This window comes from Collinsella sp. AK_207A (assembly GCF_902501965.1).
Classification (GTDB): domain Bacteria; phylum Actinomycetota; class Coriobacteriia; order Coriobacteriales; family Coriobacteriaceae; genus Collinsella.
This window is the reverse complement of the sequence record NZ_CABWID010000002.1, coordinates 1-57,671: the sequence shown is the minus strand read 5'-3', so window position 1 is coordinate 57,671 and position 57,671 is coordinate 1. Positions and strand designations below refer to the sequence as shown.

At 65.1% G+C, this 57,671-nt stretch carries 49 protein-coding genes and 1 tRNA gene (1 of these 50 running past the window's edge); 37 read left to right on the top strand and 13 right to left on the bottom strand.

The window, feature by feature from the left end:
* From GDJ97_RS00710 to GDJ97_RS00675, 8 genes are all read left to right on the top strand, one after another.
* A protein-coding gene (locus GDJ97_RS00710; RefSeq protein ID WP_152069316.1) for an MBG domain-containing protein crosses the window boundary here: on the top strand, positions 1-1,386 show its end. Its footprint begins 2,550 nt before the window's first position; 1,386 of the gene's 3,936 nt are visible here — the last part of the coding sequence; the start codon falls outside the window, past its left edge; it ends in the stop codon at positions 1,384-1,386.
* A gap of 79 nt (positions 1,387-1,465) precedes the next feature.
* The gene (locus GDJ97_RS00705) at positions 1,466-2,653 is read left to right on the top strand and encodes an ABC transporter substrate-binding protein (RefSeq protein WP_193221244.1); all 1,188 of its coding nucleotides are present in this window, start codon (positions 1,466-1,468) and stop codon (positions 2,651-2,653) included.
* The gene (locus GDJ97_RS00700; protein WP_226808656.1) at positions 2,650-3,885 is read left to right on the top strand and encodes an ABC transporter permease; all 1,236 of its coding nucleotides are present in this window, start codon (positions 2,650-2,652) and stop codon (positions 3,883-3,885) included. The genes GDJ97_RS00705 and GDJ97_RS00700 overlap by 4 nt, the downstream gene beginning before the upstream one ends.
* 1 nt (position 3,886) lies before the next feature.
* Positions 3,887-4,486, top strand: coding sequence for an ATP-binding cassette domain-containing protein (locus GDJ97_RS00695; RefSeq protein ID WP_226808654.1), 600 nt, complete (start codon positions 3,887-3,889; stop codon positions 4,484-4,486).
* 72 nt (positions 4,487-4,558) lie between these two features.
* Positions 4,559-4,762 carry a nitrate ABC transporter ATPase gene (locus GDJ97_RS00690; protein ID WP_118449768.1) on the top strand — a complete coding sequence of 68 codons (204 nt, stop codon included), beginning with the start codon at positions 4,559-4,561 and terminating at the stop codon, positions 4,760-4,762.
* A 47-nt stretch (positions 4,763-4,809) separates the two neighbouring features.
* The gene (locus GDJ97_RS00685; RefSeq protein WP_226808652.1) at positions 4,810-9,186 is read left to right on the top strand and encodes an acyl-CoA dehydratase activase; all 4,377 of its coding nucleotides are present in this window, start codon (positions 4,810-4,812) and stop codon (positions 9,184-9,186) included.
* Positions 9,187-9,210: 24 nt separating this feature from the next.
* Positions 9,211-9,549, top strand: a complete 339-nt coding sequence (locus GDJ97_RS00680; RefSeq protein ID WP_152069315.1) for a cupin domain-containing protein — start codon at positions 9,211-9,213, stop codon at positions 9,547-9,549.
* A gap of 43 nt (positions 9,550-9,592) precedes the next feature.
* Positions 9,593-9,931 (top strand): cupin domain-containing protein, encoded by a 339-nt coding sequence (locus GDJ97_RS00675; RefSeq protein ID WP_152069314.1) that lies wholly within the window; start codon positions 9,593-9,595, stop codon positions 9,929-9,931.
* 77 nt (positions 9,932-10,008) lie between these two features.
* On the opposite strand, the gene GDJ97_RS00670 is transcribed toward GDJ97_RS00675, so the two are convergent.
* Positions 10,009-10,425, bottom strand: a complete 417-nt coding sequence (locus GDJ97_RS00670; RefSeq protein ID WP_152069313.1) for a hypothetical protein — start codon at positions 10,423-10,425, stop codon at positions 10,009-10,011.
* 135 nt (positions 10,426-10,560) lie between these two features.
* On the opposite strand from GDJ97_RS00670, the gene GDJ97_RS00665 reads away from it, so the two are divergent.
* The gene (locus tag GDJ97_RS00665) at positions 10,561-10,758 is read left to right on the top strand and encodes a hypothetical protein (protein WP_152069312.1); all 198 of its coding nucleotides are present in this window, start codon (positions 10,561-10,563) and stop codon (positions 10,756-10,758) included.
* A 121-nt stretch (positions 10,759-10,879) separates the two neighbouring features.
* On the opposite strand, the gene GDJ97_RS00660 is transcribed toward GDJ97_RS00665, so the two are convergent.
* Positions 10,880-11,890, bottom strand: a complete 1,011-nt coding sequence (locus tag GDJ97_RS00660) for a DUF5692 family protein (protein ID WP_152069311.1) — start codon at positions 11,888-11,890, stop codon at positions 10,880-10,882.
* A gap of 69 nt (positions 11,891-11,959) precedes the next feature.
* Positions 11,960-12,595, bottom strand: a complete 636-nt coding sequence (locus GDJ97_RS00655; protein ID WP_226808650.1) for a TetR/AcrR family transcriptional regulator — start codon at positions 12,593-12,595, stop codon at positions 11,960-11,962.
* Positions 12,596-12,770: 175 nt separating this feature from the next.
* On the opposite strand from GDJ97_RS00655, the gene GDJ97_RS00650 reads away from it, so the two are divergent.
* Both GDJ97_RS00650 and GDJ97_RS00645 read left to right on the top strand, forming a co-directional pair.
* Positions 12,771-15,557, top strand: coding sequence for an FAD-dependent oxidoreductase (locus GDJ97_RS00650; protein WP_152069310.1), 2,787 nt, complete (start codon positions 12,771-12,773; stop codon positions 15,555-15,557).
* 140 nt (positions 15,558-15,697) lie between these two features.
* Positions 15,698-16,051: a hydrogenase maturation nickel metallochaperone HypA gene (locus tag GDJ97_RS00645; protein WP_152069309.1), complete on the top strand. Its 354-nt coding sequence runs from the start codon at positions 15,698-15,700 to the stop codon at positions 16,049-16,051.
* A 59-nt stretch (positions 16,052-16,110) separates the two neighbouring features.
* Here the strand turns inward: GDJ97_RS00645 and GDJ97_RS00640 are convergent, their stop codons facing one another.
* Positions 16,111-18,267: a KUP/HAK/KT family potassium transporter gene (locus GDJ97_RS00640; RefSeq protein ID WP_226808667.1), complete on the bottom strand. Its 2,157-nt coding sequence runs from the start codon at positions 18,265-18,267 to the stop codon at positions 16,111-16,113.
* Positions 18,268-18,535: 268 nt separating this feature from the next.
* Here GDJ97_RS00640 and GDJ97_RS00635 point away from each other — a divergent pair.
* From GDJ97_RS00635 to GDJ97_RS09300, 4 genes are all read left to right on the top strand, one after another.
* Positions 18,536-18,611, top strand: a tRNA-Arg gene (locus GDJ97_RS00635).
* Between the two features lie 598 nt (positions 18,612-19,209).
* The gene (locus GDJ97_RS00630) at positions 19,210-20,274 is read left to right on the top strand and encodes a DNA cytosine methyltransferase (RefSeq protein WP_152069307.1); all 1,065 of its coding nucleotides are present in this window, start codon (positions 19,210-19,212) and stop codon (positions 20,272-20,274) included.
* Positions 20,261-21,175 (top strand): DUF4928 family protein, encoded by a 915-nt coding sequence (locus tag GDJ97_RS00625; RefSeq protein ID WP_152069306.1) that lies wholly within the window; start codon positions 20,261-20,263, stop codon positions 21,173-21,175. The genes GDJ97_RS00630 and GDJ97_RS00625 overlap by 14 nt, the downstream gene beginning before the upstream one ends.
* A gap of 370 nt (positions 21,176-21,545) precedes the next feature.
* Positions 21,546-21,704, top strand: coding sequence for a hypothetical protein (locus tag GDJ97_RS09300; RefSeq protein WP_193221243.1), 159 nt, complete (start codon positions 21,546-21,548; stop codon positions 21,702-21,704).
* Between the two features lie 719 nt (positions 21,705-22,423).
* Here the strand turns inward: GDJ97_RS09300 and pknB are convergent.
* The 7 genes from pknB to GDJ97_RS00590 all read right to left on the bottom strand — a co-directional run bounded on the left by pknB (position 22,424) and on the right by GDJ97_RS00590 (position 32,823).
* Positions 22,424-24,391, bottom strand: a complete 1,968-nt coding sequence (pknB, locus tag GDJ97_RS00620; RefSeq protein WP_152069305.1) for a Stk1 family PASTA domain-containing Ser/Thr kinase — start codon at positions 24,389-24,391, stop codon at positions 22,424-22,426.
* An 81-nt stretch (positions 24,392-24,472) separates the two neighbouring features.
* On the bottom strand, positions 24,473-27,364 hold the full coding sequence (locus tag GDJ97_RS00615; protein ID WP_226808648.1) for an FtsW/RodA/SpoVE family cell cycle protein: 2,892 nt from the start codon (positions 27,362-27,364) through the stop codon (positions 24,473-24,475).
* Positions 27,361-28,860, bottom strand: a complete 1,500-nt coding sequence (locus GDJ97_RS00610; protein WP_193221242.1) for a Stp1/IreP family PP2C-type Ser/Thr phosphatase — start codon at positions 28,858-28,860, stop codon at positions 27,361-27,363. The genes GDJ97_RS00615 and GDJ97_RS00610 overlap by 4 nt, the downstream gene beginning before the upstream one ends.
* On the bottom strand, positions 28,857-29,270 hold the full coding sequence (locus GDJ97_RS00605; RefSeq protein WP_152069304.1) for an FHA domain-containing protein: 414 nt from the start codon (positions 29,268-29,270) through the stop codon (positions 28,857-28,859). The genes GDJ97_RS00610 and GDJ97_RS00605 overlap by 4 nt, the downstream gene beginning before the upstream one ends.
* Positions 29,271-29,276: 6 nt before the next feature.
* Positions 29,277-30,323: a DUF3662 and FHA domain-containing protein gene (locus GDJ97_RS00600; RefSeq protein WP_152069303.1), complete on the bottom strand. Its 1,047-nt coding sequence runs from the start codon at positions 30,321-30,323 to the stop codon at positions 29,277-29,279.
* Positions 30,320-32,191: a serine/threonine-protein kinase gene (locus tag GDJ97_RS09445; RefSeq protein WP_226808646.1), complete on the bottom strand. Its 1,872-nt coding sequence runs from the start codon at positions 32,189-32,191 to the stop codon at positions 30,320-30,322. The genes GDJ97_RS00600 and GDJ97_RS09445 overlap by 4 nt, the downstream gene beginning before the upstream one ends.
* A gap of 278 nt (positions 32,192-32,469) precedes the next feature.
* Entirely contained in the window at positions 32,470-32,823 is a 354-nt protein-coding gene (locus GDJ97_RS00590) for a substrate-binding domain-containing protein (protein ID WP_226808645.1), read from the bottom strand.
* Between GDJ97_RS00590 and GDJ97_RS00585 the strand changes: the two genes are divergently transcribed.
* A complete protein-coding gene (locus tag GDJ97_RS00585; protein WP_226808643.1) occupies positions 32,795-33,106 on the top strand; it encodes a hypothetical protein in 312 nt (103 codons plus the stop codon). The two genes, GDJ97_RS00590 and GDJ97_RS00585, sit on opposite strands and share 29 nt — an antisense overlap.
* A gap of 134 nt (positions 33,107-33,240) precedes the next feature.
* Here GDJ97_RS00585 and GDJ97_RS00580 read toward each other — a convergent pair whose 3' ends face one another.
* Positions 33,241-33,885, bottom strand: a complete 645-nt coding sequence (locus GDJ97_RS00580) for a GntR family transcriptional regulator (protein ID WP_152069301.1) — start codon at positions 33,883-33,885, stop codon at positions 33,241-33,243.
* Between the two features lie 228 nt (positions 33,886-34,113).
* Between GDJ97_RS00580 and GDJ97_RS00575 the strand changes: the two genes are divergently transcribed.
* The 18 genes from GDJ97_RS00575 to GDJ97_RS00490 all read left to right on the top strand — a co-directional run bounded on the left by GDJ97_RS00575 (position 34,114) and on the right by GDJ97_RS00490 (position 53,021).
* On the top strand, positions 34,114-34,890 hold the full coding sequence (locus GDJ97_RS00575) for a dimethylarginine dimethylaminohydrolase family protein (protein ID WP_152069300.1): 777 nt from the start codon (positions 34,114-34,116) through the stop codon (positions 34,888-34,890).
* Between the two features lie 88 nt (positions 34,891-34,978).
* Positions 34,979-36,463, top strand: a complete 1,485-nt coding sequence (locus tag GDJ97_RS00570; protein ID WP_152069299.1) for a basic amino acid/polyamine antiporter — start codon at positions 34,979-34,981, stop codon at positions 36,461-36,463.
* A 152-nt stretch (positions 36,464-36,615) separates the two neighbouring features.
* On the top strand, positions 36,616-38,922 hold the full coding sequence (dnaX, locus tag GDJ97_RS00565) for a DNA polymerase III subunit gamma/tau (RefSeq protein ID WP_193221241.1): 2,307 nt from the start codon (positions 36,616-36,618) through the stop codon (positions 38,920-38,922).
* A 224-nt stretch (positions 38,923-39,146) separates the two neighbouring features.
* Entirely contained in the window at positions 39,147-40,262 is a 1,116-nt protein-coding gene (locus GDJ97_RS00560) for a HemK/PrmC family methyltransferase (protein WP_152069297.1), read from the top strand.
* Between the two features lie 170 nt (positions 40,263-40,432).
* Positions 40,433-41,179: an L-threonylcarbamoyladenylate synthase gene (locus GDJ97_RS00555; protein ID WP_152069296.1), complete on the top strand. Its 747-nt coding sequence runs from the start codon at positions 40,433-40,435 to the stop codon at positions 41,177-41,179.
* Between the two features lie 8 nt (positions 41,180-41,187).
* Entirely contained in the window at positions 41,188-42,729 is a 1,542-nt protein-coding gene (gene glpK / locus GDJ97_RS00550; protein WP_152069295.1) for a glycerol kinase GlpK, read from the top strand.
* A gap of 135 nt (positions 42,730-42,864) precedes the next feature.
* Positions 42,865-43,353 (top strand): ribose 5-phosphate isomerase B, encoded by a 489-nt coding sequence (gene rpiB, locus GDJ97_RS00545; RefSeq protein WP_152069294.1) that lies wholly within the window; start codon positions 42,865-42,867, stop codon positions 43,351-43,353.
* A 196-nt stretch (positions 43,354-43,549) separates the two neighbouring features.
* Positions 43,550-43,852, top strand: a complete 303-nt coding sequence (locus tag GDJ97_RS00540; RefSeq protein ID WP_152069293.1) for a hypothetical protein — start codon at positions 43,550-43,552, stop codon at positions 43,850-43,852.
* Between the two features lie 21 nt (positions 43,853-43,873).
* Positions 43,874-44,671 carry a F0F1 ATP synthase subunit A gene (gene atpB / locus GDJ97_RS00535; protein ID WP_152069292.1) on the top strand — a complete coding sequence of 266 codons (798 nt, stop codon included), beginning with the start codon at positions 43,874-43,876 and terminating at the stop codon, positions 44,669-44,671.
* Positions 44,672-44,762: 91 nt separating this feature from the next.
* Entirely contained in the window at positions 44,763-44,957 is a 195-nt protein-coding gene (locus tag GDJ97_RS00530; protein ID WP_152069334.1) for an ATP synthase F0 subunit C, read from the top strand.
* 34 nt (positions 44,958-44,991) lie between these two features.
* Entirely contained in the window at positions 44,992-45,591 is a 600-nt protein-coding gene (gene atpF / locus GDJ97_RS00525) for a F0F1 ATP synthase subunit B (protein WP_152069291.1), read from the top strand.
* Positions 45,584-46,063 carry a FoF1 ATP synthase subunit delta gene (locus tag GDJ97_RS00520; RefSeq protein ID WP_152069290.1) on the top strand — a complete coding sequence of 160 codons (480 nt, stop codon included), beginning with the start codon at positions 45,584-45,586 and terminating at the stop codon, positions 46,061-46,063. Before atpF ends, GDJ97_RS00520 begins: the two co-directional genes overlap by 8 nt.
* Before the next feature lie 5 nt (positions 46,064-46,068).
* On the top strand, positions 46,069-47,679 hold the full coding sequence (gene atpA, locus GDJ97_RS00515) for a F0F1 ATP synthase subunit alpha (protein WP_152069289.1): 1,611 nt from the start codon (positions 46,069-46,071) through the stop codon (positions 47,677-47,679).
* 5 nt (positions 47,680-47,684) lie between these two features.
* Positions 47,685-48,590 carry an ATP synthase F1 subunit gamma gene (gene atpG / locus GDJ97_RS00510; protein ID WP_152069288.1) on the top strand — a complete coding sequence of 302 codons (906 nt, stop codon included), beginning with the start codon at positions 47,685-47,687 and terminating at the stop codon, positions 48,588-48,590.
* Positions 48,590-50,023, top strand: coding sequence for a F0F1 ATP synthase subunit beta (atpD, locus tag GDJ97_RS00505; protein ID WP_152069287.1), 1,434 nt, complete (start codon positions 48,590-48,592; stop codon positions 50,021-50,023). The genes atpG and atpD overlap by 1 nt, the downstream gene beginning before the upstream one ends.
* 3 nt (positions 50,024-50,026) lie before the next feature.
* Entirely contained in the window at positions 50,027-50,437 is a 411-nt protein-coding gene (gene atpC / locus GDJ97_RS00500) for an ATP synthase F1 subunit epsilon (protein WP_226808640.1), read from the top strand.
* A 75-nt stretch (positions 50,438-50,512) separates the two neighbouring features.
* Positions 50,513-51,802, top strand: a complete 1,290-nt coding sequence (murA, locus tag GDJ97_RS00495) for a UDP-N-acetylglucosamine 1-carboxyvinyltransferase (protein ID WP_152069286.1) — start codon at positions 50,513-50,515, stop codon at positions 51,800-51,802.
* A 13-nt stretch (positions 51,803-51,815) separates the two neighbouring features.
* Positions 51,816-53,021, top strand: a complete 1,206-nt coding sequence (locus tag GDJ97_RS00490; protein WP_152069285.1) for an LCP family protein — start codon at positions 51,816-51,818, stop codon at positions 53,019-53,021.
* Positions 53,022-53,124: 103 nt separating this feature from the next.
* Here the strand turns inward: GDJ97_RS00490 and pepT are convergent, their stop codons facing one another.
* Positions 53,125-54,357, bottom strand: coding sequence for a peptidase T (pepT, locus tag GDJ97_RS00485; protein ID WP_152069284.1), 1,233 nt, complete (start codon positions 54,355-54,357; stop codon positions 53,125-53,127).
* 98 nt (positions 54,358-54,455) lie between these two features.
* On the opposite strand from pepT, the gene GDJ97_RS00480 reads away from it, so the two are divergent.
* The 3 genes from GDJ97_RS00480 to GDJ97_RS00470 all read left to right on the top strand — a co-directional run bounded on the left by GDJ97_RS00480 (position 54,456) and on the right by GDJ97_RS00470 (position 57,339).
* Positions 54,456-54,881, top strand: a complete 426-nt coding sequence (locus GDJ97_RS00480; protein WP_152069283.1) for a metal-dependent transcriptional regulator — start codon at positions 54,456-54,458, stop codon at positions 54,879-54,881.
* Positions 54,882-54,889: 8 nt separating this feature from the next.
* Positions 54,890-55,819: a homocysteine S-methyltransferase family protein gene (locus GDJ97_RS00475; RefSeq protein ID WP_152069282.1), complete on the top strand. Its 930-nt coding sequence runs from the start codon at positions 54,890-54,892 to the stop codon at positions 55,817-55,819.
* Positions 55,820-55,944: 125 nt separating this feature from the next.
* The gene (locus GDJ97_RS00470; protein WP_152069281.1) at positions 55,945-57,339 is read left to right on the top strand and encodes a phosphoglucomutase/phosphomannomutase family protein; all 1,395 of its coding nucleotides are present in this window, start codon (positions 55,945-55,947) and stop codon (positions 57,337-57,339) included.
* Positions 57,340-57,671: the final 332 nt, after the last annotated feature.

The window sequence follows — 57,671 nt, the reverse complement described above, 5'->3', positions numbered from 1 at the left end:
ACGGTGTATCCGACGAATCCGAATAACCCATTTGGACCCGTGATCGATTACAACGATCAAGCCGAGGTGTCGAACGATATTCCAATGACCCCTGTTTCCATGAATGCGACGCTCGTGGTGGCGAAAGATGGGACGCGCACGCTTGTCCTACCTGTTAAGAATCCCGTGTTCACGCTGCAGGAACTTGGTACGTCAAGCGAGCTCAAGGATATTTCGGTCACGCGCGTGCCGCCCAAGGATCCAGCAAACTGGAAATACGGGAAGTACGAAACACGGATCAGTCAGCTGACGATTAAGCTGACTGACGACTTGACAAGTGGGACGAAGGCATACTTCTTCAAGGGCTCAAAGATGTACGCAGTGCCCCTAGACCAGGATATTCAGCCGGCGGGTGATGTCGCCCTGCAGCTTGATGTTGCCTATAGCTCCGCCAAGAAGGTTTCTGACAGCACGACGGTTCCCGGCGGTAACGGCGGTTCCACGAACCCTGGAGGCAACGGGGGAGGGTCGGATCATAACAACTCCGGCAACGCCGGTGGTAACCAGAACAACAATCAAGGCAACCAGGGCACCTCGAACAACGGGGGCTCCACGGGCGGTAGCGGCACGGCGACCGGGCACCTTAAGGAGGGCACCTACACCGTGACGGCGAACATCTACGTGAGCCGTGCGAGCTCGGGCCTGCCGCTCTCACCGCACATCACGAGCGGCGTGTTCCCGCCCAAGGACCCGGTCACCAATAACGCCACGCTCAAGGTGGATGCCAACGGCCGCGCCGTGCTCTACCTGCCCATCAAGATCCAGTCGCGCATCATGACGGTGCAGAGCGTGAACGGGTTGAACGTCATCTCGAGCACAGGTGGCAACGCGCTCACCAGCGTGACCATCGACCTCGGCGTGCTTGAGAACCCCGGCTCCACCATCAAGAAGGGCTGCTCGGTGACCATCACCATGGGCTCACTCGCCTCGACCATCTCGGGCATCACCGGCCAGCACACCTGGGACGCCACCTTCGAGCTGAACCTCTCGGGGCTGCCGAGCTCCGGTGGCGGCTCGGTCCCGGCCGGCCTGCTCTCCAAGCTGCAGAACGCCGATTCCAACGTGACGGGCGTCACGACCAAGGAGGCCGAGCAGGCCGCCCTCGAGGCGCTCGAAGCCGAGGCGGCGGCTGCCGGCGAGGACGGCAAGAACAGTCCCGTGCAGAAACTTGCGGGCAAGAGCAGTGGCGAGAAGGCGCTCGAGACCAACCCGGTTGCCTTTGCGGCCGGCGTGGTGTTTGCCGGCGCGCTGGTTGGCGGTGGCTGCGTGTGCGGCGTGAACGCCTATCGCCGCCACAAGCGCGAGGCAGAGCGGAGCAGTCGCACGGCCGAGAAGACCGAGGCTTAGTCACCGCACGGCATGCAGGCAAGGCGGACGGGATGCTGGTCCCGTTCGCCCCTTTCAAACGTACTGGGGAGACGCATTCATGAACATCACCACCGATCTTTCGCGCCGTAGCTTTCTGGCGCTTGGCGGGTCTGCCCTCACGGTTCTGGCTGGCCTGGGCCTCGCCGGCTGCTCGGGCGGCTCGTCTACCGGCTCCGGTTCCGCTGCTGCCGGCTCGTCGCCCGCAGGCGTGACCTTCAAGTCTAAGAGCGAGGATCGCGAGCTCAAGGGCTCGGCCGACGCCACCAAGGTGCGCGTGGGCCTCATCATGGGCCCGCCCTCCATGGGACTCTCGCAGTTCCTGCTGGCGGCTAAGAACAACAAGACCTTCAACGACTTCTCCTTCGAGCTGAACGGCGTGGACTACGTGGGCCTCTCGGCCAAGTTCAACCAAGGGGACTACGACATCTGCACCCTGCCCAGCAACATCGGGCCCATCCTCTTCAACAACGACGAGCTCAAGAACGACTATCAAGTTATTTCCATTGACAACCTGGGCGTGCTCTACGTGATGACCACCGATTCCTCCATCAAGACGCTCGACGACCTCAAGGGCAAGCAGGTGTTCGCCTACGGTCAGGGCGGCACGCCGGAGTACACCATCGAGGCGCTGCTCAAGAAGACAGGGCATGCTGGCGACTTCAACATCGTGTTCAAAAGCACGCCATTCGAGATCCTGAACCTCATTCAAGATCAGCCGAACGCCATCGCCATTCTGCCGCAGCCCTTCGTGGCGCTCGCCGAGACCATGGTGGACAAGCTCTACGTGCCCATCTCTATCACGGACGAGTGGAACAAGGCGTTCAAGAAGGAGGGATCGATGGCTGTTACCACCACGACCATCGTGAACAAGAAGTTCGCCGAGGAGCACGAGCAGGCCGTGGTGGAGTACCTGCAGATGGCGGGCAAGAGCGTGGAGTGGTCGCTCAAGAACATGAAGGCCGCCTCGCAGCTGCAGGAGGAGTTGGGGACCTTCCTCAACAACCAGGTTTCGCTTGCGGCTATGCCGCACATCGAGATGGTGAGCCTCACGGGCGAGCGTATGCGCACGGCGCTCTCCGGGTTTGTGAAGTGTCTCTACGATGCCAACCCCGATAGCGTGGGCGGCAAGATTCCCGGTGACGGCTTCTACTACCTGCCGCCCCAGGGGTATCTGGACGATTCGAACACGAGCGTCTCGGGCGAGGACGTGCCCACCGACGGCAGCGCGAGTGGGGACCTGCAGTGAGTGCCCAGGGGAGGGGTGCCGGCAAGACAGGTGCCGTGGACGCGGGCATACCGGCGTCTGCGGCGGACGAGGCCGCGCGCGGCGAGGCTTGGGCCGAGGCGGCGGGCGCTCCCGGGCGCGTTCTCACCCCGGCGCAGATCCACGACATGATGGGCGTGGACGAGGCACGCGCCGCACAGATGATCCAGATGGTGCGTCAGAACGGCTTGCCCGACGACCAGATGGCGTTCATGGTGCGCACCGCCGCGGGCAAGGGCGCCACGCCGGACAGAATCCTCGCGGTGATGCGGACCTTCGGGGCCGCGGACGAACGGGCTATCGGCGTGATGCGCACCTCCGGCGTGCTGGGTGACGAGGAGGCCGACGCCTTCCTCACGGGTGTGCGTGCGCTCGCCGTGGCGGCCACGGGCGCCGCGGATGACGAGGGCGCCGCTGCCGTCGCGCGGCGCGAGAAGTGCCTCGGCCTCCTCAAGCGGGCGGGCATCATCCTGTTCTGGTTCGCGGTGTGGGAGGTCGCCGACCGCCTCATCGGCAACCGCCTGGTGCTCGCCGGGCCCATCCGCACGCTCGAGGCGCTGGCCGCCCAAGTGGTGAAGCCCAACTTCTGGGTGATCAGCCTAGCGTCCACGGCGCGCATCGCCGTCGGCTTTCTCATGAGCTTCACGGCGGGCGTGCTGCTGGCGCTCGTGGCGTACCGCGTGCGCATCGTGCGCGACTTCGTGGACCCCATTATCTCGCTGCTGCGGACGCTGCCCATCGTGAGCTTTATCATCATGCTGCTCATCTGGGTGGGGCCGCAGAACCTCACCATGTTCCTGGCGTTCTTCATCGTGCTGTCGCTCATCTACACCAACGTGCTCTCGGGCTTTGAGAGCGTGGATCCCCAGATGCTCGAGATGGCGCGGGTGTTCCGCTTCTCGCCGTGGCGCACGTTCATGTACGTGTACCGGCCCGCGGTGATGCCGTTTCTGGCTTCGAGCTGCAAGATCAGCCTGGGCATGAGCTGGAAGAGCGGCATCATGGCCGAGGTGCTCGCCATGCCCGATCCGTCGATCGGCAAGCAGATGAACACAGCGCGCACCTTCTTGAACACGCCGGACCTCTTTGCCTGGACCGTGGTGGTGATGATTCTCTCGCTCGCGTTCGAGAAGCTGTTCATGCAGCTGGTGAAGTTCGCGGCGCAGCCGTGGGGCGGACCGTTGGGGCGCGGCGCCGCGAAGGGCGGTGAGTGACGTGGAGTTGGTGGAAGACGTTCGCATCGAGGGGCTCCGTAAGAGCTTCGGCGATCTGGACGTGCTGCGCGGCGTGACCTTCACCCTAAGCGCGGGCGGCGTCTACTGCCTCATGGCGCCCTCGGGCAGCGGTAAGACGACGCTCTTCAAGGTACTGCTGGGGCTCGACGCGGCAGATGCCGGCGTTGTGACGGGTATCGCGCCCGGGCAGATCGCGGCGATGTTTCAGGAGGAGCGCCTCTGCGAGGCGTTAACGCCCGTGGAGAATGTGCTGCTCGTGTGCCCGCGCGGGACGCGCCGGGCGCGGGTGCGCTCGCTGCTCTCGCGGATCCTGCCCGAGGACTCGCTCGACCGGCCCGTCTCGCAGCTCTCGGGCGGCATGCGGCGACGCGTGTCGCTCGCCCGCGCGGTGGCGTATCCCTCGCGGATGCTGCTGCTCGACGAGCCCTTCACCGGCCTCGACGCCGTGACCAAGCAACGCGTCATCGATTTTTTGCTGTCGGAGCGGCGCGGGCGCACGATGCTCGTCTCGACCCATGCCGAGGGCGATGTGGCGCTGCTGGGCGGGGAGAAGATCGAGCTCGACCGCGTGCAGGGCTAGAGGATTGACCACGGTGCCGCGCCGGGAGCGTTCCCGCCCGCGCCGCACCGATACCGAGATGAGGAGACAACTATGTTCGATAGTACCAAGACCATGCGCGAAATCGCGACCGAGGACCCCCTGTTTGCCGAGTTCCTGGTGAGCAAGGGCTTCCCCTTCACCGTGGACAACCCCATTACTGAGCTCGTCACCTTCGACGACGTGGTGAACGTGCGGCAGCTCGACCGTGACGCCTTTCTGGCCGAATACGAGGAGTATCGCGCGGCGCGCGCGTAGGGCTTTGTGCACGGGAGAGGCGCCGAGGGGGACAGAGGGGTCTTCGTATGGCTATGACGCAGCACTACACGCTGGGAATCGATATGGGCGCGAGCTCGGTCAAGGTGGTCGCGCTCCGGACGGGCGCAGCCGCGGCAGAGGGCGCGGGTGCGGGGAGCGCACCGGCCGTGCTTTGGAGCGCGCGGCGGCCGCACTACGGCGATTCCGTTGCCTGTCTGCGCGACCTGCTCGCGGGTATGCCCGCGGCGTTGGCGCCCGAGGACTGCAGCGGCATCGCGGCGACGGGCTCGGGGGCAGGTGCGCTCGCCGAGGCGGGTGCCGCGCTGCCCGTGCTCGAGGACGTACCGGCCATTGCCTCCGGTGCACAGACCCTGGCGCCGGAGGCCCGCTCGGTCATCGAGATCGGCGGTCAGAACGCCTACTTCGTCTGCCGGCTCGCGGCGGCGGTGCCCGAGTTCGCCATGAACGAGAGCTGCGCCTCGGGTACCGGCTCGTTCTTCGAGGACCAGATGACCCGCCTGGGGCTCAGGATTGAGGACTTCTCTGCACTCGTGGAGCGCGCCGAGGGACATGAGGTTCCACGCATCTCGGGACGCTGCGCCGTCTTCGCCAAGACGGACATCATCCACCGCCAGCAGGAGGGCGTCCCCGTGGAGGACATTCTGCTCGGCCTCTGCTTCGCCATGGTGAAGAGCTACAAGGCGCTCATCGTGCGCGGCCTGCCCGTGGAGGCGCCCGTGGCGCTCTCGGGCGGGGTGCTGCTGAACGCCGGCGTGGTGCGAGCCATGCGCGAGGTCTTCAAGCTGGGCGAAGATGGGCTCATCGCACGCGAGGAGAGCCTCTTCTTCCAGGCAGCGGGCGCGGCGCTCCATGCCTCTAAGCTCGCGGCGGCGGGCAGCGGGGCGGCGACCCTCAATGCCCTGCGCAGTGTGCTCGACCACCCGCGCTCCCAGGCGGGCGAGCTGCCCCGTTTGGCACCGTTGCCGAACGGCGGGTACCGTCCCGGCGAGGGCTTCGCCGTGCTGCCGCGCGAGGATTGGGAGCGCGACCCCCTGACCGGCCGCATCCCGGTGTTTTTGGGAATCGACGTGGGGTCGACCTCGACGGACCTGGTCCTCCTCGACCCCCGTGGCCGCGTGCTCAATGCCCAGTACCTGCGCACCGGCGACGACGCGCGCCGTGCCGTGCGCGAGGGGCTGGCATCGCTCGCCGCCCGCCTGGGTTCCGAGGTGCAGGTCCGCGCCGTGGCCACGACGGGCTCCGGCCGCAGCCTCATCGGCAAGCTCGTGGGCGCCGACGCCGTGGTGGACGAGATCACCTGCCAGGCTGCCGGCGCGGCGCATGCCGACCCGCAGGTTGACACCGTCTTCGAGATCGGCGGACAGGATTCCAAGTTCATCGCGCTCGCCGGCGGGCAGGTCTCCGACTTTCAGATGAACAAGGTTTGCGCTGCCGGAACGGGCAGCTTCATCGAGGAGCAGGCCGCTCGCCTCGCCATACCGCTCGCCGAGTACGGATCGCTCGCGCTTTCGAGCGAAGCACCGGTCGATCTGGGCGAGCGTTGCACGGTCTTCGTGGAGAGCGCCATTAGCGCGACCCTCTCCGCCGGTGCCGTCAAGCGCGACGTAGCCGCCGGCCTTGCCCTCTCCATCGTGCGCAACTACCTGCACCGCGTGGTGGGCGGCAAGCGCGTGGGGTCGCATATCGTGCTGCAGGGCGGCGTCGCCTACAACCCCGCGATTGTGGAGGCGTTCCGGTCGTTCTACCCCGACGCGCTCACGGTGTCTCCCAACTTCGCCATCTCGGGTGCGGTGGGGGCGGCCCTCATGGCCGCCGATGCCGCCGCGAAGCCGGGTTTCGAGCTCACGGCGTTCAAGGGGTTCGATCTTTCCGGCACGACAGCCGCGGCGCGTGGCGTGGACGAGCACGCGGTCGCACTCAACCGTGCGTTCTACAAAAAGACCGAGGAGCTCTTTCTCGAGGGCTACACGGGCAAGATCGACCCGGCCAAGAAGACCGTGGGCATCCCGCGCTGCCTCATGTTGCACCGCCTGTTCCCGCTCGCCAACGCCTACTTCTCCCGCTTGGGCTACAACGTGCTGCTCTCGCCCGATACCACCGAGGAGCAGGTCCGCCTGGCACAGGAGAACGCGCGCGGTGAGACCTGCTATCCCGTGAAGCTCATCTACGGGCACATGGCGTGGCTCGCGGAGCGCGAACCCGACTACATCTTCATGCCGAGCCTGCACACTATCCGGCACGCGAGCTCGCGTGTGGCGCACAACTACGCATGCCCTTATATGCAGACGGCGCCGCGCTTGGTGGCGGACGCCCTCTGCCTGGAGCGGCGCGGCATCGAGCTACTGAACCCCCTGCTCGACATGGATTTTGGCCAGGAGGCCATGGCGCAGGCGCTGCTGGGGTTGGGCGAGCGGCTGGGCCATACGCGCCAGGAGGCGGCCGTGGCCATGATGGCGGGCGGCTTTGCCGTCACGTCCTTTGGTGAGAAGACCGAGGCGCTGGGCGACGAGCTCTTGGGTTCGCTCGCGCCGGGGGAGCGCGTGCTCGTGCTCATCACGCGCAACTACGGTATCTCCGATGGTGCTCTCAACATGGGAATCCCCGAAATTCTGCTGGACCGTGGACAGAAGGTCATCACGCTCGGGCACCTGCACGCGCATGATATCGATGTCTCGGCTGACCATCCCGGCATCTGCTGGCCGTTTGGGCAGCACATCCTCTCGGGCGCCAAGATGGTGCGGCGCGATTCGCGGCTCTTCGCGGTGTACCTCACCAACCACGGCTGCGGTCCCGACACCATGCTCGACAAGCTCTTCGCCGAGGAGATGGGTGAGAAGCCCTACCTCACGATCGAGTGCGATGAGCACTTCAGCCGCGTGGGCGTGATCACGCGCGTGGAGGCGTTCCTGAACGCGCTGGCGCATCTCTCTGAGGAGGACGCGGTGCGGGTGAGCTCGCCTGCGGGTGTTGGCGCGGATGCGGCCGCGGCCGATGCCGCGTCTAGGCCGTCGTGCGTGCACCGGGATGCGGCTGGCGGGGTCGCGCGCACGGCGGGCGCCGCCGGTGCCGACTGCGCCGCCCCCTCGATGGCGCTCTCCGTCATACCCGAGGGTGGCGAGGCACTCGATCCCGCGGTGCCCGTGGCGGTGCCCAGGGTGGGCGCGTACGGCGACCTCGCGGCCGCATGGCTGCGTGCGCGGGGCTTCGACGCCCGTGCGATCCCGCTCGACGCCGTGGCACTCGAGGCCGGGCGTACGGCGACGTCCACCAAGGAGTACGGCTCGTTCACGGCGTTCCTGGGCGCAGCGCTCGTGGCAGCGCAGGCCGCCGGCCCGGGGCCGCTCTCGCTGGCATTGCCTGCCACCTGCGGCGCCGAGGCCGATAACCAATATGACCGCGTGGTCCGCGCGGTGCTGCGCCAGCGCGGCCACGGTGACGTGGCAATCGCCGCACCGCGTTTCGAGGTCCTTCCCTGGGAGCTTAACCGCCGGTTGGGCGCGGGGGCGGCTTCCGAGCTCTTCGGCGTGCTGCTTGCGGGCGATGCCGCCTATGCGCTGCCGGTGTCGAGGCGGGCTGGTTTCGTGCGCGCCTGCGTGGAGCAGCTTGTCGCCGGGGGCGCTTCCTCGCTGGACGTGCCGCGGATCGCGCGGCTCGTCGCGGAGTCCGCGGGGGGCGATGCCCCCGATGCTGTCAAGCGGCTCGCCTTGGTGGGGGAGTGGCCCTGGGTCTATGTCGACGAGCTTACGGGTGAGCTGTGGGACGAGGTCGCGCAGCGCGGCTATCGGCTTGCGCGCATGCCGCTCTCGGAGTTCTTCTGGATGATGTGGCAAGACGAGTGGGAGCAGGACTCTTCGCAGGGGTCTCGCAGCGGGGTGAAGGGCATGCCCTGGGAGCCGGGGACGCAGGCGGGTGTCGCCGCGGCTCCTGCTGCTGCGCCGTCCGATGCCGTGCCCGCCGTCGAAGTGCCGGCCGATCCCTTTGCCGTCCCGGCGGACGAGTTGGCGGACCGCGCGGCCTTGCTCGATGCCTTCCGCTGCCAGATGGCTGTGCTCTCGGCTGCCCTTGAGAATGTGCTCGGCGCGGGTTCGAACTCGTTCGCCGTGAATCCGGGCGAGCTCATCGCCGCGGCGGATGCAGACATCCCGCGCTTCCGCGGAGCCGGTGCGCGGTATCGCTTCGCTAAGGTCGCGCTTGAACGTCTGCGTTCGGCGGGCGTGGTGACGGTGGCGTCGATGTACGAGAACGTCGACACCATCCTGCGGCTCAAGGCCGATAACGATGAGGCGCGGGAGGACATCGAGCGCGGTGGAGCCGCCGGCGCGCCGGTGCTGCGCCTCGCGTTCGACGGCACGCTCGACACCTCGAACATCGAGAAGCTACGTTCGTACCTTTACTATATATAGCTGCCATCTCAGAAGGGAGGCCCCATGGGGCTACGAAACCTGCCGACCGACGTCGCGCGCACGCTGACGTCGCTCATCGACGACGCCGAGCCCGGTCGTATCTCGAGCTGTTCGCTCACGCGGCTCTCGGACGCATGTCAGATCACGCTGCTGTCCTTTGCGGCGGGGGAGAGCGTCTCGGACGAGGAATACCCGGCGGACACCATGTACTACCTGCTCGAAGGCTGCGCGAGCATCACCTTCGCGCAGGAGGGACGCGCGCCCGTGCCACTTGCCGCCGGCGAGGTGTTCCTCGTGCCCGCAGGCGTGCGGCACGCCGTGGAGCCTGCGGGTGCCATCAAGCTGCTGCAGCTATCCTTGTAAGGGGACGTCTATCCAAAGAAGGCCATCGCAGAAAGGAACAACCATGGCAGAGCTCATCAAGAACATCGAGAAGGAGACCGTCTTCAAGCTGGCCGAGCAGGTGAAGCTCGAAGGCGGCAAGGTCAACAGCCTCACCCTCGCGCAGACGCCGGCCACCAAGATTACCGTTTTCGCCATCGACGCCGACGAGGGCATGTCCAGCCATGCGGCGCCCGGCGACGCGCTCATCACGGTACTCGAGGGTACCGGCGAAATCACGGTCAACGGCGTCCCGCATCAGCTGGGGGCGGGCGAGAGCATCGTCATGCCCGCCGGCGCGCCACACGCGGTGCGCGGTATCACCCCGTTCAAGATGCTGCTCGTGGTGGTGTTGGCTGCGTAGGACGGCCGACGGGGAACGAAAAGGCGGCGAGACCTTGTTGGCCTCGCCGCCTTCTTTGCGCGTAGATGATTGAGGCCTTACCGCTCGGATTCCTTGCGCACGCGAGCGTCGAAGACGACTGCCGCGGCGTCGAGCAGGAAGAGGATTAGCGCAACGACGAGTATGCCGCCTACGCCGCTGAGGACCATGGCAGCCAGCGCCGCGATAACGCCAAGTGCTGAGAGCAGGCGGTGGCTACCGAGCTTGCTCGGACGGTTGGCGCCGCGGATACCCAGGACCGATGCGACGAGCGAGAGGGCGCCGTCCAGCACGAGCAGCGTGCCCATGGTAGTTGCCCAGAGTGCCGCGTCTATCGCGTTGCCGAGGGTAGTCACCTGCTGGCCCATGGCGCTGCCTGCGCCGGCGAGCGAGACGGCTCCCAGTACGAGCGCGACGATGGCAAAGACGAACTGGGCGAAGCTGATGAGCTTCAGGATCTTGCGCGATTGGGACATGAAAACCTCCGTATTGTGAAAACTTGGCGGGAAGGTCGGAGAAACTCCGGGTCCAGCCCGCTCTTCATGCAGTATAACCCCGGACAACTGCAAGATGGCCCTGCTCGCGTGTGGGGTCGGAACGGAGACGGCGCGATGCTCGAGCAGCAGCCACGACAGCGAAACACGGCACGGCCCGCAAAAGGCACCTCGGCGGGGCAACGAGATGCGCGCGCGGCAAAGTCCCAGGATCCGTGCATCCGCCCCGAGAACGAGGACGATGACGGCTACGACCCCTATTCCGATCGCCGCCCGGAGCCTGAGCCGCTTTTCGAGCGTGATCCGTGGGGTTAAGCGCCGCGCAATCCCGTGATGCCCGATTGCAAACAGATGGGGCCGCCGACTAACGTCGACGACCCCAATAAGCCTCCCCGCCCGTCGGGGCAGGCGGTCAAGCAGGTAGCTGACCTGCAGGTTAGGCGATCGCGGGATCCTTTGCGGCGTCCTCGCGGCGCGCCGTCGCCTTCTCCCAATCGCTCGTACCGCGGAACACGTCCTCCTTGTAAGGATTCACGTTCAGCTTCTTGGCACGGTACGCAATGTAGATGATGGCAGCGATGTTCGCCACGAGCGCCAGGATGGAGACCACGGTGGCCGTCGTCGGGTCGAGCGTGGACTTGGTGGCGAAGACGCTCGTCTCCTGGAATGCCGGGAAGCACTGGGCGAACATGCACCAGATGGCCAGCGTAAAGGCGCGGTTCTGGATCCAGCCGCCCTTGTTCCAGGCAAATGCCGCCACGGTGGGCGCGAGCAGCAGCGCCAGGCCGCAGTACCAGGCGTGGTGCGGCAGGCAGTTGTAGGTGTAGCAGAAGTTCCAGATGTCGTAGGCGATGATGTACACCCACGTCATGTCGGGCCACAGCATGTCGGACTCATCCTTGGAGGAGTACACACTCCACCAGCCGGTCATGCAGAAGATGTTGATGATGCCCGCGATGCCGTTGAACACGTTGTTCCAGCCGGCCAGCTGCGTGGCGCCCTCGGAGGTGACCCAGGTGGTCTCGCCCAGCGCGAAGAAGTGGTAGGCGCTCTCAAAGTCGGAGCCCACGGCGATCAGGATGTTGATGGCCACGATCACGAACGGCCAGGCGCGGAACCAGCGCGCGCGACCCAGAGCGCCCCAGTGGTACTTGATGACCATGAAGCCGATGCAGCCCGCGAGCGCGGCGTACATCTTGGCGTAGTGGAACCAGCTGTTCTGGTACACGGTCGTGGGGTTTTCGATGGCCCACTGCTGTCCCTGCGCGACACCGATGATCAGCGCCAGGCAATACACCGTCACGATGGCGGGAACCACCGCGAACATGATGATGCCGCCCGCCTTGCTCCGGCGCGCGAACTCGTTGGCGAGGATCAGGCCCACAAAGACCATCACCCAGCCCAGGATCTGGAACCCTGTGGTTCCAATCGTGTGATCGAACAACATGTCGACTCCCTTCCCTCCGGCCCGCAGCTTCCTCTTCGCGGGCGAGATACCAATGAAGCTGCCCTGTCCCTACCGCGCCGGTCGCCTCTCGGCGTACTTGGCGGTAAACCCCTCGATGTGCAGCGTGGATGCGGCAATGTCTTTCAGCACGTCGTCCGGGACGTCGGGATGCGTGCGTATGAACAGGATCAAGCCGCTGATGAGCACGTAGAACGTTTCATATACGTGATCGATGCGAACCTCGTGGAGCTTCTCGAAGTCCCGGACGGTGGTGTCGCAGATGTAGCGTGCGGTCCGAGCGCTCGCGCGGTCGACGAACTCCGTCTGGAGCGCGCCGTTGTTTCCGCCGGTGATGGAGCGGGGGAGCTTGCCCTCAAAGAGCACCAGGCGCTTCATGATCTGCACGATGGAGTCGAGCGCTCCTTCGATATCGCCCTTTGTGCGACTCGCGTTCCACCGCTCGAGCTCCTCGACGAAGCCGTCGATTACGCGGTCGAGCGCAGCGTCCAGCGCGACCTGCTTGTCGGGAAAATAATGGTAGAAAAGCGAGCGGGTGCAGCCCACGCGCTGGGTGATTTCGGAGACGGAAAGACGAGCGACTCCCTTTTCGGCGGCCAGGTCGCGCACGGCATCGAGAATCTCGTCGCGGCGGTCGCCGGCACGATGGCGCCGGTGCAGACTGGTTGAGCCCTCGATCTCGCTCACGATCTTCCTTCCCCTCGGCAGCACTCGTCTCGCGCTGGCCGATTACAGTCTTGAATAGTATTGACAACCTGTCAATATATATTTTGACAGAGTGTCAACAGGTTTCGCCGAAAGGCGAGCGGTGCGCGGAAGGCCGGTCGCCGAGGCTGTTCGCGCGAAGGGAAAGAGGGATTCCATGATCTTGAACGGACCGGGCATCAGTTTCACCGAACCGGACATTGGCTCGGAGTTCGTGCCGCCCATACCGGACCAGCCGCGCGAGAGCATCGTGCGCCTGTGCGAGCACTGCACCAACCGTCTGCTCGGACGCAAGAACCTGCTGGGCTACGAGTACTGGAGCTTTGCCGAGGCGGCCACCGACGAGCAGGCCGATATGCTCTGCAAGCTGAAGATGCGCCACCCGTACACGCTCGAGGCTGCCGTGAAGGCCACGGGTATAGAGGCCGGCAAGCTGGAGAAGATGCTCGACGACCTCTCCTACACGGGTCTGCTCGAGTACAACTGGGAGAATCCCACCCGCACCAAGCAGTGGGTGCTGCCCATGCTCGTGCCCGGCTCCGCCGAGTTCCTCAACATGCGCTGGGGCCAGCTGCAGGAGCATCCCGTCTACGCTAAGTTCTTCGAGCAGGCGAGCAAGGGCCCGCTCTCCAAGGCCACGCCGATGGTCCCGCCGGGAGGCGCAGGTATCGGCATGCACGTCATTCCCGTCGAGAAGGCCATCGAGCAGGAGGGCCATTCCGTCTCCATCGAGCACATCCAGCACTGGCTGGACAAGTACGAGGGCAAGTACGCCGCTTCCGCCTGTTCCTGCCGTATGAGCCGCAAAGTGATGGGCGAAGCGTGCGGTGACGACTTCAACGACTGGTGCATCGCCGTGGGAGACATGGCCGACTACGTGGTGGAGACCGACCGCGGCCGCTACATCACGCGCGAGGAGGCCATGGAGATCTTCAAGCGCGCGGAGGACAACGGCTTCGTGCACCAGATCACCAACATCGACGGTGAGAACAAGATCTTCGCCATCTGCAACTGCAACGTGAACGTGTGCTATGCCCTGCGTACGAGCCAGCTGTTCAACACCCCGAACCTCTCGCGCTCGGCCTACGTGGCGCACACCAAGACCGAGAATTGCGTGGCCTGCGGCCGCTGCGTTGAGGTGTGCCCCGCGGGTGCCGTCAAGCTCGGCCAGAAGCTCTGCCAGAAGAGCACGCACCGGGTGCCCGAGTGTCCCAAGCAGGAGCTGCCGGACGCGGTGAAGTGGGGCCCCGAGAAGTGGAGCCCGGACTACCGCAACAAGAACCGCATCGAGACCTACGACACGGGCACGGCCCCGTGCAAGACAGCCTGCCCCGCGCACATCGCCGTGCAGGGCTACCTCAAGCTGGCGGCGCAGGGTCGCTACCAGGAGGCGCTCGCCCTCATCAAGCGCGAGAATCCGCTGCCCGCGGTGTGCGGCCGCGTGTGCAACCGCCGCTGCGAGGACGCCTGCACGCGCGGTGCGGTCGACCAGGCCATCGCGATCGATGAGGTCAAGAAGTTCATCGCCGACCAGGATCTGAACGCCGACACGCGCTACATCCCCGCGCAGGTGCGCCCCAAGGTGGGCGGCGACTTCGAGGAGAAGGTTGCCATCATCGGCGCCGGTCCCGCGGGCCTCTCCTGCGCCTTCTACCTGGCCGAGAAGGGATACCACCCAGTGGTGTTCGAGAAGAACGCGCGTCCGGGCGGCATGCTCACCTATGGTATTCCCAGCTACAAGCTGGAGAAGGACGTGGTCCAGGCCGAGGTTGACGTGATCGAGGCCATGGGCGCCGAGTTCCGCTACGGCGTGGAGGTCGGGTGCGACGTGACGCTCGACGAGCTGCGCGCGCAGGGCTTCAAGGCCTTCTACGTGGCAATCGGCTGCCAGGGCGGCCGTCGTGCGGGCGTTCCGGGTGAGGACGCCGAGGGCGTTTCCGTGGCTGTGGACTTCCTGCGCCAGGTCTCCGAGGCTCAGGCGAACGGTGGCGAGGCCGCGGCGCTTTCCGGCACCACCGTGGTCGTCGGCGGCGGCAACGTGGCCATCGACGTGGCGCGCACCGCGGCGCGTCTGGGTTCCGAGCGCGTGGAGATGCTCTGCCTGGAATCCGAGGCCGAGATGCCCGCTAGCAAGGATGAGCAGCGCGAGGCTACCGAGGACGGCGTGGCCATCTCTCATGGCTGGGGTCCCAAGGAGATCCTCGTGGGCGAGGACGGTCGCGTGCGCGGCATCACTTTCAAGCGCTGTGTCTCCGTGTTCAATGACGAGGGTCGTTTCGCGCCGGTCTACGATGAGGACGACACCCGCACGTTCGAGTGCAACCGCGTGGTGCTCTCCATAGGCCAGGCAATCGTGTGGGGTGACCTGCTCGCCGGCTCGAAGGTGGAGCTGGGTCGCGGCCAGGGCGCCGTTGCAGACTCCAAGACCTATCAGACCGCCGAGCCGGACATCTTCGTGGGCGGCGATGTCTACACCGGTCCCAAGTTTGCCATCGACGCCATCGCCGCTGGTCACGAGGCTGCCGTGTCCATCCACCGCTTTGTGCAGGAGGGTACGCTGACCATCGGCCGCAACCCGCGCGCCTACCGTCAGCTCGATCGCACGCAGGTGGAGCCCGGCGAGTATGACACCGCGCAGCGCAACGTCCCCGCGGTGGACCACGCCTCCGAGCACGAGCGCCCCTTCGCGGAGTACGTGCGGACGTTCACCGAGGAGCAGGTGCGTGCGGAAACCGCGCGCTGCCTGGGCTGTGGCGCCTCGGTGGTGGACGAGAACAAGTGCATCGGCTGTGGCCTCTGCACCACCAAGTGCGCGTTCGACGCCATTCATCTGTATCGTGAGCGCCCTGAGTGCTCCACGATGGTGAAGTACGAGAAGAAGATCCCGAGCCTGGCGAAGTACGCGCTTACGCGCGAGATTAAGATCCGCTTCGGGAAGCGGTAACCCGGGCACCGCACCTTGGCCCTCAAGCCGTCGCTTGCGTGCCCAAGCATGCGACGCTCCTCTTTCGGGCCAATCTGCGGCACCTGGGCACCGCTTCAAAGATGCGGTGCTAGTAGTTACGTTGGAAGGATATCGACTGCATGCACGAGCTGGGAATCGTCTTTCATATCATCGAGTCCGTTGAGGACGTGGCGGCCGAGAACGGCCTGAACAAGGTGTCGTCCGTGACGCTCGAACTGGGCGAGGTGTCGGGCATCGTGCCGAGCTACCTCGAGGACTGCTGGAATTGGGCGTGCAGCAAGAAACCGCTCATGGACGGTTGCAAGCTCGTGGTGGAGGAGATTCCCGCCGTCACGTTCTGCGAGGATTGCCAGCAGACGTACGGGACGGTCGAGCATGGGCGCACCTGCCCGTACTGCGGTAGCGGGCATACCTACCTGGTCCAGGGCCAAGAGGCAGTCATCAAGGAGATTGCCACACCCGACGAAGGCTAAACAAAAGGCGGTGCGCAGGAGTTTCCCGCGCACCGCCTGATCCTTATTTGGGTGCAGCCTTATTTGAGCGTCGGCATGCTTTCCGTGGGGTCCATCTCCATACCGCGCACCGCTCGTGTCTTCTCGGCGGAGATGCCGCTCGAGAACAGGTCCTCGGACGCGTCGTCCGTGTGGGGCGCCGCCTGCTCGTCGTAGGAGAGCGGCTCGCGCTCGAGCGACGCCGAGGGGCGCATGAGGGCAAAGAGCGGCACGTACTCGATGAGCGTCGAGGAGTTCTCAAGGCCGAACCACCGTGCCGGCGAGCCGCAGATGCGGCGGATCGCGTACTTCACCGCCATCACGTGATGGTCCATACGGCTGATCTCGGTCTCGGGAACGAGTGTCTTGCGCAGCATGCAGAAGCGGAAGTCGCCGATGTCGCTTCGGCGGCGATACACCGAATACTCGTGCTCCTGCGGCGGTAGCTCGCCCGTCCGCATGAGCGTGGCCACCACCTGGCGCAGGTAGGTGTTCACGCGCTGATTCTCGCGAAAACCCAGCTTGAGGTGCACCTTGAACACGTAGTCCGTGCCAAAGGAATCCACCGTGTAGGTGCGCCGGTACGGCTCGTCGCTCACGAGCACGCTGATGAACCAGTACGCGCGCGCCCGCTTGGGGTGTTTGTCCAGAATGGAGTAGAGCACGTCGCGGTCGATCATGCCGGGGTCGCTGCCGTTCACTAGGAAGACAAGGTTATCGGCGAGCAGCGGATAGCTCTCGTCGGCGCGCAGCTTGCCGAGCTGGTCCACATAGTTGCGGATGGGCAGGAAGACCGTTTGCGCACGCTCAATGGCGGTGCCGCGGCGCCACACGAGCATCACGAGGAAGAGGATCGTCGCCATGAGCAGCGTCACGTAGCCGCCATGCAGGAACTTGGTGAGGCTCGAGGCAAAGAACGAGATCTCAATCGCGCCAAAGAACACCAGGAACACGGCGGCCAGGAGCCGGCGCTGCCGGATGCGCGTGAGGTAGACGAAGAGCAGAATCGTCGTCATGAGCATGGTGAGGGTGATGGCCAGACCGTAGGCCGCTTCCATGTGGCTGGAGGTCTGGAAGAGAAGCACCACGCCCACGCAGCCGATCCACATGATGGTGTTGACCATGGGGATGTAGAGCTGGCCCTTGGTGGCGCTCGGGTAGTGGACCTGCATATGCGGCATGAGGTCCAGGCGCGCGGCCTCGGAGACGAGCGTGAAGGAGCCGGTGATGAGCGCCTGGCTGGCGATGATGGCCGCCGCGGTGGAGAGCAGCACGGCGAAGGGGCGCAGGCCCTCGGGGAGCATCTGGAAGAACGGGTTCAGGTCGGCGAGCTTCTGCAGCCCGGTGTCCTGCGCGTGGGAGAGAAGCCAAGCACCCTGTCCCAGGTAGTTGAGGATCAGGCAGAGCTTCACGAAGGGCCAGCTTGCATAGATGTTGACGCGGCCTACGTGGCCCATGTCGGAGTAGAGGGCCTCGGCGCCCGTGGTGGCCAGGAACACAGAGCCCAGAATCATCGGGCCGGCATAGTTCTGGGCAGAGAAGAGAAAGGTCACGCCGTACACGGGGTTGAGCGCGCGCAGCACGCTCGGGTCGTAGGCGAGGGCCATGGCGCCGGCCACGCCCAGAAAGCCGAACCAGAGCGTCATCACCGGTCCGAACGCGCGGCCGATACTCGAGGTGCCGGAGCGCTGCACCGCAAAGAGCAGACAGATGATGGCGATGGTGATGGCGACCACGCGGCCCTGGTCCCCGCCCACGAGGAGGGTGCCGAGCGGGATGGTCCGCAGGCCCTCGATGGCCGTCGTTACGGTGACGGCGGGGGTGAGGATGCCGTCGGCGAGTAGCGTGGCCCCGCCAATCATCGCTGGGATGATGAGGTACTTGGAGTAGTGCTTGACCAGGCTGTACAGGGCGAAGATGCCACCTTCGCCGTTGTTGTCCGCCTTCATGGCCACGAGCACGTACTTTACGGTGGTCACCAGGGTGAGCGTCCAGATAACGAGCGAGAGGGCACCGAGGACCATCTCCTCGTTTACGCTCGAAAGCCCGCCGTTGCCTCCCACGATGGCTTTCATCACGTACATGGGGCTGGTGCCGATATCGCCGTAGACCACGCCTAGAGTGACGAGCACCATGCCGAGTGAGAAAGGAATGGCCTGGCGAGGGTGCTTGCCCGGGGTGTTGCGGACGCGGGCGATGGCCTCGCGCTCCTCCTCGGTAATCACGGGCGTCTTGGTTGCCCGATGAGCAGGGATCTGCTTGTCCAACATGGCTCCTTTTGCGTTCCCCCAAACCCCGCTCATCGGCACGGTGTCCGGGCGAGATTTCTTCATGCAAGCACTCTAGTGAAACCGAGGTTGAAATGCTATCACTTTTTCTGATTTCATGGCGCATGCACCGATGAGCTGGCTGCACGCCGCACGGGCGCGGCCGCGCGTGGTTCTGTGCTATGATTTTCGCGTACGTGCCTCCGTAGCTCAGGGGATAGAGCACCGCTCTCCTAAAGCGGGTGTCGACGGTTCGAATCCGCCCGGGGGCACCACGAGACGCTTGGGGCCGGTTTTCCGCAAGGGATCCGGCCCTTTTGCGAGCGGGCGGGGCGGATTCGGGCCGTCGACACCCGCGCCACCAACTTCCCGCGGGTGTCGTTTTCGAATCCGCCCGGGGGCACCACGAGACGCTTGGGGCCGGTTTTCCGCAAGGGATCCGGCCCTTTTGCGAGCGGGCGGGGCGGATTCGGGCCGCCGACACCCGCGCCACCAACTTCCCGCGGGTGTCGTTTTCGAATCCGCCCGGGGGCACCAGGGAGATCGCAGGTCAGAGATGCCATAGTCTCTGACCTTTTTCGTATTCCGGTGTATGTGAGCGCCTGAGTGTGTGAAAGGTGGGTGAAAAGATTATCTATGGAGAAAACTAACGACCCGGCAACTAACGGTTTTCAACCCTTCCCACAGCCTGCGGGCATGCTTTGGGGCTCTCCGGCTATGGAAAGCGTTGAAAACCGCCTAGGCTTGAGCAGTCGTTGGTCGCTGGCGTACGAGAACATGGGCGGCTTCTGCTCTCATCGTTTCGGCTATGGATGAATGTCCTAACCCCGTGGTATTTTTATTCAACTGACCATCAACGAGAGGGAGGCGAGCATGAAAGACACGAAGTACCCGTTTCATGAGTTCTTCGCAGGGTCGGGTCTTGTCAGCTGTGGTCTCTCCTCGGCTTTTCGCTCTGTCTGGGCTAACGACATAAGTGAGCGCAAGGCAAAGGTCTATCGAGCCAATCTTGACGCCTCGATTCTGCATATTGGCGATATCTCTGAGGTGAGCGGCGGGGAGCTTCCTCCCGCAGTGCTCTCATGGGCATCTTTTCCCTGTCAAGACCTGTCTCTTGCTGGAAATATCGACGGGATCTACTCGAAGCGTTCGGGGCTGGTGTGGCAATGGATGCGCATAATTGATGAAGCCGGTGATAAGGCCCCCAGCGTCATCTGTCTTGAGAATGTGTCTGGCTTGGTGAGTGCCCACGGCGGCGAGGACTACCGACACCTGCACAAGGCGTTGACGGAGCGGGGCTATATGGTCGGCGCCGTTCTGATTAACGCGGACCTGTTCGTTCCGCAGTCGAGGCCACGTGTTTTTGTCATAGGCACGAAGGGGCCAATTCCTTCGTCCTTGCGTGGCATCCGGCCCTCTTGGGCGCACTCCAACGCCTTGGCGAAGCTGGGCGAGAGTATAGCTGACTTCATATGGTGGGACCTTCCTCGGCCTCCCGCGCGTTCAATCGCGCTTGAGGACATCGTTGAGGACGACATTCCTTTCGATAAGGACAGGACGACGCTTCTTATCCCGGAGCGCCATCGCGTGAAATTCCGCGAATCCGGGTCCATCTATGCCACAGGATACCGACGCACTAGGAACGGCAGGCAAGTTCTTGAGCTGAGGTGCGACGGAACCGCAGGGTGCCTAAGAACGCCTGCGGGTGGGTCTTCGCGACAGTTTCTCGTTCGTCGCGACGGTGAGGAGATGCACGCACGCTTATTGACGGTTCGAGAGGTCGCACGCCTCATGGGTGCACCCGATGATTTCGAGCTGCCGGGAACCTACAACGACGGGTATTTCGCAATGGGGGATGCCGTGGCGGTTCCCGTTGCAAAATATTTGGCCGAGAACGTTCTGTTCCAGTTAGTGGAGGCGGCAAATGGATTGGAATGACCTTGAGGACTTCCGAATCAGCAACAAGATTAAGGGGAAGGGCGCTCTTGCATTAATGGTGCAGCTCACGCGTTCCTTTTCTAAAGACAGCTTACCAATTGACCCGGATGACTACGTAACGGGGAAGCAAGGGCAAGTTGCCGGTCTTGGTGAGGGCAACCTTAAGAAAATCCTTGCCGACCACGGGATTCAAAGGCAGCTTGCAAAGGAAGCGGGGCGAACCAACCGCGGCAACATGGGTTTAATGCGCATGTACGCTGAGCTCATCAATAACATGGAAGCCCCGGTTGATTTCGAGGCAATTGAAGAGTACTGGATTCGACACGTTCTTGAGTATTTTGCGGGTCAGCCTTTCAAGCTGACGCGCGATTCATCAAGGAGTGTCACGGACGCGGTGAATGGACTACTTGAACAGGCGGCGAACCGCCAGAAAGAGAATCCTGGAATGAAGTACGCCGGAAGCGTACTCCAGCACTTGGTCGCCGCAAAACTAGAGCTTCTGATGCCGACGGTGGAGATACACGGAGCTTCCGATGCCGATGACCAGACGGGTCGCGAGGGAGACTTCATCATCGATGACACCGCCATACACTGCACTACCGCACCGGCGAATCTGCTCATCGAAAAGTGCAAGGCGAACCTTTCCCATGGGCTCCATCCGATTATCGTGACTATCTCCGATCGAGTTATCACCGCTCGAACGCTGCTTGAGGACGCGGGCATCGGGCAAAGGGTCGAGGTTTGGGATTTGCAGCAGTTCCTGTCGACAAACGTCTACGAGCACGGTTGCTTTAACTCGAAATACAGGCACGACGTTCTCGCCGAGTTGATTTCTAATTACAACGGCATCATCGATGAGTTTGAAACTGACCCGAGTCTTCGAATCGAATACGACGCATAGTCCGTTCGGACCGTTGTTCCCAACCGCCCCGAGGGACGGTGCAGGATAAGAGTGCATTATGTGCGAACGGCACAACCCAGCTCGCCGGGTTCGGAAGTGCAGGCTGAGGAGCCGGAGGCACCTTCTGGTGCCATGTAAACGCGAAGGCGGCGTCCCGCTACAGAAGCCGCCTTCGCGATGCCCATGCGCGTAGCCGTTGACTCGAAGCCTATTGGCACGCTCGGAATGCTCGCCTTGACCTTGGGGCCTCGACATCATCTCTCGATGCGGCTATGGTGCCGTCCCAGACAGGTGGCAGCGTTGTGTTACGAGCCTCGCCGCCGATGAGCGCGGCCTCCATCATGGCGCGCTCGGCGAGGAGCGTGCCTCCATGGCCGAGAACGAACCCGTGACGGAGGGACCGGAGGAGCTCATGAGGCAGGTCGCAGAGCTGAGGGGCCAGGTCAGGCACCTCGAGTTCGAGCGCGACATCCTCGGGGGCACGGTCGAGATCCAAAAAAAGACCCGGGCGCCGACCCGGAAAGCCTGAGCAACGTATGAAGGGGCTTCGTTCGCTCAAGCGTTTGCTGTTTGTGAACCATCGGGGAGAAGTCATTGACTTGAGCTAGTTCAGATGGGTAAGATACCCATTGAAGACGCCCGCACGGTATGCATTGTACCTTCCGCGGGCGTTTCTCTTTTCTCTTTCAGGGACCATCTGTCCTTGATTAGTCTTTAGATCTCGGAGCTGATCATCCTCTCTTCTACATATCTTATTGACGGGGCCGTGCGGAAGCTAAGGCCGTAAGCGCTTATCTGTGGAAGGGGAATCGAGTAAGGGGTTGTGTGCGTCAGCCGTTCTTCACGTTCTTGTCTGCAACCGGTCTCCATGTCCCAGATGCTGCCCAGCTATGATGAGATCAGTGAACGCGTGCCCCCCGGAACAGTCATCTGCTCTCCCGCCTCTCGCAGAAGTTCACCGCCGAGTACGGTGGAGGTTTCAGCGAGTAAAATCTCCAATACATGCGAAGGTTCTACCTTGTCTTTCCAGATCAGAACGTACTGCGTTCGATATAAGTTGGTCGAGTTATCGGCATCTCATCTCTTGCGGCACGCAGGAGGAGTGCGACTGGTATCTCGCCGCAACCGTCGGAATGGCTGGGGTGAGCGAGAGCTCAAGCGGTAAATCGAAGCACGAAAAGAGCCTCCCCATCTAGCTAAAACTTGCCAGATGGGGAGGCTCGCTGCATCCTCTTGGGCGCCTAACGGCTACTCAGACTCCGTGCCGCCGTTGCTGTTGCCGCCGGAGTTCGAGGATGACCCGGACGAAACCACGAGTTTGATCGTGGTGCCCTCCTCGACGGTGCCGCCGGGCGAGTAGCTGATCACGTTGCCGGCGGTCACGCTGGAGCTGCTCTGCTCCGTGGTGGAGGCTTTCAACCCCGCGTTCGCGAGTGCCTGCGCCGCCTGGTTAGCGGACATGCCGGTGAGTCCCAGGCTGTCCACGTTGACGGTTTTGGTCTCGGGACCCTTGGAGACAACGATGGTCACCTTGGAGCCCTTTGCGGCGCTACCGGTCACGCTCTGGGACATCACCTGACCCGCGGGATAGCTGTCACTGTAATCCTTGCCGCCATCGACCACGGTGAAGCCGGCGTTGGTGAGCTCGTTGGACGCCTCGGAGTAGCTCATGCCGAGCACGCCGGGCACGTTGACCTTCTCGGAACCCTTGCTCACCTTGTACTCGACCACGGAGCCCTTGGTGACTTCGGTGTCGGGGTCGGTCCCCTGCCAGATAACGGAGCCCGCCTCCACGCTGTCGCTGTTCTCCTCGGTTGCCTTGCCCGTCAGGCCGGCGTTGGCCAGCAGCGCCTCGGCCTCGGTGGACGTCTTGCCCACCAGGTCGGGCACCTTCACTGTCTCCTCGGGCTTCTTGCCCTGCGAGACCACGATGGTGATGGTGGAACCCTTGGACTTCTTCTCGCCCGCCTTGGGATTCTGCTCCATCACCTTGTCTTTGTCGTCATCGGAATCGGTGTAGCTCGGCTGCACCTTGACGGAGAAGCCGGCGGAATCCAGCTCCTTGGCCGCGGCGTCTTGCGTCATGCCGATGACGTTGGGAACCTCCACGCCATCGGCGTTGCCCATCAGGCTCGTGACGGCGAAGATGGCAATGGCGATCACGGCGATGACGCCGATTACGATACCGGCGATCTTGCCCTTGGAAAGGCCGCCGTCCTGCTCCTCGTACGAGGGCATGCCCTGGCCGGGGCGATTCACGCCTTGTCGCGCGCCGGTGGCTGGCTGGACCGTGGGGCGCGCCATGGCCTGCGTCTGGTCGCTCATCACGCGGGTGGCTTCCTCGCCGGGCAGCGCGGCGCCGGCGATCACGCGGGTGGGTTCCGGCACGTCAACGGCGCGGCCGGCGAGGTAGTTGTTCAGGAGCTGGCGCAGATCGTCGGCACTCTGCGGGCGGTTGGCCGGGTCCTTCTCCATGCAGGAGAGGATGATGCGCTCCAGATCGGGGTCAACGCGCGGGTTCACCTTGCTGGGCGGGACGGGAATCTCCTTCACCTGCTTGAGGGCGACGGTGATGGCGTCGTCGCCGTCAAACGGCACGCGGCCGGTGGCGCACTCGTACATGACCACGCCGAGCGAGTAAATGTCGGTGGTGGGGCCGAGCGCCTGGCCGCGCGTCTGCTCGGGGGAGACGTAGTGGGCCGTACCCAGCACGTTGTTGTCCTGGGTGAGGTGGCTGTTCTTGGCGCGTGCGATGCCGAAGTCCATCACCTTGATGTTGCCGTCGGGCAGCACCATGATGTTCTGCGGCTTGATGTCGCGGTGGATGATCTCGTGCTTGTGCGCCACGGAGAGGGCTCCGCAGATCTGGCTACCGATCTGCGCGACCTTCTTGGGGTCGAGGGCGCCGTGGCTGCGGATGCCGCTCTTGAGGTCGGTCCCGCGCAGGTACTCCATGACGATGTAGTAGGTGTCGCCATCCTTGCCCCAGTCGTACACGCCCACGATGTAGGGGCTCGAGAGGCCGGCGGCGGCCTGCGCCTCCTGCTTGAAGCGTGCCGCGAATGTGGCGTCGGCGGCGTACTGCGGCAGCATGATCTTCACCGCCACGGTACGGTCGAGGGTCATGTCCTGCGCGCGGTACACCGATGCCATGCCGCCGGTGCCCACCTTGTCCTTGAGGAGATAGCGGCCTCCCAGAACGCGCTGCTCTTCCATCTCTTGCTCCTTACCCATCTCGCGCCTCCGCGCGTGTGAACGCTTGCTGCGGCGATGTTGCCGTTTGAACTTCCGTCTTCGCTACATGCCCTGCACCGCCAAGGCAGATGCCAGCACCTTACCGGCAAGGGCCGCGGCCGAGGGGCCGGAGCCGCCCTCCTTGTAGTCCTCCACCATCACCGAGATGGCCAGGGTGGGGGAGTCGTAGGGGGCAAAGCCGATGAAGGCGGAGTTGATGTTGCTGCCCTGGACCTCGGCGGTACCGGTCTTGCCGGCAACCTGCACGCCCGAGACGGCGGCGGCGCCACCGGTGCCGGAGTTCACCACGTCGCGCATGGCCTCGGCCACCTTGGACGCGGCATCGGTGCTGATGGTCTGGCCGAGCGAGCGGGGTTGCGTGGTTCGAACCACCGTGCCCTCGGGGGAGAGCGTCTGGGAGACCACGTAGGGGTTCATGGCGATGCCACCGTTGGCGATGGTAGCGGCGATCACCGCGTTCTGCATCGGCGTGGTCTGGGGACCGGGGGTGTGCCCCTGGCCCACGGGCTGGCCGGCGCCTGCCCAGGCGAGCTCCCAGTCGGTCATCTCGGACGGGTCCGGCATAATCGAGGAGGCCGTCTCGAAGTCGAGGCCAAGGCTCTGCCCGTAGCCGAAGGCGCGGGCGTAGTGTACGAGGGATTCGGCGCCCACCGTGCCCGCCAGCTGGCCGAACACGACGTTCGAGGAGTAGGCGAAAGCGCGCCTGAGCGTGAGCGTGCCAAGACTCGTGTTGCCGTGGTTGATGACGTCGGCGCCGCCGATGTTTCGGGGCGAGTTGGCGTCGAAGGTGCTGTCGAGCGTGGACACGCCGGAGTCGAGCGCGGCGGAGAGGGTGACGACCTTAAAGGTCGAGCCGGGCGTGTAGAGGCCCTGCGTGGCGCGGTCGAAGAGCGCGCCGCTGCTGCCGTCCTGCGAGGATGCCATGGTGGCGGCAACGTCGTTGTTGTCGTAGCTGGGGGAGCTCGCCCATGCCAGCACGGCACCCGTCTTGGGGTCGAGGACCACGATGGCGCCGGTAAGCCCCTGCAGCGCCTGCTCGGCGGCCGTCTGGATGCGCGAATCGATGGTGAGCACCACGGAGTTGCCGGGCTGTGCCACGCCCGCGAGCGAGCTCAGGGCGTTCTGCCAGCTGGAGTAGTCGACGGATCCGGTGAGGGTCTCGTTCTGGCTCGCCTCGATGCCCGAGGCCCCGTACTGCTGCGAGTAATAGCCCACCGCGTGTGCGGCGAGGTTGCCGTTGGGGTGCGAGCGCACGAAGGTGCCGTCCTCCTGCTGCAAGGACTCCGCGAGCGTCACGCCGTCCGAGGTGATGATGGAGCCGCGCTTGATATGCGAGGCCTTGATGATGGTGTGGTTGTTGCCGGCCATGTCCTGGTAATCCTTGGCCTTGATGACCTGGATGTAGGTGAGGTTGCCGATGAGCACGGCAAAGAGCAGGGCAAAGAGGCCCATCTCGCGCGTCAGGCGCTTGGCGAGGGCCACGCGGCCGAGCACGCCGGATTCGGGCGTGTCGAGCGTGCGACGGCGCAGACGGGAACCGGGGCGGGCGTGGCTCCCGCCCGTGGAGGCGGGGCTTGCGCCGTAGATACGGGTGCCAGCGCTGCTCACGCCCGTGGCACTGGCGGCCACCGGGGTGGTCATGATGCCCGTGCCGGCCAGGTCGCGCTCGCGGCCCGTGGCCTCGTCGCCGGCGCGCATGAGCAGGCCGACAATGATGAAGCTCGCGAGCAGCGAGGAGCCGCCCTGGCTCATGAAGGGCAGAGTGACGCCCGTCAGCGGGATGAGGCGCGTCACGCCGCCGACGATCAGGAACGCCTGGAAGGAGATGGCGGCGGTGAGGCCGGCAGCGCTGAAGGCCGAGAGGTCGGACTTGGCGCGGGCGGCGGTGGTGATGCCGCGCACCGCAAAGAGCATGAAGCCGAGCAGGACGGCGGCACCGCCCAGCAGGCCCATCTCCTCGCCGATAGCCGAGAAGATGAAGTCGGACTCAACCACGGGCACGTAGGTCGCGGCAAGGCCCTTGCCGATGCCCGCGCCCGCGAGCCCGCCGTCGGCGAGCGAGTAGATGGACTGCACGAGCTGGAAGCCCGTGTCCTGCGCGTCGGCAAAGGGGTTCATCCAGGTGTTGAAGCGCACCTGCACGTGCCCCATGGTGTGGTAGAGGAGCACGCCGCCCACGGCAAGCAGGCCCAGGCCCAAGATGACGTAGAACGGCCGACCCGTCGCCACGTAGAGCATGATGAGGAACACCGTGTAGAAGAGGAGCGCGCTACCGAAGTCCTTCTCGAGCGCGACCACGCCCAGGCAGGCGAGCCAGATGATGAGGAGCGGCAGGAGCAGGCGCGGCCGCGGCAGCTTGATGCCCAGGATGCTGCGGTTTGAGAGCGAGAGCAGCTCGCGGTTCTCGGAGAGGTAGCCCGCCAGGAACAGCACCAGGCAGATCTTGGCGAACTCGCCGGGCTGGAGGCCGAAGGAGCCGATCTTGATCCAGATGCGCGAACCGTAGATCTCGGTGCCGAGGCCCGGGACCATGGGGAGCAGCAGCAAGATGATGGCGGCGGCGCCGAAGGTGTACTTGTAGTGTTTGACCACGTCCAGGTTTCTCACCACGATGAGCGTCCCCACCAGGAGCGCGATGGAGATGAAGAGGATGATGAGCTGGCTCATGGCGAGGTCGGCGTCCACGCGCGTGACGAACGTGATGCCCAGACCCGAGAGCAGGTACGTGATCGGCAGGATGGCCGGATCCGCGCCGGGGGCGAAGATCCGCACGGCGATGTGCGCGGCGGTGAAGGCCGCGAAGAGCCCCAGCGGAACCGCGAGGGTCTGGAACGTGATGTCGTGTCCTATGGTGCTCATGTACATGGCGTAGAGCAGCACCACGGGGAACGTTGCGGCAATGAGCAGGAAGAGCTCGGCGTTGCGGCGGCTCACTGGGCGGTACCCCCTTCGGTGGTCGCGGTGTCGGTCGTGGGAACTTGGGCGGCGGCGTCGGCTGCCGGCTGGGATGCGGTGTCGGAAGTCGCCGCATCACCCGCGGCGGCATCCGTCTGACCGCTCTTGGCCTCGGCTGCGGTCTGCGCCGCCTTGGACTGCTTCTCGTAGATCTGCTTGCGGTACTTGGAGACCGTTTCCTGTGCGGCGTCCAGGCTATTCTGCGGAATGCCCTCGGCCAGGCGGTGCTGGGTGTCATCGGGGAGGTCGGCGACCTTCACGGTGGTCTCGTCTTCCAAGCGGGAGAGCTCGATGCCGAAGTGCGTGCCCGGAACGCCGCGGTACACGGCCACGACGTCGTCCTTGATGCCCAGGTACACGGAGTTGGTGATGGAGAAGAGCGTGATGACGGCGGCGATGATCACAACGGCCAGGAACGCGGCGATGCCGATGATCGTGCGGCGGCGAAGCATGTTCTGAACGTGGCGGCGGTTGCCGTCGTCCGCCAGATCAACCACGATCACGGTCACGTTGTCCGAGCCGCCGGCGGCGAGCGCGGCGTCCACCAGGTTGTCGGTGCAGACTTGGGCGGTGGGAGACTGCGTGGCGATGCGCTCGATGTCCCCGTCGGAGATCATGGAGGAAAGGCCATCTGAGCAGAGGATCAGACGGTCTCCCGTTTCGATGCCGATCTGGAAGTGGTCCGCGTACATGTCGGGATCGGAGCCGAGCGCACGGGTGATGACCGAGCGGTTGGGATGCACGCGCGCCTCGTCGGCCGTGATCTCGCCGGCGTCCACGAGCTCCTCCACGTAGGAGTGGTCGCGGGTGATGCGGATGAGGGAGCCGTCGTGCAGCAGGTACGCGCGCGAGTCGCCCACGTGCGCCACGGCGAGGGTGGAACCCTCGATGTAGGCGGTGGTGGCGGTGCAGCCCATGCCGGGCTTGCCGAGGCCGTTCACGGCGGCCTCGATGACGGCGGCGTTCGCGGCCTCGACGGCGGCGGCGAGTGCCGCCGGGTCGGCGGCGTGCGGGGCGCAGCGCGCGATGGTCTCCACGGCGATGGAGCTCGCCACCTCGCCCGCGGCGTGGCCGCCCATGCCGTCGCAGACGGCGAAGAGCGGGCTCTGGACCAGGTAGGAATCCTCGTTATGCGGGCGAACGCAGCCAACGTCGGAGCGAGCGCCCCACATGAGTTGCGTGGTGGTGCCGGCGTCGTAGGTGGAGTCGGTGTCGATGAGCTGCTCGTCGGCGAGCGGCTCGAAGCTTTGGGTGGAGCCCGGGTCGTTGAGGCCTGCCTCCACGGCGGAGACATCGATCTCGGCGGTGTCGGAGGGTGGCGTCGGTTCAGCGGCGTGCGCGGGGGCCTCGGCCGCAACCGGTGCCTGCGCGGGGGAGGCCCCCGGCTCCGGGGTCTGCTCTTCCTGCGGCATCGCGTGGGCACCCGCGAGCGGGGCGTCCTCCAGATGCCGGGCGGTGTCGAGCGGGTCGGTCATCGACGGTTCACCTTCATGACCACGTCGCCGATCTGGACCTCGTCGCCCTCGCGCAGTGTGGCGGGCTCGGTCAGGGGGCGCCCGTTCACGAGCGTGCCGTTGAGCGAGTTGAGGTCCTCGATGACGAGGGCCGGGCCCTGCAGCGAGAAGCGCGCATGGGAGGCCGAGACGAAGGGCTCGTTGATGCAGATGTCAGAGGAGGGCGAGCGACCGACGATCACCGGGCCGAGCATGTCCACGTGGATGCCGCGGATGCCGCGCGGGCCCTTGTCCACGTCGATCGTCCAGATGCCCGAGTCCTTGCGCTGTCCGCGCACCAGGCCCACGCCGGTCTTCATGACGGCGAAGAGGAAGATGTAGAGGAGGACGACGAGGACGATGCGGCCCACGAAGAGGATGATGTCGATCACGTGGGATCAGCCCCTAAACTCAAAGGTGGAAAGGCCGAAGGTGAGCACGTCGCCGCTGCGCAGCGGGCAGCGGGTGATGCGACGGCTGTTCACGAGCGTTCCGTTGGTGGAGCCCAGGTCCTCGATGGTCCAGGCGCTTCCGGTAAAGGTCAGCTGCGCGTGGCGGCGCGACACGTTGGGGTCGCGGAGCACCACGTCGGCGGCAGCGCGCTCGCGGCCGACGGTGCAGGGGGTCTGCGCGATGTTGAAGGTCTCTCCAGTCACCACGTCCACGAGCTGGGCCTGCGGGATGGCGGGCGGCTGGGGCGTGCGGACGCCGGCAAGGTTGGCGGAGACGCTCTCGGCGCCGATGCCCGCCATGGCGCCTGTGGCGGCAGCCCCGCCCAGGACGCCGAGCTGGTCGCGGCTAACGGTCTGCGGCACGGGGATGGGCGCGGGCACGGGTGCCGGCGCGAGAGCCGCGGGAGCGGCGGTCGGCACGGGGGCGGCGCCGGGGCCGAAGGGATCGACGGCGAACGGGTCGCCGGGAGCGTCGGTCTGCGCGGACATCGCGGGGACGTTCGGGGCCTGCGCCAGGGCAGGCGTTGCAACAGGGGCGGGCGCCGGTGCGGCGGGGCGCTGGGGCATGGGCGCCGGCTGGCTGGCCGAGAGCCCCTTCTGGTAGGCGCGCTCCTCCTCGTAGAGACGGCCGAGGGTGGGCGCGTCCACGTTCTCGGCGAACACGGAGAAGCGACCGCCCTTGAGCGAGGGATCGATCATGAAGCGGACCAGCGGCTCGCCCACAAAGGTGTAGCTCTTCTTCTCGGCCTGGGCCTTCACCAGCTCGCAGACCTCGCGCGAGAGCTGCGGGTAGTACGGGGCGAGCAGGGGGTCGTCATCGTTCGCAACGAGCACCGTGTAGAGCGCGGGGGCCGTGTTGACCCCGTTCACCACGAGCGTCTGGTCCTCCATCTCGTGCGCCGCCTGCTTGGCGAGCTTCTTGAAGGAGAAAGGCGCTCGCGCGGCACCGAAGATGTCGGAAACGCGGCTCTCGAAGATACTCAGGAAGTTCACGAACAATCACCCTCCGAAGGTTCTTTTCTATAGCCGAAGAGGTACAGGCAAATCCCAACGATTATAGAGGAAACGGTTCCCCGGGCTATGGCCGGGGCGAGGAGCTGGGGCGGTAAGCTGGGAATTTCCATAGGGTGCGCAAGGCAGGTGAGCGCGACCACCAAGGGGAGCGGCAGCGCGGCCGCGAGGGCGAACCCGGCCGCGGGAGCGGTGGCCGCGTCTGCCTGCGCGGCTTCGTCGTAGCGCCTCCAGGCGCGCTGGAGCACAAACGAGACGAGGGCGGCGGTGGCGGCGAGTCCCACGGCTTGAACGAGGAAAGCGGGCGCGGTCCAGGCGCCGAGCGCGAGCGAGAGGGGCACGCCCGCTCCGGCGCCCTGCGCGAGCACGGCCGCAGCGGTGACGGAGGCCGTGAGAAACGTGGCCGCGGCAGCTGCGGGCGGGGCGTCGAAGGCGAGGTAGGCCGCGGCGAGGGGCGCGAGCGCCACGGCATCTCCGCTCACCAGCGCGAGCGCGAGCGTGGCCGTGTAGCCGGCGGCGGCTCCGGGCGTGCGGCCCCAGGCGATCCACCAGCCCAGGCCGATGGCCGCCAGGAGCACGGCGGTGGGGAGCGTTGCCGGAATCGATGCGGGGTCAAGGACGGACGCGGTGGCCAAGAGCGCGGCGAACGCCGCCGCGAGCTGCGGTGCCACGCCGCCGGCAACGCCCGTCACCAGCGAAGCGAGGATCCAGCCCGGCGCGCTCTGCGCGGGGTCCGCCGAGGTGGAGGCGGCGTGCAGCGCGTTGGCGATCGGGTCGTAGGCGTGGACCGAGAAGGCGGTGGCGGCGCCGGCGACGACGCCGCGCAGCACGCGCCGCGCTTGGGGAAACCGGCTGCCGAGCAGGCCTTCGGCGGGGTCGCGCTCCCAGGGGTCCTCGGTTTCGGCGGGCGCCTCGATGGTAGCGTCGGGGTCTTCGTCCGAGGTTAGGCGTTCGATGATGCGCGCCAGGCTCGAGCGGCCGGCGCGCGGGTCTCCCAGCTCCGCGCAGAAGCGGTCTCCCAGCTCCTGCACCTCCGCCATGCGGACGGCGGGGGTCGGGGAGAGTGCCTGCAGGAGTGCTGCCTCGGCGTCTGCGGGGAGCTCGGGCAGCAGTTCGGAGGGTGCCTCGGCCCCGGACTCTATGAGCGCAAGCGAGTCCGCCGGCGTTGCGGCGACAAAGGGGGCGTTGCCGCAGAGGCACTCGTAGAGCACCGCCGCGAGCGAGAACACGTCGGCGCGCTCGTCCACCGCGAGCCCCTCCAGCTGCTCGGGCGGCATGTAGCCGATCGTCCCGCCCCGTGCCCCGCCAAACCCCGCGGCGCTGGCGAGCGTCGCCATGCCAAAGTCAGCGAGCTTTACATGCCCGGCACGGTCGATGAGCACGTTCGCGGGCTTGATGTCCAGATGCAGCACCCCGTTGGCGTGCGCGTGGGCGAGGGCTTGGACGAGTGCGTCTGCCACGCAGGCGGCTTCGTCGTAGGTGAGCGAGTTGCCGTCTACCCGGGCCAGGAACTCGGCGAGGTTCATGCCGTCGACGTACTCCATTACCAGGTAGGCGTAGGCGGCGTCAAAGGTGAAGTCCAGGACCGACACGATGTTGGGATGGGCGAGCATGCCGGCCGTGCGCGCCTCGGCGAGGGCCGCCGCCATGGTCTGGGCGGGAATGCCGGCCCCGTTGGCGGTGAGCGGGATGCGCTTGATGGCCACGCGCCGCTGGAGGCGACGGTCCAGGCAGATCTCGACGGAGCCAAAACCGCCGGTGGCCCGCGTCTCGAGGGGGCGGTACCGGCGGAGCAGGGTTGACTGCGCGGTGCCGGCAGGATCAGGTGCCGGCAGGGCAGTGGCCGGCACAGGCTGGGCGGCCTGCGGCGCAGGGGCGCCCATGCGGCCGGGTTGGGCAGGTCGCTGGGCAGGTCGGGGAATATTCCCGGTGGAATGGTGTCGACTGAAAAGCGGCATGGTGCCGTGCGCCTTTCGGGTTCGTTTGAGGTGTATGTGAAGGCTCGGCTCGCATTCTAGCACGGAGACGCCGGACGCAGCCGCCACCGCGCCGAGGGTATCTCGTGCGACCCCTCTCCGCATAATCGCCGCAGCGCGCCGCAGCGCGAACTCCCTTGGCTCCTGGCCGGCTATCGCCGCACGGTTGACTCGCGCACGACCAGCTCGGTGTCGAACACCATGGAGCTCGTGGCCCCCTCGGTGCCGTCCATGATCTCCATCAGCATCTTGCAGGCGGAGAATCCCATCTGGTAGCGTGGCTGGTTCACCGTCGTCAGCGTCGGCGTGGTCATGCGCGCGATCTCGGCGTAGAACGGGTTGTCGAGCCAGGGAATGTTGACGACGATGAGCGGGGAGCGGTTGAGCCGAGCGGCGGTGCGCACGTTGCCCCGGTACCCCAGCGAGCGCATGGACTCGCTGATGCGCTCGAGCGTCTCCTTGCCCACGAGCTCGGCGATGAACGCCTCGTGCGACCCGGCTACCACGGGCAACAGCTACGAGATGTACGCCATCGCGGCCACGGTGCTCGGCGGCATCAGCATGAGCGGCGGTCGCGGTCGCATCCTGGGCGTGCTCTTCGGCGCCATGTCCTACACCGTGATCGACAAGATCATCATCGCGCTCAAGATGGACTCCCTCATCAATGACACGATCAAGGGCGTCATCCTGATCGTCGTCATCCTGATCCAGATGGCTGGGCCCCGCATCAAGGAATGGTACGAACACCGTTCCGTGCGCGGTAAGGCCGGGGCTGGCAAGCAGGCGTAGACCAGCGCGTTTTCCATGGGTCGCATGGGGACCCACTTCCTTCCCAGGGGGCGTCGCTCGCACGGGCGGCGCCCCCTGCGCGTTGTGGGCGCCGTTCAGGGTGCTGTGACGGCCCTCCGCGTGCCGGAGCGGTCCTACCAGGCGTTGTACTGCGCGTTCTCCGTGGCCCAGTGGACGTCGCGGATGTAGGTGCGGAGCCCGCGCGCGTCGCCGGCCTCAAACAGTCCCACGATGCGCTTGTGCTCGTCGTTCGCCCGCTGCAGCAGGGCGCGCGCCGTCTCGCGGTCCACGCTGCCGTAGTCCTGCTTGATGAAGCAGCGCGAGAGCTGGGCGATCATCGTCTTCAGACGCTCGTTGCCGCAGCGCTCCACGTAGGTGTTGTGGAAGTCGCGCTGGATCTCGTCGTAGCGCCGCACGAGTCCGCTCTCGATGGCGAGGTCCATGGACCCCACCAGGAAGCGGAGCTGGGCGAGCGCCTCGTCGTCCATCTGCGGGCAGGCGAGAAAGGCTGCCTCGCCGTCGAGCGGCCCCATGATCTCGAAGACCTCCTCGGCGTTGCGCCGGCTGAACCCGCGCACGCGAAATCCCTTGCGGGGCTCGTTGTCCAAGTATCCGTCGCTCGCCAGCTGGATGAGCGCCTCGCGGACCGGCGTGCGCGAGACGCCGAGCGCGGTGCAGATGCCCTGCTCGGCCACGCGGTCTCCGGCGGTGAGCTCGCCCGTATCGATGCGATGCGAAATATACCGGTATACGTTGTCTTTGAGCGACGTCGGCTGCATAGGCCCTATCCGTTCCGTGCGTTTGTTGCATGCAGTATATGCGATATGAACTTTGTGTGCATATGCAGCTGTAAAGAGCATCTGTTCATCAAACCGTTCGAGGAACGAAACCTCCCGATAAAGATTGTATACATCATACAAAACGGAGAAAACCTGCTATCATCAGCGGTGGGGAAAGCGGGCTTCCCGCGCTGGGAGGCCCCGATCGTCGAACCAAGGAGGGTTCCCATGACCAAGTTCAGCCACGTCATCATTCGCCGTCCCGGTAAGTCCCTCAGCAACGGCATCACCAGCGCCCCCGAGCTGGGACAGCCCATCTACGAGCGCGCCATCGAGGAGCACTACGATTACGAGCACGCGCTCGAGCAGTGCGGCGTGGACGTGACCGTCCTGCCCGCGCTGGAGCAGTACCCCGACAGCTGCTTCGTGGAGGACCCCGCGGTCATTACGCGCTGCGGTGCCATCATTACCAACCCCGGTGCGCCCAGCCGTAACGGCGAGAAGAACGAGATCGAGCCGGCCGTGCGCCGCTTCTTCGACGACGAGCACATCAAGCATATCGAGGCCCCCGGCACGCTGGACGGCGGCGACGTCATGATGGTCGGCGACCACTTCTACATCGGCCGCTCCGCCCGCACCAACGAGGAGGGCATCCGCCAGTTCTGCGAGATCCTGGCCGGTTGGGGCCTCGAGGGCTCCGAGGTGCCGCTGGAGGAGGTCCTGCACCTCAAGACCGGCGTGAACTACATCGAGGACGGCAACATGCTCGTTTCCGGCGAGTTCATCGACAAGCCGGACTTCGCCCAGTACAACAAGGTCGTCGTACCCGAGAATGAGGCCTACGGCGCCAACTGCATCTGGGTGAACGGCACCGTCATCGTGGCCGAGGGCTACCCGACCGTGCTCAAGGCGGTCCAGGACCTGGGCTACAAGACGCTCGTGGTCGACACCTCCGAGTACCGCAAGGTCGACGGCGGCCTGTCCTGCCTCTCCCTGCGCTTCTAGCGTCCGCGCCATGCTCTGCAGTGGCGTCGCCGTCACCTGCGACGTCGGCGCCGCTTTCCTGTATCTCGTTTTGGGAAGGGAGCGTTTTATGTCGGAAGAAGCCAAGACGGTCATCACGTCGGACGAGAAGGGCGACATCATCGATCCGAACGGGTTGAACCTCTTCCGCCTGACCATGATGGTCATCACCGCAAGCATCTGCGGCGGAATCTTCTCGCTCGCGGGAGACATGGCGGCGGGCGGTGCCAACACGGCCGCAGTGCTGGTCTCGTGGGTGATCTGCTTCGTGGGCGTCTTCGCGCTCATGATGGCGTTCAAGGGGCTCTCGCAGGCGCGTCCGGACCTGACCGGCGGCATCTACGCCTACGCGGCGGCGGGCTTTGGCGACTACGTGGGCTTCAACTCCGCGTGGGGGTACTGGATCAGCGCGTGCCTCTCCAACGTGGGCTTCGCGGTGCTGCTCTTCGGTGCGCTGGGTTACTTCTTCCCGGTGTTCGGAGACGGCAACAACATGGTCTCGTGCGTTTGCGCGTCCATCTTCCTCTGGGTGCTCACATACCTGGTGAGCCGCGGCGTCAAGGAGGCAGCGGGCATCAACACCATCGTCACCATCGCCAAGCTGGTGCCGTTGGGCCTCTTCGTGGTGTCCATCCTGCTGCTGGGTAAGTTCGACCCGGCCATCTTCATGGATAATTTCTGGGGTGAGCCGGGTGGTCCGGACTTTGCCTCGCAGATCGTCTCCACCATGGTGGCGCTCGTGTGGGTGTTCACCGGCATCGAGGGCGCGATCGTCATCTCCGGTCGCGCCAAGTACGTGAATGACGTGGGCCGCGCCACCACGATCGGCTTCGTTGCCGTGTTCGTGCTCTACCTGCTCATCTCGCTGCTCTCGCTTGGCATCATGCCGCGCGCTCAGATGGCCGAGCTCGCTACGCCCTCCATGGCCGGCATCCTGGAGCACGCGATCGGGCCCGTGGGCGCTGCGGTGGTGAACCTCGGCGTGGTGCTCTCGCTCGTGGGCGCCATGCTCGGCTATGTGATCATCGCGTCCGAGACGCCGTACGAGGCCGCGCGCCAGGGCACGTTCCCGCTGGCCTTCGCCAAGACGAACGAGCACGGCGCGCCCATCGTCACCATTCTGGTGAGCTCGGGCATCATGCAGCTCTTCCTCATCCTCTCGGTGGTGGCGAACAGCACGTACCAGTTCTTCTACGCGTGCGCGGTCTCGACCATCCTCATCCCGTACGTCTGCTCCGCCGCGTACTACATGGTGCTGGGCTGGAAGGGCGACACGGGGAGCGGCCGCTACGCGCCGAGCGTGGGCACGGCGCGGTTCTTCGGCACGCTGAGCTTCATCTACACCATCTTCCTGGTGTGGTCGTGCGGGTTGCAGGGTGTCATGGTGACGACGATCCTCTTTGCGCCGGCCATCGTGGTATACGTGGCGGGGGAGCGCGGCCGCGGCAAGGCCGTGCTGCCGAACATGCACGACAAGATCATCGCCGTCATCGTGGTGGTCGTGGCGATCATCTCGCTCTACCTGCACTTCTCGGGTATCAGCCCCATCGTGTAGGGCCGCTGGCGCCTCGTTCGCCGCATCGGGCGCTGTCTTGCGGGCGACGGGCGCGCTGGTCTCCGGGTTTCGGGGCCGGTGCGTCCGTCGCCCTTCGTTTCACTCCGCGCGGCGGGGTATGATGGATGCCAAACCAACGCCCGGAGGATCCCATGGAGTCACTGTACCGAAAGTACCGCCCGCTCACGTTCCAGAGCGTGGTGGGCCAGCAGCATATCGTCTCCACGCTGGAGAATGCCGTTACCGAGGGACGTCTTTCGCACGCCTACCTGTTCTGCGGGCCGCGCGGTACGGGTAAGACCACTATGGCGCGCATTCTCGCCAAGGCTCTGCTCTGCGACGAGGCCAAGGACGCGGCACCCGGCCACGGCTGCCTGCCGGATGGCGACTGCCCGGAGTGCCAGGCCATCGCCGAGGGCACGCACCCGGATGTCTACGAGCTGGACGCCGCGAGCCGTACAGGCGTGGACAACGTGCGCGAGGAGATCGTCAACTCCGTGGGCTTTGCGCCGGTGCGTGGCCGCTACAAGGTCTATATCATCGATGAGGTCCACATGCTCACCACGGCGGCGTTCAACGCGCTGCTGAAGACGCTGGAGGAGCCGCCGGCGCACGTGGTCTTCGTTCTCTGCACCACCGATCCGCAGAAGGTGCTCGAGACCATCCTCTCGCGCTGCCAGCGTTTCGACTTCCATCGCATCGCCAACGAGGACCTCGTGTCGCGCATGCGCTATATCTGCGAGCAGGAGGACTTCTCGTTCGACGAGGAGGCGCTCGAGATCGTGGCGCGTCATGCTCGCGGCGGCATGCGCGATGCCCTCTCGGCGCTGGAGCAGCTCTCCACGTTCGGGGACGGTTCCGTGCGCACCGCCGACGCGGTCTCGCTGTTGGGCGAGACGTCCAGCACGGTGCTCGCTCGCTTTGCCGAGGGCATTGCCGTCCGTGACGTGGTCGGCCTGTTCAAGCTGGTAAAAGACCAGGTCGAGGAGGGCGCCGACCTGCTGGAGCTCACGCGCGACCTGGTGGCGCACCTGCGTGACGTCTATGCCGTGCGCGTGGCGGGGGCGGCTTCCGCGCTGGTGGACGGTACCCCCGACGAGGTGGCGGCGCTCGGTGAGGAGGCGGCGCGCTTCGAGACGCCCGACCGCCTGGCGCGGTGTCTGACCGTGCTGGACGACGCGGCGCTGCAGATGCGCGATGCGAGCGACGCGCGCCTCGTGCTCGAGATCTCGCTCACGCGGCTTGCGCGGCCCGAGAGCGATCTGACGCTTGAAGCGCTCGCCGAGCGCCTGGACCAGCTGGAGCGGCGGCTCGCGGCGGGCGTGACGGCGCCGGTTCCCGCGCGTTCCGATGGCGCGGATGCACCGACTCCCGCGGCGGGCCATGTACCGGTGCCGGTTGCCGCTCGCGCCCAGGCCGCGGCGCCTGCCGTGACGTCTGCTGCGGTCGCCTCGGCTCCGGTGTCGGCGCCGAAGCCTGCGTCTGCACCTCATCCTGCTCCGGCGTCAACTGCAGCTCCCGCTGCGCGTCCGGTGTCCGCCCCTCGCCCCGCTGCGCGTCCGGCGCCCGCCCCGGCCCCTGCCCCTCGCCCCACCGCGAGCCCGGCGCAGGTTGCGGCTGCGGCCGCTCCCGCAACGCCCGCGGTCGCCGATGCCGGCGAGCTGCAGCGTAAATGGTCCGAGGTGGTCCGACAGGTCACGGCGGCGCAGCCATCGCGCGGTGCCCTGCTGCAGAGTTCCCGTGCCCAGTCCGATGACGGCTCCACGGTGACGGTCGGCCTGCCCACGGGCTCCGGCTTCGCCCTCAAGATGCTCGCGCGCCCGGATTCGCACGCGATCATCCTGCCTATCGTCTGCGCCGTCTTCGGCAGCCGTCAGGTCGAGTTCGTGATGGGTGATGTAGCTCGGTCCCAGGACGTTGGCGGTGCGCCCACCAAGGCAGCGGCCCCGACCGCAGCCTTGGCGCCACAGCAGGTGAGGCAGGCTGCCCCGGCCCCCGACCCGGCTTCGGCCCCCGCGCCGCGTCCCGCCCAGCCCGCGTCACCCGCCCCGGCGGCGCGACCGGCAGAGCCGGCCCCGGAGCCCCGCCCCGCTGCCGCCGCATCGGCGGACCAGGTGAGCGGCCCCACCGTGGTTCCAGAGCGCGATGTCGATGCCGATCGCCGCGCTTGGGAGAACGAGCAAGTTCCCTACGACGATGCCGCCATAGCCGTCTATCAGGTAGATGAGGAGCCTCCCTTCGACGTCCCGGCGGACACGGTGACTCCGACCCTCGACCCGTCGCAATCCGTCCCGGGTCCGGCCGCCGTAAGCACGGTGCCTGCTGCGTCGAGTACCGATCTGGCGGCAACACCTGCTCCCGCGCCCGCCGCGCAGCCGGTCGATCCCGACGCCGCCCAGGACCCCAAGGCGATCCTTGGGGAGATCTTCGGCGCGGGCGTCGTCTTCAAGGATTCCTAGTCCGACGAGGTGGCCGCCCGCTTGAACGTAGATTCGGGGGAGATTCGTCGTAATCTGCGCGCAGATGAGTGCCCTCTCGCGTGAACTTCGGTCTGACCACGGCCAATTTGGTCGTGGCTGTCCTTCGCACGGTAGAATCTCGCATGCACGAAGCCGGTACGGTGGCATCGAGCGGGGCAAAGCCTCCGGCGCGCCACCCGATGCAGGAGAGAGGGCGGAACGTTATGGGCGAGACGTGGACCATCAAGCGGTGCCTGGACTGGACGCGCGACTATCTCAAGGACAAGGGGCGCGATCGGGCGCGGCTTTCGGCCGAGTGGATGCTGTCCTCTGTAACGGGCATGTCGCGCGTGGAGCTGTACATGAACCACGACCGCCCGCTCTCGCAAGACGAGCTGGATATCATGCACGATTTCGTGGTGCGTCGCATGAAGGGCGAACCGCTTCAGTACATCACGGGCGATACGCAGTTCCGGACCCTCACCATTGCCTGCGCGCCGGGTGTGCTCATTCCGCGGCCTGAGACCGAGATGCTCGTGGAGGAGGCGCTGTCGTACCTGGATGCCGAGGTGCTCGGCGCGGAGGATGCGCGCCCCCGCGCGGAGCTTCCTTGGAACGCCCAGGTCGAGGAGGCCCGCCGCGAGGAGGAAGCGGCTCGGGAGGTCAGCGCCGAGCGCGCCGCCCAGGTGGCCGCGGCTCCCGTCGACTTCGGAGGCGGCGCGGGAATCGACGACGCCCAGGCTGCCGAGGTCTCGGCGGCATCAGCCCTCCCGGCGCCCGAAGCGGATTCGCAGCCGCCGCAGGAGGCTCCGCGCCAGGCGCGCGTGCTCGAGATCGGTTGCGGCACGGGCTGCATCTCGCTCTCGCTCGCGGCGGAACGACCCGGTCGGGCTACGTGCATCGCTACAGACGTTGAACCCCGGGCCGTGGCGCTTGCCATGCGCAACCGCGACAACCTCGGCATCGCCGCCGACGCCGCCGTGTTCCGCCAGGGCGATTTGGTTGACCCTATTCAAGATGAGGAGCGGGGCACCTTCGATCTGCTCATCTCGAATCCACCCTACATCCCCACGGCGGTGATGGCGCGCCTTCCCGAGGAGGTCTCCCGCTATGAGCCGCGCCTCGCCCTCGAGAGCGGTGTAGACGGGCTTGATTTGTTCCGCCGCATCGTGGATGCCGCGCCCGGCATGTTGCGACCGGGCGGCCTGCTCGCTTGCGAGCTCTACGAAGGGTCCTTGAACGCCGCGGCGAACCTGTGCCTCTCAGCGGGCTTTGCCGATGTGCGCGTGGTGAACGACCTCACCGGTCGCCCCCGCATCATCCTCGCCCGCCGTCCGTAAGAAGTCCGTTCTCCTCAAAACTGTCACGTTCTTGCCCCCCTTAACGGCAGCTGTCCTCCGCTGACGGGTTTGATCCGTTCCTCTCCGGTCGCGGACACACGTGCATGAGATAATACGCCGGATGGAACGAGTATGCCGTCCGGTGCGTGCGCGAGGGGAGGGAGACGCCCATGAGAACCATCTACCGTATCGACGGCAGCGCTGCCTCGCCGAGTCCGCTCGTCATCAAGCGCGCTGCTGACGAACTGCGCGCAGGCGCGCTCGCCCTCCTTCCCACCGAGACGGTCTACGGCGTGGGCGTCTCGGTGGCCGCCTTTGCTGGCGCCGATCCCGCCGCTGCGGCCATGCCCGCCCCCGTCACCGGCTATCGTCGCATCTTCTCCCTCAAGCATCGCGACCTCGCCCAGACCGTGGCTTGGCTTGTTGATGGACCCGCCGCCTTGGATGTCTTTGGTGTGGGGGTCGATGCGCGTACGCGCGAGCTCGCCCGCGCCTTCTGGCCCGGTGCCCTTACCCTGATTGTGAAGGCGTCCCCGGCGGTTCCCTCCTTCATGCAGGCGGCGGACGGCACGGTGGCACTGCGCGCGAGTGCGTGCCCCGCCATCCTGAACCTTATCGCGGCCTGCGGGTCCCCGCTTGCGGTTACGAGCGCCAACACGCATGGCGCCCCAGCCCCCGCCTCCTTTGCCGAGGTGGAGCCTCGCGTGCTCGCCGGTGTGGACGTTGCCATCGACGCGGGCCCCACCAGGTGCCGCGACGCTTCGACCATCGTCTCGCTTGCTTCGGGCGAGCCGCGCATCCTGCGTCAGGGGGCGCTTGCCGAAAAGGACATCCTCGAGGCGCTGGGTCTGCCGGCAGACGCCTGCAAACGCGCCGACGACACGATACCGCGGGCTTCTGGCCTGCGGAACGAATAGGGGGCACCATGGCGCTCACGTTCAAGGGTCTCGGACTTGTCGAGGACGATTATCCCGGCAAGACGCAATATGTCATGGCGCTCGATTCGGGCACCACGTCCGTGCGCGCGCTCATCGTGGACGAGTACGGCATCATCGTCGCCAGCGCGCGGCGTCACATCAAGAACATCTACCCGCACCCCGGTTGGGTTGAGCAGGACCCGATGGAAATCCTGGCGGCCCAAATCGCCGTCATGATGGAGGTCCAGTTCAAAAGCGGCATCCATTCCGACGCCATCGCCGCCATCGGCATCGCCAACCAGCGCGAGACCACGGTGGTGTGGGATCGCGACAGCGGTCAGCCCATCCATAACGCTATCGTGTGGCAGTGCCGCCGCACCGCGCCCATGGCAGACGAGCTCGTGCGCGCGGGGTTCGAGAACACGATTCGGGCGAAGACCGGCTTGAAGCCCGATGCGTACTTCTCGGGCACTAAGGTGAAGTGGGTCCTCGACAACGTGGACGGCGCCCGCGAGGCAGCGCGTGCCGGCAACCTCATCTTCGGAACCATCGACACCTGGCTCATCTTCAACCTGACGGGCGGGGTGGTCCATGCCACGGACTACACCAACGCCAGCCGCACCATGCTCTTCAACATCCACACGCTCGAGTGGGATCAAGAGTTGCTGGACATGCTCGACATTCCGGTCGCCATGCTTCCGGAGGTTCGCTGGAGCTCCGGCGACTTCGGCCGCGTCTCGCCCGAGATCATGACCCACAGTCCGCGCATCACCGGCGTGGCGGGCGACCAGCAGGCTTCGCTCTTCGGCCATTGTTGCTTTGAGCCAGGCGATACCAAGAACACGTACGGTACGGGCTGCTTCATGCTCATGAATACCGGGGGTACCGTGGTGGAGTCCGAGCACGGCCTGCTCGCCACCATCGGTATCGCCGAGGGCGGGCGCATCGACTACGCGCTCGAGGGCTCCATCTTCCACGCCGGGTCCGTGATCACCTGGTTGCGCGACAACCTGGGTATCATCGGCAGGGTGGATGAGACAGAGGAGATCGCAAACTCGATTCCCGACAACGGCGGGTGCTACCTGGTCCCCGGTTTCAGCGGCCTGGGCGCGCCTTGGTGGGACCCGGGTTCGCGGGGCCTGCTCTACGGCCTCACCGGGGCTTCCGGTCGGGCGTCCGTCGTGCGGGCGGCGTGCGAGTCCATGGCCTACCAGACCTACGACGTGCTGCGCGCTATGGAGGCGGACGCGGGGCGCAAGCTCACGAGCCTCTCGGTAGATGGCGGGAGCGCCAAGAACGGCTTCATCATGCAGTTCCAAGCCGATCTGCTCGACATCCCGGTGGTGCAGCCGGAGTCCGTGGAGACCACGGCGCTCGGCGCAGCGTACCTCGCGGGTCTTGCGGTGGGGTACTGGGAGGACCGCGAGGAGCTGCAGCAGAACCTGGGGCATGGCAGACGCTTCGAGCCGGCGGGGGACCCCATCGTCATGGCGCAGCTGCTCTCCGGTTGGCACGATGCGGTGGCGCGGAGCCGTACCGTCATCCAGTAGACACCGCGATCCACGGGACTTATCCCTTCGGGAAAAATGAGATGCCGATTCGTGGCCGAGCTTCCAGAGATGGGGCCGGGGCGGCATGCTACAGTAGGATTCGTGCCGTGCGTATCGCAACGAAAGGACTTACTCATGCGTATCGCCATTGGATCAGACCACGCGGGCTTTGAGCAGAAGCAGATGCTCAAGTCCTATATCGCCAACGAGCTCGGCCACGAGGTCATCGACCTCGGTCCCGATTCCGATGCCCGCTGCGATTACCCCGACTACGGCGAGAAGGTCGCCCGCTGCGTGGCCGCCGGCGACGCCGACCGTGGCGTGTGCGTGTGCGGCACGGGCATCGGCATCGCCATCGCCGCCGACAAGGTTGCCGGCGTGCGCGCCAGCTCCATCACCACGCCTGAGTTCGCCGACCTCTTCCGTCGCCACAACGACGGCAACGTGATCGGCCTGTCCGGTCGCTTTGTGGACCCGGAAGTCAACCGCGAGATCGTCCGCGTGTTCCTGACCTCGGAGTTCGAGGGCGGCCGCCATGCCCAGCGCGTCGCCAAGATCATGAAGCTCGACACCACGGGCAAGGTCAAACCGGTGGCGCGTCCGGCGGTTCACCCGGCGGTCTAGCGCCGAACGGAGCACTCGTAACTCTACAAATGTAGAGAAAGTTTGAATGGCGCTTCCCGTGGGCGGTGGGATATTCGGCGAAACCGCATTGATGTGTTGCGCATCGATGCCAATCGGCAAATGACGGTTGCGCGGAACCGAAAATGGCTAGAATGTCCTGTACGCGCGGGGAGCGAGCAATGAGTGGGGAAAGCTCGTGCAGAACTTGGTGTTCGATGTAGAGATGCACCTACCGTTTCTCGTGGGCGGTTTGGCAACGGGGGTCGTGAGCTTTGCGGTCCTGCTGCTGGTCCTGCTGCCCGTAGTGCGCCATCGCTGCGATGCCAGCATGACCAAGGGGTTCCTTGGCGTGACGGTATCGTTCGTGGTACTCGTGGGAGGAGTCCTGCTCGTCCACCTGCTTGCGTCTGCCGCGCTGCTGGCGTATCTGGTGGGGGAGCTCGTGGCCTTCCTCGTGTGTTGGGTCGTTCTGGCGTGCGCGATGATCGCGCGCACGTAGGTTTGTAGGAAAGGCGGAAGAGTGGAAGCGTTCGACAAGCTCCCGTCCGAGATCAACCACCTGGTATCGGAGTTCGTCTCCATCCCGGTCATCGGCAACCTCATGTCGGGCATCACCCAGTACACGTTCTGGATGATCATCTCGTCCATCGTGCTTCTGGTGCTGGTATTCGCCTATGTTCGCCGTCTCTCGCTCGTGCCCCACGGCATCTTCATGAACGCCATGGAGTGGTGCGTGCAGTTCGTCTCCAAGGACATGGGCAAGCAGATTCTCGGCCCTACCTGGAAGAAGCACTTCCCGTTCCTGGCCACGTTGTTCTTCTTCATCCTCGTGAACAACGTAGTGGGCATCATCCCCGGTATGAAGCCCGGTTCCGGCACCATCTCCACTACGGCGGCGCTGGCGCTCGTCACCTTTATCTACTTCATCGGCGTGGGCATGAAGAACCACGGGGCTGTGGGGTACGCCAAGAGCCTGGCGCCCAAAGGCGTGGCCTTCCCGCTCAACGTGCTCATCTGGGTGATTGAGGTCATCTCCACCCTGCTGCGCCCCATCACGCTGGCCGTTCGTCTGTTCTGCAACATGTTCGCCGGCCATATCGTCATGGGTTCGTTCGCCCTCATGGTGACGCTCTTTGCCGAGCCGCTGCTACAGCACGTGACGGCTTCGAGCGCGCTGGGCGCGCTGCCCGCGGTGGCGTTCGCCGCCATCCTGTTGGTGATCTACGCCATCGAGATGTTCGTCGCCTGCATCCAGGCCTATGTGTTCACGGTGCTCGCCGCCGTGTACATCCAGGGCGCGGAGGCCGAGGGACACTAGTTTTGGTACCAGGCGCGCACCACACGCGCTTGATATACGTCGTGCATCCGAGTGCGCCCATGAAGGAAGGCGCATGAGCGAAGGAGGAAACGTGGGAGTTATCGGTTACGGCCTCGGTGTCATTGGCGCTGGTCTTGCCATCGGTCTTGCTGCTTTCGGCGTTGCGAACGCCATGGCTCGCCAGCCTGAGGTGCAAGATCGCGTGTTCACCGTCTTCATCATGGGCTCCGCTTTTGCTGAGGCCCTGGCCCTGATCGGCTTCGTTGTCGCTCTCGTCGTCAAGTAGCACGGTCACCACCCCTATCTTTGAGGGAGACGTAATGAAACGCGTTCACATTGGCTTCTTGGCAACCGCCGCAGGGACCGTTCTGGCCCCGGTTGCGGCATTTGCCGACGAAACAGAATCTGCGGCCGGTGCGGACATCCTGATCCCCAAGCCTGCGGAGTTCATCCCCGCACTGGTGATCTTCTTGATCATCCTTTTCCTGCTCAGCAAGTTTGCTTGGCCCAAGGTTCTCGAGATGCTCGAGAAGCGCGAGAAGACCATCCAGCAGAGCATCGACGAGGCCGAGGAGATCAAGACGCGCGCCGTGGAGACGCGCACCGAGGCCGACGCCGTGGTGTCCGACGCTCGCCGCAAGGCATCCGAGATCGTGCTCAACGCTCGCGCCGACGCCGAGAAGGAGCGTTCGCGCATCGTTGCCGACGCGCACGCCGAGGCGGAGGACATCATCGCCAAGGCACGCGATCGCGCGGCCGACGAGCAGCGCCGCATCTACGCTAACGCCACGGACTCTATCGCTAAGGTGTCCGTTGCCGTGGCCGGTAAGATCGTGGGCGAGCGCCTGGCCGACGATGACGAGAAGCAGCGCGAGCTCATCAAGAAGTACATTGCGGAAGTGGGTAGCCTGAATGGCTAGGGACGAGGCCAGCCGCGTCGAGAGTCGCAAGCTGGAAACGTACGCGCGCACGCTTCTCGAGGCTGCGCGTTCGGAGGATCGCATCTACGAGAACCTCGTGCCCCTGAAGGCCGACGCCGATGCGAGCCCCGAGGTCCTCTCGGTTCTCTCGGCTATGGCCGGCAACGGAGACCTGGATAAGCTTCCCGAGGTGCTCGACCTGTACCGCGACATGATCGACGGCGAGAAGGAGATCGTGGGCGTCCACGTGACCACCGCGATTCCGCTCGACGACGAGCTGCGCGAGCTTATCAAGAGCAAGTGCGAGGCCGACCTGGAGGAAGACGTGTTCCTGATCGAGCACGTTGATCCCTCCATCATCGGCGGCATCATCCTATCCGCCCGTGGTCAGCGCCGCGACGCCTCCGTGCGCATGCAGTTGGAGAGCGCCAAGAAGGTCATGACCCAGACTATGAAGAAGACGGAGGTATAGCGCATATGGCAGAGGCTATCAACGCCGCCAATATCGACGAGATCCTCCAGCAGCGCCTGCTTGAGCTTTCCGCCACCGTGGACACCCAGGAGGTTTCCACCGTGGCCGAGGTGGGCGACGGCATCGCGCACGTCATCGGCCTGAAGAGCGCCATGGCGGGCGAGCTGCTGGAGTTCACGAGCTCCGTGACCGGCAAGACCGTGTACGGCCTGGCCCAGAACCTCGACCGCGAGGAGGTCGGCGCCGTGCTGTTCGGCGACGTCGACTCCATCAAGGAGGGCGACTCCGTGCGCACCACGGGCCGCGTCATGGACATCCCCGTGGGCCGTGGCATGCTCGGCCGCGTGGTGAACCCGCTCGGCGAGCCCATCGACGGCAAGGGCCCTATCGGGGCCACGCATCGCCGTCCCATCGAGTTCAAGGCCCCGGGCGTCATCGACCGTACCCCGGTGTGCGAGCCGGTTCAGACGGGTCTTCTGGCCATCGACGCCATGATTCCCGTGGGCCGCGGCCAGCGCGAGCTCATCATCGGCGACCGCAAGACGGGTAAGACCGCCATCGCCATCGACGCCATCATCAACCAGCGCGGCAAAGGCATGATCTGCATCTACGTCGCCATCGGCCAGAAGGCGTCCACCGTGGCCGCCATTCGCGAGACGCTTGCGGAGCACGGCGCGCTCGACTACACCGTGATCGTGTCCGCCTCGGCCTCGACCTCGGCGCCGCTGCAATACATCGCGCCCATGGCGGGCGCCGCGATCGGCGAGTTCTTTATGTACAACGGCGAGGACGGCAAGCCCGCCAGCGCCAGCAACCCCGGCGGCCACGTGCTCGCGGTGTACGACGACCTGTCCAAGCAGGCCGTTGCGTATCGTCAGATGTCGCTGACGCTGCGTCGCCCGCCTGGACGCGAGGCCTACCCCGGCGACATCTTCTACCTGCACTCCCGTCTGTTGGAGCGCGCCTGCAAGCTGTCCGAGAAGAACGGCGGTGGCTCGCTCACGGCGCTTCCCATCATCGAGACGCAGGACGGTGACGTTTCCGCCTACATCCCGACCAACGTGATCTCCATCACGGACGGCCAGATCTACTTGCAGAGTGAGCTCTTCTTCCAGGGTCAGCGCCCGGCCGTCGACGTGGGCATCTCGGTGTCCCGCGTGGGCGGTGCCGCGCAGACCAAGGCCATGAAGCAGCAGGCCGGCAACCTCCGTCTGGACCTTGCATCCTACCGCGAGCTCGCGGGCTTCACGCAGTTCGGCTCTGACTTGGATGCCGCCACGCAGAAGCAGCTCACGCACGGTTCTCGTATGACCGAGCTGCTGAAGCAGCCGCGCTTCAAGCCGATGTCCGTGGCCGACCAGGTGCTCGTGCTCTTTGCGGGCAACAAGGGCTATCTGGACGATCTGGAGCTCGCGGACGTGGTGCCGTTCCGCAACGGCCTCATGGACTACATGAACGGTGCGTACGGCAAGCTGCTCGCTCAGATCGGCGATTCCAAGCTGAGCGACGAGCTCGCCGCACAGCTCGAGACGGCCATCAAGGACTTCAAGGCGGAGTTCGTCGCCTCGCATGGCAGCGGAGCCGCCTCCGTCGCTTCGGGTGCAGAGGAGAACTAGGGCACATGTCCAACCTCCGTGACATAAAGAAGCGCATCTCCTCGGTGTCCACCACCGAGCAGATCACGCGCACCATGGAGATGGTCTCCACGGCCAAGATCGCCCGCGCGCTCAGTCGCGAGAAGGCATCGGAGCCGTACCGCCGCGCCATCACGGACGTCATGCTCACGGTAGCGGGCGACGCCTCTTCGGAGTCGCCCCTCCTGGACAATCCCGAGACGTACGAAGAGGCGCTCATCGTGGCGATCAGCTCCGATCGCGGCTTGGCCGGCGGTTTCAACGTGCAAGTTGAGCGTGCCATCGAGGCGCGTATCGAGCACTTTCGCCGTCATGGTGCCAAGAAGATCGAGCTCATCACGTGCGGTCGCAAGGTGACCGAGTACTTTCGCGATTATCCCGACGTGGTCATGACGGTCGTGGGCGAGTCCGACGCGCCCACCTTGCGTCGCGCCGAGTCCATCTCGAGCTACATCTGCGATGGATTCGCCGGGGACCGCTTCGGTCGTGTGGACATCATCTACTTCCATGCCCGGAATCGCGTGGACCAGGTACTGCGTCAGGAGCGCATCCTGCCGCTGGATCCCGAGGTGCTCGAGGCGCCTCGCGGCCCGCGCTCCGACGAGACGGGCGCGCCCAAGCGCCTGAGCTCGCCGTTCCGGTACTCGCCCTCGGCGAGCCACGTGCTGAACAAGCTCATCCCCAGCTACGTGCTCACCGTGGTGCACCAGGCGCTCATCGACTCGGCGGCAGCCGAGCAAGGTGCGCGCCGCAAGGCCATGCACTCCGCAACGGAGAACGCGAGCGCCATCATCTCCGACCTCAAGCGCACATACAATCGTGTGCGACAGGCTTCCATCACCACCGAGCTCAACGAGATCGTGGGCGGAGCCGCAGCATTGGAGGATTACTAATGGCAGAGACCATCTCCATCGAGAAGACGGAGACCGCCGGCGTCGGGCGCATCGTGCGCATCATCGGCCCGGTGGTGGACGTCAAGTTCAAGCGGGGCGTTCCCAACATCTACAACGCCCTGACGGTGGACACCGATACTCCCGTCGGTCACATCAAGACCGTGCTGGAGGTTGAGAGCCAGCTTCCGGGCGATGTCGTTCGTTGCGTGGCCATGAGCTCCACGGACGGCCTGCAGCGCGGCGTCGAGGTCGTGGACACGGGCGCTCCGATGAAGATGCCCGTGGGCAAGAACACCCTTGGCCGCATCTGGAACGTCATGGGCCAGGCCGTCGATGGCAAGGACATGCCCGAGGTGGAGGATTGGTATCCCATCCACCATCCCGCGCCCGCCTTTGACGAGCTGACCACCAAGACCGAGATCTTCGAGACGGGCATCAAGGCCGTTGACCTGCTCGAGCCCTACATCCGCGGCGGCAAGACCGGACTCTTCGGTGGCGCCGGCGTGGGCAAGACGGTTCTCATCCAGGAGCTCATCAACAACCTCGCCCAGGAGCACGGCGGCACCTCGGTGTTTACCGGCGTGGGCGAGCGTACCCGTGAGGGCACCGACCTGTTCCTCGAGATGAGCGAATCCGGTGTCATCAACAAGACCTGTCTGGTCTACGGACAGATGAACGAGCCGCCGGGAGCGCGTCTGCGCGTCGGCCTGGCCGGTCTGACCGAGGCTGAGTACTTCCGCGACTGCGGTCAGGACGTGCTGCTCTTCATCGACAACATCTTCCGCTTCTCCCAGGCGGGTTCCGAGGTCTCGGCCCTGCTCGGCCGTATGCCTTCCGCAGTGGGTTACCAGCCCACGCTGGCCACCGAGATGGGCGACCTGCAGGAGCGCATCACCTCTACCAAGACGGGTTCCATCACCTCCGTCCAGGCTGTCTACGTGCCTGCCGACGACCTGACCGACCCGGCACCGGCTACGACCTTCACCCACCTGGACGCCACCACGGTGCTTTCCCGCTCCATCGCCGAGCTGGGCCTGTACCCGGCTATCGACCCGCTTGCCTCCAGCTCCGACGCGCTGGATCCCAGCGTGGTGGGCGAGGAGCACTACCGCGTGGCCGTCAAGGTGCAGGAGATGCTCCAGGAGTACTCCGACCTGCAGGACATCATCGCCATTCTGGGTATGGACGAGCTGACCGAGGAGCAGCGCCTGACGGTGAACCGCGCACGCAAGCTCCAGCAGTTCCTTTCCCAGAGCTTCCACGTGGCCGAGCAGTTCACCGGCAACCCGGGCGTCTACATTCGCGTGGGCGATACGGTGCGCTCGTTCGCCGCGATCATCGACGGCGAGTGCGATGACCTGCCCGAGCAGGCGTTCCGCTACGCCGGCACCATCGATGACGTGCGCCGCCGCGCCGAGCAGATGGCGGAGTAGGTCATGGCCATGCATCTGCGCATCGTTTGTCCCGAGAGCGAGCCGTACAACGGGGACGTCGCGTTCGTCACGGTACCGTCCACCGACGGTAGCTTTGGCGTGGCGCCGCGTCATGCCAGCGAGATCTGCACGATCGAGAGCGGCATCGTGTCCATCTGCGAGGAGCGCATGGGCCAGACCACGCGCTCATTCGCTGTGGGTACCGGCTACGTGCAGGTGTCAGACGACAAGGTCATCATCCTTACCGATCGCGCCGAGGACATCTCCGAGCTGAAGGCTTCCGCCGTGGAGGCCCGCCTGAAGGGATTTGAAGAGAAGCTGGGTTATTTGTCGGAAGACGATGCACGCCGCTCGTATCTCTATAATGAGATTTCATGGTGTAAGCTTCTGCTCCAAGAGGTAAAGGCCGCGTAAAGCGTTCTATCCAAGATCGAGCAACCTGCCCGGAAGCCTCACCGCTTCCGGGCTTTTTTCTGAAAGGTCATACGCTTGGACATCATCCGCGTCGAGGGCGGGCACCCACTGGAGGGAACGGTTCGCGTTTCCGGTGCCAAGAACTCTGCCCTGAAGCTCATGGCTGCAACCCTGCTCGCCCCGGGCACCACCACGCTCACCAACGTGCCGGATATCTCGGACGTGCATGTCATGGGCAAGGTCCTGAAGCGCATGGGGGCACGTATCGAGGTGGTGGACAAGCACACGCTCGCCATCGATACCTCAGGCGTAGACTCCTGGGAGGCCCCGTACGAGCTGGTGGCCAAGATGCGCGCCTCTACAGCGGTGATGGGTCCGCTGCTCGGCCGTTTCGGCAAGGCTAAGATCGCCATGCCGGGCGGGTGCAACCTCGGTGCCCGTAAGATTGACATGCATATCCTGGGTCTCGAGGCTCTGGGCGTGGAGTTCGACACGAGCCACGGCTACATCCATGCTGACGCCTCCAAGGGGCTCACCGGCACCAACGTCACGCTCGAGTTCGCCTCGGTGGGTGCAACGGAGAACCTCATCATGGCCGCCGTGCGCGCCGCGGGTACCACAGTGATCGATAACGCCGCACGCGAGCCCGAGATCGTCGACCTTGCCTGCATGCTCAACGAGATGGGCGCGCAGATCCAGGGAGCTGGCACGCCGGTCGTCACCGTGGAGGGCGTGAACGAGCTCCATCCGGTCACGCACCGCGTGGTGGGCGACCGCATCGAGGCCGGAACCTTCCTCGTGGCAGGTGCGCTCGTGGCGGGACCCGCCGGCGTGACGGTGACAGGTTTCAGCCCGCAGCACCTGGGCATGGTTATCCGCAAGATGGAAGCCATGGGCGTGCGCATTGAGACTCTGCCGGATGGGAGCGGGCTCACCGCGCACCGTGCGGAGCATATCGCGCCCGTGGACATCCAGACGCTGCCGTTCCCCGGCTTCCCCACCGATATGCAGGCCCAGGCCATGACGCTGTCCGCGCTCGCCGAGGGCAACTCGATCATCACCGAGAACATCTTCGAGAACCGCTTCATGTTTGCCTCCGAGCTGGTGCGCATGGGCGCTGACATCCATATCGAGGGTCACCACGCGATGATTCACGGTGTTCGCGGCTACTCGGGAGCGCCGGTTACCTCGCCGGACCTTCGCGGCGGCGCGGCACTCGTGCTGGCCGGACTGATTGCCGAGGGGACCACGGACGTCTCCGCCATTCATCATATCGATCGCGGCTATGAGAACTTCGTTGAGAAGCTCGTCGGCCTGGACGCGTGCGTGGAGCGTACAACGGTGCCCGATCCCGACCTCGACTAACCTGGAGATTTGTATGGGAAAGAAGCGGATTCAGCAGATGAGCAGACCCACGACGAGCGCGGGGAGCCGCATTTACAGCCGTGAGAACGTTGACCGCTATTCGGAGCGCGCGCGCCAGCGTCGTCGCGGACGGCATGTTCGTCGCATCGTGATCTGCACGCTGATCGGCGTGTTGCTGGCCGGAACCGCCGCCGCGGGACTCTATCTCAACCACCTTTCTGCCAAGCTCCGGGGTTCTTCCATCACCTCCGACCTCATGAACTCGCTGAAGATTATGGATAGCGATGTGACCAAGGAGCCGTTCTACATGCTGCTCCTGGGCACCGATGGCCGTCCCGGCGAGGATACCTTCCGCTCCGATACGATCGTCGTGGCTCGTATCGACCCAACTCATAAGCAGGTGACGCTACTCTCCATCCCGCGCGATACCAAGATCGAGCTCAACGGTGAGACCATGAAGATCAACGCCGCGCACGCCTACGGCGGCGCCGATGACGTGGTCAAGGCCGTGAACGAACTGCTCTGGCCTGGCCAGGAGGGCAAGATTTCCCAGTATGCCGAAGTGAGCTTCGAAGGCCTGGTGCAGGTGGTCGACGCGATCGGCGGCGTTGAGGTCAACGTGCCCGATAAGGTCGATGACCCCAAGGCTGGCGACATGGTGATCGAGCCGGGTCTGCAGACGCTCGACGGCGCCAGTGCGCTCGCCTTCTGTCGCTCGCGCGCCTACTCTGATGGTGACTACACCCGCATGCGGCACCAGCGCATCTTCATCGCCGCCCTCGCCAAGCAGGTGCTCAACAATACCAACGCGACCACGATCGTCCCGCTGATCGAGTCGCTGTCAGATATGGTGCAGACCTCGATGTCGCTCACCGATATCGCGGCGCTCGCCAACGCGATGCGCGGTATGGACACCGATAAGATATGGAGCGCCAACCTGCCGAGCTGGGCCGGTGACGACACCTACATCAACGGCGTGAGCTACGTCTTCTGCAACGAGGAGGCCACGGCCGAGATGATGGACCGCATCGACAAGGGTCTCGACCCGCAGGGTAGCCAGACCATGTCCACGGGCGGCCTCTCCGAGTCCTCCACGATCGGCGACCTCACCAACAATACCGCGTCCGACTACGTTAACGGCACGGCCACAGCGAGCGGTGGAAGCGACGAGTCGAGCTCGGATAGCTCCAGCGGTTCCGCGTCGAGCTCGAGCAACTAGTCCGTTCGGTACAAGCTCGCAAACAGGAAGCCGCCCCGTGCTTGTTCGCGCGGGGCGGCTTCGTCGTTGCCGGGACGGGCGATCGCTGCGGGCTGCGTAAACGCTACGCGGCGAAGCGGCGCACGAGTTCCTGGAGCACATCGACCATCTTCTCGAGCGAGGAGACGGGGATGAACTCATTCACGCCGTGCATGCAGTAGCCGCCGGTGGAAAGGTTGGGGCAAGGGAGTCCGCGGAAGGAGAGTTGGGCCCCGTCGGTGCCTCCGCGGATGGGCAGTACGCGCGGCTCCACGCCGCAGGCCGAGAACGCTTCCTTGGCCACGTCGATCAGCTCAGGGTAATCGCGGACGATCTCGGCCATGTTGCGGTATTGGCGCTTGACCTCCACCTGCACACGCTCGCAATCGAGCTCGTCGTTCATAAAGGCTGCGGCACGATCGAGCTGCGCGAGCTTCTCCTCAAAGGCCTGGGCGTCGTGATCGCGCACGATGTAGCGCGCCGTGGCGTGCGCGACGGTGCCCGAGATGCCCTCCAAATGGAAGAATCCCTCGTAGCCCTCGGTGTACTCGGGCTTCTCGCAGGCCGGGAGCAGGGCATGGAAGCGGTGGAAGAGCTCGCAGGCGTTCACCATACGGCCCTTGGCATCACCGGGATGGATGGAGCGGCCGGTAAAGCGCACGGTGGCCTCGGCGGCGTTGAAGCATTCCCATTCGAGCTCGCCGATGGGACCGCCGTCCACGGTGTACGCGTAGGTGCAGCCAAAAGCATCTACGTCCAGGAGCTCGGCGCCATGGCCGATCTCTTCATCGGGGCAGAAGCAGATGCCGAGCGCGGGATGCGGCAGGGAGGGGTCCGCTGCGATGCGCGCCAAGAGCGCCATGATCTCTGCTATCCCCGACTTGTCGTCAGCGCCCAGCAGCGTGGTTCCGTCTGAGCAGACAAGGTCCTCGCCCACAAGGTCGTTGAGCGCGGGCAGCTGCTCGGGTGCCATGGCGACGGGCTGGCCATCAACCTCGCCGCACACGAGGGGGCCTCCCTCATAGCGGACGATGTGCGGCGCAACGTCCGCGCCAGGCGCGGCCTCGCTCGTGTCCATATGGGCGATGAGCCCCAGGTGCGGCAACTGCTCCGCACCCGCGCTCGCGGGAATCTGGGCAGTTACGTAGCAATGCTCGGAAACCGACACGTCGCGGGCACCGAGTTCCTCGAGCTCACGCGCCAACAGGTTCGCGAGATCGAACTGGCCGGGGGTGGAAGGTACCTGGTCGCAGTGCTCGTCCGCCGAGGTTGTCTCGATCCTCACGTAGCGGTAGAACCGCTCGAGGACATCGTTCATGATGGCTCCCGTCTCTCTGAGTGGCAAACATGGACACTCTAACACGACGCAAGAGGTGGGGTAGAATCATCGAGAACGCGTGTGAAAGGGGAGTTCACATGGATACCACCAACACCTCGCGCGAGCTGCACCTAACGGTGGCCAACGAGGATTATCTGGAATGCATGGTGCGGATCGAGCGTGAAGACGGCGAGACTGCCGGTGTGCGCTCCGTCGACATCGCACAGCGTCTGAATGTGTCCAAGGCGTCCGTCAACAAGGCGGTCACGGCATTGAAGAATCAGGGGCTCGTGGACCAGTCCCACTACGGCAAGGTCATGCTCACCGAAAGGGGGCGCGAGCTTGGTGGGGCGGTGTGGTATCGCCATCGCCTGCTGCGCACCTTCCTGATGCAGGAGCTCGGGGTGGAGTTCGACCGCGCCGATTCCGAGGCCTGCATGATGGAGCACGCGCTTTCAGACGACACCATGGCTCGCTGGGTCGCCTATCTTGAAAAACAGGGCATCGTGGTCGGCGAGGAGTAGATAAGGCCATGGCTGCTGAGCGCGTTGCAACCGAGATGTACAACCGCGTGGGCGCGGAGGCGCTGTGCGAGCGCGTGAACGAGGTCAAAGCCAAGGGGCATCCGCTGCTCCTGCAGGGCCCCATGGGCACCATGCTCATGTCAGAACCGTTTGGCGAGGACGTGCCCGCGGCATCGTGGAACGTGTCGGAGCCTCAGCTCGTCGAGCGTATTCACGGGCTTTACCGTGCCGCTGGTGCCGACGTGCTCATCACCAACACCTTTCAGGCTTCAGCGCCGGCTCTGGAGCGCGACGCCGTTCGTCAGAGCGTCGCGGTCATCAATCGCGCGGCGGTCGATTGCGCCCGACGCGTGGGCGAAGGGCTCCTGGTCGGGTCGATCGGGCCGTGCGGTGTCGACTGGACGCTCGAGGACTCTCCCGAGTTCCGCCGCGCGCGGGAGGCTTATCGCGAGCAGGCGCGCCAGTTGCTGCAGGCCGGCGTGGACGGGCTGCTGCTCGAGACCTTCACGTCCATTCGGCAGACAATGCCTGCGCTTGCCGGTGTGCGTGACGCGAGCGACGGCATGCCCCTCTGGGTCAGCTTTGCCATAGACGAGAAGGGCAATCTGCTGGGCGACAACCTGAATATCGAGGCGGCGTGCATGCATGCGGCGAAGGCCGGGGCCTCTGCGGTGGGCGTCAACTGCTGTTCCCTGGCGGCTGCCACGGCATCGGTGCCGCGAATGGTACGCGCGGTCGATCTTCCGGTCATGGTGCGACCCAACGCGGGCAGTCCGCATCGCGACGACGAGGGGCGCTTGGCCTGGAACGAGGACCCGGGCGCGTTTTCCACAGCGTGTCGTGAGTGGATTGCAGCTGGTGCCGCCTTGGTGGGGACGTGTTGCGGCGCCACGCCGCTCACAACGTGCGCCCTGGAAGATGTTCTGGCGGCCGTGTAGGAGAAGGTCGCGCTCATCCCCATGCGAGCGCCGTTTGAGCATCCGCTTTTTATGGCGCTCGTTTGCCCATCGCCCTTCCGGGTACCAGTTTGAGTGGCGTATTCGCCTCACGAGACAGGAGCCCCATGGGCGCGATTATTCATTTTGGAACCGACGGCTGGCGTGCGCGCCTCGACGGTGACTTTACGGAGGAAAACGTTATCCGCGTTGCCGACGCGGCCGGTGCGATGTGGTCGGAATCCTATCCCTATGCAACGGTCTACATCGGCTACGATACGCGGCCCGATGCCGTCCGTTTTGCCCGGCTTGCGGCGCAGGTGATCAGTGCACACGGGTTGGTGGCCAAGCTTGCCGATCGCCCAACGCCTGCCCCGGCAGTTTCCTGGGCGGTGTCGCGCGATGACCGGGCGTGTGGCGCCCTCATCGTTACGGGCTCGCATCTTCCCCTGGACTACCTGGGCATCAAGTTGCGCGTGGCCGACGGCGGCGGCGGAACAACGGATTTCTACGAGGAGCTTGAAGACGCTGTAGAGCCCGATGCCACCATGGCACGCGGCCCGGTCCAGATGACCGACGTACTAGATGACTATCTACAAGATATGCAGGGCTTGGTAGATGCTGAGGCCATTCGCGATGCGCGGCTCTCGGTGGTATGCGACCCCATGTACGGCTCTGCGCGGGGAACCTTGGCTACGGTATTGCGCCGCCTGGGCGTTGAGGTACATGAGATACATGAAGCGGAGGATCCCGACTGGCTGGAGTTCCGGCCAGAACCCGTAGAGCCCTGGGTCGACGAGTGCGAGCACGAGGTGGTCGAGCGTGGAGCCTGGGCGGGAATCGTCGTGGATGGCGATGCGGATCGACTGGGCGCCGTCGACGAACGTGGTAGATATGTGAGCCCGCACAAGATCTTGGCACTTGTGCTGGGGCACTTGGTACGCGATCGCGGAGCCGAGGGACGCGTGGTGCTGAATATTTCCTCCTCAACCCTTGCCCGCCGTGTGGCGCGAGCGCTCGGATGCCGGATCACCATCAAGCCGAACGGTTTTAAACATATATATGAAGAGATGCTCAAAGGGGACGTGCTCCTGGGAGGAGAGGGCGCTGGGGGCATAGGAATCCCCGCGCATATCCTGGAGCGGGATGCGATGTTTTGCGGCCTCCTGCTCGTGGAGCTCATGGCGGTGACCGGCAGAAAGCTCGGCGAGCTGGTCGATGACCTGGAAGGGCAGTTCGGACCGCTGTGCTATGGGCAGCGTGACCTTCGACTTGAGCCGGAGGTTATCGAATCCCTGCGCAATGTCCTTCCCGGTCTGAACCCGCCGGAGGTTGCAGGGAGGGAGCCAAAGACGGTCAGCCATATGGATGGTCTACGCTTGGAGTTCGAGGACGAGTCCTGGCTGCTTTTGCGCCCCGGTGGCACGGAGCCGGTGGTGCGTGTCTATGCCGAAGCGGCGACGGTGGAGCGTCGGGATGAGCTCCTTGATGCCGGCTGCGATATCGCCCGAGGAGAAATATAAAAATCTTTTCGCGGCAGAAGGGGTCGGTGAACGGCATCAATATGGCGGCAGGCGTTATGAAAACACTATATATAGTGAAATAGCTTTGGAAAATCATCCGAGTTGTGAAGGGAGTGTGAAGCTACGGAATGAGGGTTCCGACAAGGGTGAACTCTGGCATTATATCCCCTTGCCGAAGGGCACCGCGCAAACAGCCGGAACCCAGCGGCGGGAACCTTCAGAACCGGATACTGCGAGGCGAAGGGCGGGAACGCCCTCGCCGAGGAACGGAGATTGAAGATACCATTCAAGAGGTATCAGCAGTGATGTGACCAAGAGTCGAGTTTTGAGTG

Coding starts and splice junctions, on each gene's coding strand:
- GDJ97_RS00705 (WP_193221244.1), top strand. CDS start 1,466: ATGAACATCACCACCGATCTTTCGCGCCGTAGCTTTCTGGCGCTTGGC.
- GDJ97_RS00690 (WP_118449768.1), top strand. CDS start 4,559: ATGTTCGATAGTACCAAGACCATGCGCGAAATCGCGACCGAGGACCCC.
- GDJ97_RS00685 (WP_226808652.1), top strand. CDS start 4,810: ATGGCTATGACGCAGCACTACACGCTGGGAATCGATATGGGCGCGAGC.
- GDJ97_RS00680 (WP_152069315.1), top strand. CDS start 9,211: ATGGGGCTACGAAACCTGCCGACCGACGTCGCGCGCACGCTGACGTCG.
- GDJ97_RS00675 (WP_152069314.1), top strand. CDS start 9,593: ATGGCAGAGCTCATCAAGAACATCGAGAAGGAGACCGTCTTCAAGCTG.
- GDJ97_RS00670 (WP_152069313.1), bottom strand. CDS start 10,425: ATGTCCCAATCGCGCAAGATCCTGAAGCTCATCAGCTTCGCCCAGTTC.
- GDJ97_RS00665 (WP_152069312.1), top strand. CDS start 10,561: ATGCTCGAGCAGCAGCCACGACAGCGAAACACGGCACGGCCCGCAAAA.
- GDJ97_RS00660 (WP_152069311.1), bottom strand. CDS start 11,890: ATGTTGTTCGATCACACGATTGGAACCACAGGGTTCCAGATCCTGGGC.
- GDJ97_RS00650 (WP_152069310.1), top strand. CDS start 12,771: ATGATCTTGAACGGACCGGGCATCAGTTTCACCGAACCGGACATTGGC.
- GDJ97_RS00645 (WP_152069309.1), top strand. CDS start 15,698: ATGCACGAGCTGGGAATCGTCTTTCATATCATCGAGTCCGTTGAGGAC.
- GDJ97_RS00630 (WP_152069307.1), top strand. CDS start 19,210: ATGAAAGACACGAAGTACCCGTTTCATGAGTTCTTCGCAGGGTCGGGT.
- GDJ97_RS00625 (WP_152069306.1), top strand. CDS start 20,261: ATGGATTGGAATGACCTTGAGGACTTCCGAATCAGCAACAAGATTAAG.
- GDJ97_RS09300 (WP_193221243.1), top strand. CDS start 21,546: ATGGCCGAGAACGAACCCGTGACGGAGGGACCGGAGGAGCTCATGAGG.
- pknB (WP_152069305.1), bottom strand. CDS start 24,391: ATGGAAGAGCAGCGCGTTCTGGGAGGCCGCTATCTCCTCAAGGACAAG.
- GDJ97_RS00610 (WP_193221242.1), bottom strand. CDS start 28,860: ATGACCGACCCGCTCGACACCGCCCGGCATCTGGAGGACGCCCCGCTC.
- GDJ97_RS00585 (WP_226808643.1), top strand. CDS start 32,795: ATGAACGCCTCGTGCGACCCGGCTACCACGGGCAACAGCTACGAGATG.
- GDJ97_RS00580 (WP_152069301.1), bottom strand. CDS start 33,885: ATGCAGCCGACGTCGCTCAAAGACAACGTATACCGGTATATTTCGCAT.
- GDJ97_RS00575 (WP_152069300.1), top strand. CDS start 34,114: ATGACCAAGTTCAGCCACGTCATCATTCGCCGTCCCGGTAAGTCCCTC.
- GDJ97_RS00570 (WP_152069299.1), top strand. CDS start 34,979: ATGTCGGAAGAAGCCAAGACGGTCATCACGTCGGACGAGAAGGGCGAC.
- dnaX (WP_193221241.1), top strand. CDS start 36,616: ATGGAGTCACTGTACCGAAAGTACCGCCCGCTCACGTTCCAGAGCGTG.
- GDJ97_RS00560 (WP_152069297.1), top strand. CDS start 39,147: ATGGGCGAGACGTGGACCATCAAGCGGTGCCTGGACTGGACGCGCGAC.
- GDJ97_RS00555 (WP_152069296.1), top strand. CDS start 40,433: ATGAGAACCATCTACCGTATCGACGGCAGCGCTGCCTCGCCGAGTCCG.
- glpK (WP_152069295.1), top strand. CDS start 41,188: ATGGCGCTCACGTTCAAGGGTCTCGGACTTGTCGAGGACGATTATCCC.
- rpiB (WP_152069294.1), top strand. CDS start 42,865: ATGCGTATCGCCATTGGATCAGACCACGCGGGCTTTGAGCAGAAGCAG.
- atpF (WP_152069291.1), top strand. CDS start 44,992: ATGAAACGCGTTCACATTGGCTTCTTGGCAACCGCCGCAGGGACCGTT.
- GDJ97_RS00520 (WP_152069290.1), top strand. CDS start 45,584: ATGGCTAGGGACGAGGCCAGCCGCGTCGAGAGTCGCAAGCTGGAAACG.
- atpA (WP_152069289.1), top strand. CDS start 46,069: ATGGCAGAGGCTATCAACGCCGCCAATATCGACGAGATCCTCCAGCAG.
- atpG (WP_152069288.1), top strand. CDS start 47,685: ATGTCCAACCTCCGTGACATAAAGAAGCGCATCTCCTCGGTGTCCACC.
- atpD (WP_152069287.1), top strand. CDS start 48,590: ATGGCAGAGACCATCTCCATCGAGAAGACGGAGACCGCCGGCGTCGGG.
- atpC (WP_226808640.1), top strand. CDS start 50,027: ATGGCCATGCATCTGCGCATCGTTTGTCCCGAGAGCGAGCCGTACAAC.
- GDJ97_RS00490 (WP_152069285.1), top strand. CDS start 51,816: ATGGGAAAGAAGCGGATTCAGCAGATGAGCAGACCCACGACGAGCGCG.
- pepT (WP_152069284.1), bottom strand. CDS start 54,357: ATGAACGATGTCCTCGAGCGGTTCTACCGCTACGTGAGGATCGAGACA.
- GDJ97_RS00480 (WP_152069283.1), top strand. CDS start 54,456: ATGGATACCACCAACACCTCGCGCGAGCTGCACCTAACGGTGGCCAAC.
- GDJ97_RS00475 (WP_152069282.1), top strand. CDS start 54,890: ATGGCTGCTGAGCGCGTTGCAACCGAGATGTACAACCGCGTGGGCGCG.
- GDJ97_RS00470 (WP_152069281.1), top strand. CDS start 55,945: ATGGGCGCGATTATTCATTTTGGAACCGACGGCTGGCGTGCGCGCCTC.